At 72.0% G+C, this 55647-nt stretch carries 52 protein-coding genes and 2 pseudogenes (1 of these 54 only partly in view); 27 read left to right on the forward strand and 27 right to left on the reverse strand.

The features are described from left to right. Nucleotides 1–88: 88 nt before the first annotated feature. Nucleotides 89–481, reverse strand: a complete 393-nt coding sequence (locus ACWCRJ_RS36695) for a VOC family protein (RefSeq protein WP_450943345.1) — start codon at nt 479–481, stop codon at nt 89–91. A 73-nt stretch (nt 482–554) separates the two neighbouring features. Next, entirely contained in the window at nt 555–1034 is a 480-nt protein-coding gene (locus ACWCRJ_RS36700; protein ID WP_450943346.1) for an N-acetyltransferase family protein, read from the reverse strand. A gap of 160 nt (nt 1035–1194) precedes the next feature. Here ACWCRJ_RS36700 and ACWCRJ_RS36705 point away from each other — a divergent pair, with 160 nt between their 5' ends. Further along, nucleotides 1195–1557 carry a DUF1304 domain-containing protein gene (locus tag ACWCRJ_RS36705; RefSeq protein ID WP_450943347.1) on the forward strand — a complete coding sequence of 121 codons (363 nt, stop codon included), beginning with the start codon at nt 1195–1197 and terminating at the stop codon, nt 1555–1557. After that, entirely contained in the window at nt 1554–2126 is a 573-nt protein-coding gene (locus tag ACWCRJ_RS36710; RefSeq protein WP_450943348.1) for a TetR/AcrR family transcriptional regulator, read from the forward strand. Before ACWCRJ_RS36705 ends, ACWCRJ_RS36710 begins: the two co-directional genes overlap by 4 nt. 132 nt (nt 2127–2258) lie before the next feature. On the opposite strand, the gene ACWCRJ_RS36715 is transcribed toward ACWCRJ_RS36710, so the two are convergent. Both ACWCRJ_RS36715 and ACWCRJ_RS36720 read right to left on the reverse strand, forming a co-directional pair. Beyond that, the gene (locus ACWCRJ_RS36715; protein ID WP_450943349.1) at nt 2259–3368 is read right to left on the reverse strand and encodes an NAD(P)-dependent alcohol dehydrogenase; all 1110 of its coding nucleotides are present in this window, start codon (nt 3366–3368) and stop codon (nt 2259–2261) included. 32 nt (nt 3369–3400) lie between these two features. Continuing rightward, a complete protein-coding gene (locus ACWCRJ_RS36720) occupies nt 3401–4858 on the reverse strand; it encodes an aldehyde dehydrogenase family protein (RefSeq protein ID WP_450943350.1) in 1458 nt (485 codons plus the stop codon). A gap of 126 nt (nt 4859–4984) precedes the next feature. Between ACWCRJ_RS36720 and ACWCRJ_RS36725 the strand changes: the two genes are divergently transcribed. Further along, entirely contained in the window at nt 4985–5413 is a 429-nt protein-coding gene (locus ACWCRJ_RS36725) for a MarR family winged helix-turn-helix transcriptional regulator (protein ID WP_450943351.1), read from the forward strand. Between the two features lie 171 nt (nt 5414–5584). After that, nucleotides 5585–5968 carry an anti-sigma factor antagonist gene (locus ACWCRJ_RS36730; RefSeq protein ID WP_046917679.1) on the forward strand — a complete coding sequence of 128 codons (384 nt, stop codon included), beginning with the start codon at nt 5585–5587 and terminating at the stop codon, nt 5966–5968. Between the two features lie 81 nt (nt 5969–6049). Here ACWCRJ_RS36730 and ACWCRJ_RS36735 read toward each other — a convergent pair whose 3' ends face one another. Next, nucleotides 6050–7003 carry a ribose-phosphate diphosphokinase gene (locus tag ACWCRJ_RS36735; RefSeq protein WP_046915232.1) on the reverse strand — a complete coding sequence of 318 codons (954 nt, stop codon included), beginning with the start codon at nt 7001–7003 and terminating at the stop codon, nt 6050–6052. A 197-nt stretch (nt 7004–7200) separates the two neighbouring features. Here ACWCRJ_RS36735 and ACWCRJ_RS36740 point away from each other — a divergent pair, with 197 nt between their 5' ends. Further along, nucleotides 7201–7857 (forward strand): DUF4230 domain-containing protein, encoded by a 657-nt coding sequence (locus ACWCRJ_RS36740; RefSeq protein ID WP_450943352.1) that lies wholly within the window; start codon nt 7201–7203, stop codon nt 7855–7857. Nucleotides 7858–8159: 302 nt separating this feature from the next. Next, entirely contained in the window at nt 8160–8822 is a 663-nt protein-coding gene (locus tag ACWCRJ_RS36745; RefSeq protein WP_450943353.1) for a VanZ family protein, read from the forward strand. On the opposite strand, the gene ACWCRJ_RS36750 is transcribed toward ACWCRJ_RS36745, so the two are convergent. Next, a complete protein-coding gene (locus ACWCRJ_RS36750; protein ID WP_383882317.1) occupies nt 8803–9039 on the reverse strand; it encodes a hypothetical protein in 237 nt (78 codons plus the stop codon). The two genes, ACWCRJ_RS36745 and ACWCRJ_RS36750, sit on opposite strands and share 20 nt — an antisense overlap. Before the next feature lie 112 nt (nt 9040–9151). On the opposite strand from ACWCRJ_RS36750, the gene ACWCRJ_RS36755 reads away from it, so the two are divergent. Both ACWCRJ_RS36755 and ACWCRJ_RS36760 read left to right on the forward strand, forming a co-directional pair. Next, nucleotides 9152–10201, forward strand: a complete 1050-nt coding sequence (locus ACWCRJ_RS36755) for a PHP domain-containing protein (protein ID WP_450943354.1) — start codon at nt 9152–9154, stop codon at nt 10199–10201. Nucleotides 10202–10309: 108 nt separating this feature from the next. Next, on the forward strand, nt 10310–10975 hold the full coding sequence (locus ACWCRJ_RS36760; RefSeq protein WP_450943355.1) for an HAD family hydrolase: 666 nt from the start codon (nt 10310–10312) through the stop codon (nt 10973–10975). A gap of 281 nt (nt 10976–11256) precedes the next feature. Here ACWCRJ_RS36760 and ACWCRJ_RS36765 read toward each other — a convergent pair whose 3' ends face one another. Next, complete coding sequence (locus ACWCRJ_RS36765; protein WP_450943356.1) at nt 11257–11913, reverse strand: M15 family metallopeptidase; 657 nt, start codon at nt 11911–11913, stop codon at nt 11257–11259. A gap of 162 nt (nt 11914–12075) precedes the next feature. On the opposite strand from ACWCRJ_RS36765, the gene ACWCRJ_RS36770 reads away from it, so the two are divergent. Further along, nucleotides 12076–13104 carry an SDR family oxidoreductase gene (locus ACWCRJ_RS36770; protein WP_450943357.1) on the forward strand — a complete coding sequence of 343 codons (1029 nt, stop codon included), beginning with the start codon at nt 12076–12078 and terminating at the stop codon, nt 13102–13104. Nucleotides 13105–13208: 104 nt separating this feature from the next. Here ACWCRJ_RS36770 and ACWCRJ_RS36775 read toward each other — a convergent pair whose 3' ends face one another. Then, nucleotides 13209–13469, reverse strand: a complete 261-nt coding sequence (locus ACWCRJ_RS36775; protein ID WP_450943358.1) for a hypothetical protein — start codon at nt 13467–13469, stop codon at nt 13209–13211. A 108-nt stretch (nt 13470–13577) separates the two neighbouring features. After that, nucleotides 13578–14552 (reverse strand): phosphotransferase family protein, encoded by a 975-nt coding sequence (locus ACWCRJ_RS36780; RefSeq protein ID WP_450943359.1) that lies wholly within the window; start codon nt 14550–14552, stop codon nt 13578–13580. 225 nt (nt 14553–14777) lie between these two features. On the opposite strand from ACWCRJ_RS36780, the gene ACWCRJ_RS36785 reads away from it, so the two are divergent. The 4 genes from ACWCRJ_RS36785 to ACWCRJ_RS36800 all read left to right on the forward strand — a co-directional run bounded on the left by ACWCRJ_RS36785 (nt 14778) and on the right by ACWCRJ_RS36800 (nt 19314). Then, nucleotides 14778–15272 carry an FBP domain-containing protein gene (locus ACWCRJ_RS36785; RefSeq protein WP_450943360.1) on the forward strand — a complete coding sequence of 165 codons (495 nt, stop codon included), beginning with the start codon at nt 14778–14780 and terminating at the stop codon, nt 15270–15272. A gap of 181 nt (nt 15273–15453) precedes the next feature. Continuing rightward, a complete protein-coding gene (locus ACWCRJ_RS36790; protein WP_450943361.1) occupies nt 15454–16722 on the forward strand; it encodes an FUSC family protein in 1269 nt (422 codons plus the stop codon). Between the two features lie 50 nt (nt 16723–16772). Continuing rightward, on the forward strand, nt 16773–17930 hold the full coding sequence (locus tag ACWCRJ_RS36795; protein ID WP_450943362.1) for a hypothetical protein: 1158 nt from the start codon (nt 16773–16775) through the stop codon (nt 17928–17930). A gap of 133 nt (nt 17931–18063) precedes the next feature. Continuing rightward, nucleotides 18064–19314, forward strand: a complete 1251-nt coding sequence (locus tag ACWCRJ_RS36800) for a lactonase family protein (RefSeq protein ID WP_450943363.1) — start codon at nt 18064–18066, stop codon at nt 19312–19314. Here the strand turns inward: ACWCRJ_RS36800 and ACWCRJ_RS36805 are convergent. Together ACWCRJ_RS36805 and ACWCRJ_RS36810 are read right to left on the reverse strand one after the other, a co-directional pair. Further along, nucleotides 19282–20007, reverse strand: a complete 726-nt coding sequence (locus ACWCRJ_RS36805; protein ID WP_450943364.1) for a DUF2470 domain-containing protein — start codon at nt 20005–20007, stop codon at nt 19282–19284. The two genes, ACWCRJ_RS36800 and ACWCRJ_RS36805, sit on opposite strands and share 33 nt — an antisense overlap. Before the next feature lie 129 nt (nt 20008–20136). Further along, nucleotides 20137–20745 (reverse strand): TetR/AcrR family transcriptional regulator, encoded by a 609-nt coding sequence (locus ACWCRJ_RS36810; protein ID WP_381288749.1) that lies wholly within the window; start codon nt 20743–20745, stop codon nt 20137–20139. Between the two features lie 118 nt (nt 20746–20863). On the opposite strand from ACWCRJ_RS36810, the gene ACWCRJ_RS36815 reads away from it, so the two are divergent. Next, complete coding sequence (locus tag ACWCRJ_RS36815; protein ID WP_450943365.1) at nt 20864–22402, forward strand: cytochrome P450; 1539 nt, start codon at nt 20864–20866, stop codon at nt 22400–22402. Here the strand turns inward: ACWCRJ_RS36815 and ACWCRJ_RS36820 are convergent. The 10 genes from ACWCRJ_RS36820 to ACWCRJ_RS36865 form a co-directional block, all read right to left on the reverse strand. Continuing rightward, nucleotides 22370–23230, reverse strand: coding sequence for a pentapeptide repeat-containing protein (locus ACWCRJ_RS36820; protein WP_450943366.1), 861 nt, complete (start codon nt 23228–23230; stop codon nt 22370–22372). The two genes, ACWCRJ_RS36815 and ACWCRJ_RS36820, sit on opposite strands and share 33 nt — an antisense overlap. A gap of 47 nt (nt 23231–23277) precedes the next feature. Then, a complete protein-coding gene (locus ACWCRJ_RS36825) occupies nt 23278–24030 on the reverse strand; it encodes a PIG-L deacetylase family protein (RefSeq protein WP_450943367.1) in 753 nt (250 codons plus the stop codon). A 22-nt stretch (nt 24031–24052) separates the two neighbouring features. Further along, complete coding sequence (locus tag ACWCRJ_RS36830) at nt 24053–25354, reverse strand: alpha/beta fold hydrolase (protein ID WP_450943368.1); 1302 nt, start codon at nt 25352–25354, stop codon at nt 24053–24055. Nucleotides 25355–25499: 145 nt separating this feature from the next. Next, a complete protein-coding gene (locus ACWCRJ_RS36835) occupies nt 25500–26525 on the reverse strand; it encodes a LacI family DNA-binding transcriptional regulator (protein WP_046915213.1) in 1026 nt (341 codons plus the stop codon). A gap of 112 nt (nt 26526–26637) precedes the next feature. After that, a complete protein-coding gene (locus ACWCRJ_RS36840) occupies nt 26638–28062 on the reverse strand; it encodes a BNR repeat-containing protein (RefSeq protein WP_450943369.1) in 1425 nt (474 codons plus the stop codon). Nucleotides 28063–28120: 58 nt separating this feature from the next. Continuing rightward, nucleotides 28121–28441, reverse strand: a complete 321-nt coding sequence (locus ACWCRJ_RS36845; RefSeq protein WP_046915211.1) for an L-rhamnose mutarotase — start codon at nt 28439–28441, stop codon at nt 28121–28123. A 46-nt stretch (nt 28442–28487) separates the two neighbouring features. Beyond that, complete coding sequence (gene rhaS, locus ACWCRJ_RS36850) at nt 28488–29570, reverse strand: rhamnose ABC transporter substrate-binding protein (RefSeq protein ID WP_450943370.1); 1083 nt, start codon at nt 29568–29570, stop codon at nt 28488–28490. A 117-nt stretch (nt 29571–29687) separates the two neighbouring features. After that, nucleotides 29688–30722 carry an ABC transporter permease gene (locus tag ACWCRJ_RS36855; protein ID WP_450943371.1) on the reverse strand — a complete coding sequence of 345 codons (1035 nt, stop codon included), beginning with the start codon at nt 30720–30722 and terminating at the stop codon, nt 29688–29690. Next, entirely contained in the window at nt 30715–31755 is a 1041-nt protein-coding gene (locus ACWCRJ_RS36860) for an ABC transporter permease (RefSeq protein ID WP_450943372.1), read from the reverse strand. The genes ACWCRJ_RS36855 and ACWCRJ_RS36860 overlap by 8 nt, the downstream gene beginning before the upstream one ends. Next, nucleotides 31752–33269 carry a sugar ABC transporter ATP-binding protein gene (locus ACWCRJ_RS36865; RefSeq protein WP_450943373.1) on the reverse strand — a complete coding sequence of 506 codons (1518 nt, stop codon included), beginning with the start codon at nt 33267–33269 and terminating at the stop codon, nt 31752–31754. The genes ACWCRJ_RS36860 and ACWCRJ_RS36865 overlap by 4 nt, the downstream gene beginning before the upstream one ends. A 257-nt stretch (nt 33270–33526) precedes the next feature. Between ACWCRJ_RS36865 and rhaI the strand changes: the two genes are divergently transcribed. The 10 genes and pseudogenes from rhaI (at nt 33527) to ACWCRJ_RS36915 (ending at nt 46048) form a co-directional block, all read left to right on the forward strand. Continuing rightward, entirely contained in the window at nt 33527–34696 is a 1170-nt protein-coding gene (rhaI, locus tag ACWCRJ_RS36870) for an L-rhamnose isomerase (RefSeq protein ID WP_450943374.1), read from the forward strand. 290 nt (nt 34697–34986) lie between these two features. Next, the gene (locus ACWCRJ_RS36875) at nt 34987–37026 is read left to right on the forward strand and encodes a bifunctional aldolase/short-chain dehydrogenase (protein ID WP_450943375.1); all 2040 of its coding nucleotides are present in this window, start codon (nt 34987–34989) and stop codon (nt 37024–37026) included. Nucleotides 37027–37046: 20 nt separating this feature from the next. Continuing rightward, nucleotides 37047–38483: a rhamnulokinase gene (locus ACWCRJ_RS36880; protein WP_450943406.1), complete on the forward strand. Its 1437-nt coding sequence runs from the start codon at nt 37047–37049 to the stop codon at nt 38481–38483. 147 nt (nt 38484–38630) lie between these two features. Next, nucleotides 38631–39386 (forward strand): (Fe-S)-binding protein, encoded by a 756-nt coding sequence (locus ACWCRJ_RS36885; protein ID WP_450943376.1) that lies wholly within the window; start codon nt 38631–38633, stop codon nt 39384–39386. After that, nucleotides 39383–40861 carry a LutB/LldF family L-lactate oxidation iron-sulfur protein gene (locus tag ACWCRJ_RS36890; RefSeq protein WP_450943377.1) on the forward strand — a complete coding sequence of 493 codons (1479 nt, stop codon included), beginning with the start codon at nt 39383–39385 and terminating at the stop codon, nt 40859–40861. Before ACWCRJ_RS36885 ends, ACWCRJ_RS36890 begins: the two co-directional genes overlap by 4 nt. Continuing rightward, a pseudogene (locus ACWCRJ_RS36895) lies at nt 40858–41502 on the forward strand (LutC/YkgG family protein); the annotation flags it as partial. The gene ACWCRJ_RS36890 and the pseudogene ACWCRJ_RS36895, both read left to right, overlap by 4 nt. Nucleotides 41503–41657: 155 nt before the next feature. After that, a complete protein-coding gene (locus ACWCRJ_RS36900; RefSeq protein ID WP_450943378.1) occupies nt 41658–42452 on the forward strand; it encodes an SAM-dependent methyltransferase in 795 nt (264 codons plus the stop codon). A gap of 425 nt (nt 42453–42877) precedes the next feature. Further along, nucleotides 42878–43321, forward strand: a complete 444-nt coding sequence (locus tag ACWCRJ_RS36905) for a Fur family transcriptional regulator (protein WP_005484126.1) — start codon at nt 42878–42880, stop codon at nt 43319–43321. 24 nt (nt 43322–43345) lie between these two features. Then, nucleotides 43346–45562: a catalase/peroxidase HPI gene (gene katG, locus ACWCRJ_RS36910; RefSeq protein WP_450943379.1), complete on the forward strand. Its 2217-nt coding sequence runs from the start codon at nt 43346–43348 to the stop codon at nt 45560–45562. A gap of 180 nt (nt 45563–45742) precedes the next feature. Next, complete coding sequence (locus tag ACWCRJ_RS36915) at nt 45743–46048, forward strand: molybdopterin dinucleotide binding domain-containing protein (RefSeq protein ID WP_450943380.1); 306 nt, start codon at nt 45743–45745, stop codon at nt 46046–46048. On the opposite strand, the gene ACWCRJ_RS36920 is transcribed toward ACWCRJ_RS36915, so the two are convergent. Then, nucleotides 46002–46778: an SDR family oxidoreductase gene (locus ACWCRJ_RS36920; protein WP_450943381.1), complete on the reverse strand. Its 777-nt coding sequence runs from the start codon at nt 46776–46778 to the stop codon at nt 46002–46004. The genes ACWCRJ_RS36915 and ACWCRJ_RS36920 overlap by 47 nt on opposite strands. A 68-nt stretch (nt 46779–46846) precedes the next feature. After that, complete coding sequence (locus ACWCRJ_RS36925; RefSeq protein WP_450943382.1) at nt 46847–47614, reverse strand: IclR family transcriptional regulator; 768 nt, start codon at nt 47612–47614, stop codon at nt 46847–46849. Between the two features lie 122 nt (nt 47615–47736). On the opposite strand from ACWCRJ_RS36925, the gene ACWCRJ_RS36930 reads away from it, so the two are divergent. Both ACWCRJ_RS36930 and ACWCRJ_RS36935 read left to right on the forward strand, forming a co-directional pair. Beyond that, entirely contained in the window at nt 47737–48510 is a 774-nt protein-coding gene (locus tag ACWCRJ_RS36930; protein WP_450943383.1) for an SDR family oxidoreductase, read from the forward strand. A gap of 26 nt (nt 48511–48536) precedes the next feature. Further along, nucleotides 48537–49577 carry an L-idonate 5-dehydrogenase gene (locus ACWCRJ_RS36935; RefSeq protein WP_450943384.1) on the forward strand — a complete coding sequence of 347 codons (1041 nt, stop codon included), beginning with the start codon at nt 48537–48539 and terminating at the stop codon, nt 49575–49577. A 7-nt stretch (nt 49578–49584) separates the two neighbouring features. Here the strand turns inward: ACWCRJ_RS36935 and ACWCRJ_RS36940 are convergent. Both ACWCRJ_RS36940 and ACWCRJ_RS36945 read right to left on the reverse strand, forming a co-directional pair. Beyond that, nucleotides 49585–51800: pseudogene (locus tag ACWCRJ_RS36940) on the reverse strand (alpha-L-fucosidase). 156 nt (nt 51801–51956) lie between these two features. Further along, on the reverse strand, nt 51957–53039 hold the full coding sequence (locus ACWCRJ_RS36945) for a Gfo/Idh/MocA family protein (protein WP_450943385.1): 1083 nt from the start codon (nt 53037–53039) through the stop codon (nt 51957–51959). A 274-nt stretch (nt 53040–53313) separates the two neighbouring features. On the opposite strand from ACWCRJ_RS36945, the gene ACWCRJ_RS36950 reads away from it, so the two are divergent. Further along, entirely contained in the window at nt 53314–53979 is a 666-nt protein-coding gene (locus tag ACWCRJ_RS36950; protein WP_450943386.1) for a DUF6215 domain-containing protein, read from the forward strand. Nucleotides 53980–54038: 59 nt separating this feature from the next. Here ACWCRJ_RS36950 and ACWCRJ_RS36955 read toward each other — a convergent pair whose 3' ends face one another. After that, on the reverse strand, nt 54039–55214 hold the full coding sequence (locus tag ACWCRJ_RS36955; protein WP_450943387.1) for an FAD-dependent monooxygenase: 1176 nt from the start codon (nt 55212–55214) through the stop codon (nt 54039–54041). 92 nt (nt 55215–55306) lie between these two features. Further along, nucleotides 55307–55647, reverse strand: partial view of a GyrI-like domain-containing protein gene (locus ACWCRJ_RS36960; protein ID WP_450943388.1) — the final stretch only. It continues 526 nt past the right edge of the window; only the last 341 of its 867 coding nucleotides appear in the window; the start codon falls outside the window, past its right edge; it ends in the stop codon at nt 55307–55309.

The following is a 55647-nucleotide window of genomic DNA, read 5'->3' on the forward strand; positions in this document are numbered from 1 at the left end:
CCGGTGACCCGCGGCGCGGGTCACCGGACCGGCCCCGGACGCGTCGGTGCGGTCGGCGTCGGCCCTGTCGGCGTCGGCCCTGTCGGCGTCAGCCCTGTTTCGGGGCCGTGGACGTTTCGCGGCGCAGGGTGAAGGAGTGACCGGCCGGATCCGAGTAGCCGCGCTCCTCGAACGGCCCGGCCGCGTCCTTGGTGTCCACCGGGCGGCCGCCGAGCGAGACGATGCGCCGCTCCGCCTCGTCCAGGTCGTCGACGTAGAAGTCCAGATGGGCCTGGAGGGAGTTCTCGGGGCGGGGCCAGCTCGGCGGCGTGGCGTTGACGTCCCGGCGGAAGGCCAGCCGGGCGCCGCAGGCGCCCTTGATCTCGACACGGTTGGCCGTCGCGTCGGTCTCCTCCCCGTCCAGCAGCTCCTTGTAGAACACCGCGAGCTTCTCCGGCTCGGCGCAGTCCAGCACCACGAGGCCCGCCTGTACCAGTGCCATGTCTCCTCCGTACGGGATCCCGGGCGCGGGGGACGGTCCGCCGCCGCCCATACGCTCCCCGGGTACCCGCCGGCTACAGATTCAGCCGCAACGTGAGCGCCTGGGACCGGAACAACTCCCGCTCGTAGAACCGGATCCCGTCCACGTTCCCCGCCGAGGCGGTCACCTCCACGTACGCGGCGCCCCGCTCCCGCGCCCATGCGAGAAAGTCACCGACCATCCGCGCCCCGACCCGTCCACGCCGGTGCTCGGGCCGGACGTGGAGCGCCATGAGGGTGGCCGAGGTGACGGGCCGCATGGCGGAGGGGCCCGACAACGAGCCCGAGAGATGACCCACCACCTCGTCGTCGCACAGTGCGGCCAGCAGCAGCCGCTCGGGGTTCTGGAGGGCGGCCTCGAACGCTTCGGCGCCGTACAGGCGCGGCCAGTCCACGTTCAGGCCGGGGTCCCGCTCCCCGCCGTCCTCGGCGAACAGCCGTGAGCTGGAGACGACGATCCCCGGTACGTCCTCGGCGCGAGCGCGTCGCACGAGCACCTCTGGCACCTCTGGCACCTCTTGATCATTCATGCACGGGAACCTAGCGGCAGGGTCCGACAACGCCGTGGCCGTGGTCACAGCCGCTCCCGCTGGACTTCATGGACAGTCGTCCAGCTATAGTGGACACCTGTCCATGAAGTTTGTGAGCCCGAGTGAACGACGGAGACTGTTGACCATGGAGATCCTGGCGAACGTGCTGGTCGCGCTGGTGGCTGCGCTGCACGCGTACATTCTGGTGATGGAGATGTTCTTGTGGCAGAAGAAGCCGGGGATGAACTTCCACGGCCTGGACGCGGAGATGGCGCAGCGGACGGCGGCGATGGCCGCCAACCAGGGGCTCTACAACGGCTTTCTCGCCGCCGGTCTGGTATGGGGCCTGATCGCCGGTGACCCGACCGGATACCGGGTCCAGATCTTCTTCCTGGCCTGCGTGATCGTCGCCGGTGTGTACGGCGCCGCCACCGCCAACCGCCGCATCCTCGTCGCCCAGGCGCTCCCCGGCGCGCTCGCCCTGGCCGCCGTCCTCGTCGCGGGATGACCCCGGAGGAACCCCGGACCACGGAGGACCCCCGGGCCGCCCGCACCCGGGCCAGGCTGCGTCAGGCCCTCCTCGACGAGTGCGCCACCCAGCCCCTGCACGAGGTCAGCGTGGCCGCGCTGGTCCGCCGGGCGGGGGTGGGCCGGGCCACCTTCTACGTGCACTACCCGGACCTGGAGGCGCTGGCCGTCGACGCCTGCGCCGATGTCGTACGCGAGGCCGTGGAGGCACTCCACGCCTGGCGGGGCCGCCCCGACCCGGTGCGGGCCCCGGCGGCGCTGCCGGAGTTCTTCGCCGGTCTCGCCCCGCACGCGGCCCTGTACCGCGCCCTGCTGGCACCCGGCGGCGGCGGACCGCTCGGCCTGGTCCTGCACCGCGACCTGCGCGCCTACAGCCTCCGGGAACGCGAGCTGGCGGGGGCCGCGGACGCCCCGCTGGTGGCCTCCGCCGTGGCCGCCACCTTCGCCGGGGTCCTCGCCGACTGGCTGCACGGCCTCCTCGACGGCACCCCGCAGGAGATCGCCGACCAGGCGTGGCAGCTGCTGGTCGCCCTGCACCGCAGCCGGTGAGCCGCTTCCCACCCGGGTCAGGACGTGCGACGGCCCTGTGGATGACCAGGTGTACGGGTCACCCCCAGGGCCGGGGTCACGCGGGGAGTACGTGCCCCGGCGGGAGATGGCTCCTCGGGACGTCGGAACCCGTCAGAACGTCAGCACGGGCTTGATGCTCCTGCCGCCGCTCATGTCGGCGACCGCCTGGCCGATGTCCTCGAACCTGTAGCGGCTGATCAGCCGGTCGAGCGGGAGCTTGCCCTCCTTCACCAGCTGGACCAGGACCGGGATGGCGGTCTGGATCTCGTTGTCGCCGAGGGTGAGGCCGACGACGCGCTTGCCGCCGAGCATGCCGTTGACGTCGAGGGAGACCTCGGTGCCGAACGGCGGGGCGCCCACGATGACGAGCGTGCCGCGCGCGGCGAGGGCGTCGACGCCCTTGCGGAGCACGAAGACGCTGCCGGTGGTCTCCACGACGCCGTCGGCGCCCCGGCCGCCGGTGATCTCCATGACCGCCTCGGTGATGTCGGCGGCCTCGCCGGCGTTCACCGTGTGGGTGGCGCCCAGCTCCTTGGCCAGGTCCAGCCGCTCACCGACCTTGTCGACGGCGATGACCGTCGTCGCGGGGGTGAGGGCCGCCGCCATCACGGCGGACAGACCGACGGCTCCGGCGCCGAGGACGACGAGGGTGCTGCCCGCGCGGGGCTCCAGCACGTTCCAGACGGCGCCGACACCGGTCTGGACGCCGCAGCCGAGCGGGGCGATGGACTCCAGCGGTACGTCCGGGTCGACCTTGACGAGACCGCGCTCGTCGACCAGGGCGCGCTCGGCGAAGGAGGACTGGCCGAAGAAGTGCCCGCCGAGGTCCTGGCCGTCGCGGCTGATGGTGCTGGTGCCGTCGGCCCGGCGTCCGCCGAGCAGGTTCAGCGGCAGCCAGGTGGCGCAGTACGCCGGGTGCCCGTCCCGGCAGTTCGGGCAGGTGCCGCAGGAGGTGAAGGACAGCACGACGTGGTCGCCGGGCACGACGGAGGTGACGCCCGGGCCGACGGCCTCGACGACACCGGCGCCCTCGTGGCCCAGCACGCCGGGCAGCGGGAAGGGCAGCCCGCCGCTCGCGACCCCCAGGTCGGTGTGGCAGAGCCCGGCGGCGACCATGCGGACCAGGACCTCGCCCGGGGCCGGCTGGTCGAGGACGACCTCGGAGAGGGTGAAGGGGGCGCCCCCGGACTCGACCACGGCGGCGCGTGTGGTGGTGGACATGCTCATGAACTCCTTGGATTCCGGGGAGGCGCTCAGTCGAGCGAGACGACGACGGACTTGACCTTGGTGTAGGACTCCAGGGCCTCGGGACCGTACTCGCGGCCGAAGCCGGAGGCCTTCACGCCTCCGAAGGGCACGGCGGGGTCGAGCATCGGCCAGTCGTTGACCCAGACGATGCCGGCCTGGAGGCGGTCGGCGACGCGGTGGGCACGCGTGAGGTCCGTGGTCTGGATGCCGGAGGCGAGGCCGTAGGGCGTGGAGTTGGCCAGCTCGACGGCCTCGTCCTCGGAGTCGAAGGGCTGCACGGTGAGGACCGGCCCGAAGACCTCCTCCTGCACGACGCGGGAATCGTTGGCGAGGTCGGCGATGACGGTGGGCTTGTAGTAGTAGCCGCCGTCCAGGTCGAGGCGCTCGCCGCCGCAGACGATGCGGCCGCCCTCCTTGCGGGCCAGCTCGACGTACTCCTCGACCTTCTTCAGGTGCCGCTCGCCCGCCATCGGGCCGATGACCGTCTCGGGCCGGCGGGGGTCGCCGATCGGTACGCCGGGCACGGCCTCGGCGAGGATGCCGAGAACGGTGTCGTGGACCGAGCGGGCGACCAGCAGGCGGGGGCCGCCCATGCAGAACTGGCCGGTGTTGAAGACGAAGCCCTTGATGATGGCGCCGATGGCCTTCTCGATGTCGGCGTCCTCGAAGACGAGGTGTGCGGCGTTGCCGCCCAGCTCCATGGTGACCTGCTTCAGGCCCTCCCCGGCGACGCTCGCCGCGTGCCGGCCGGTCGCGGTGGAGCCGGTGAAGGCGATCTTGTCGACGCCGGGGTTGCGCAGCAGCGCCTCGCCGGCGACCGGGCCCGTGCCGGTGACCACGTTGTAGACGCCGTCCGGGACGCCTGCCTTCTGCAGGAGGCCCGCCATGTAGAGGGCGCTGAGCGGGGTCTCCTCGGCGGGCTTGTGCACCACCGTGTTGCCGGCCGCCAGGGCGGGGGCGATCTTGCTGCCGGCCAGGATCAGCGGGAAGTTGAACGGGGTGATCGCGCCGACCACACCGATCGGCCCGCGCCTGGTGTACGCGAGGCGGTTGTTCGGGACGTCGCGGGCGGAGCCGTCCAGGGACCAGGCCAGGGCAGCGTAGTACTCGTAGTCGTTGGCCGCGTTCGTCACGTCGACGGCGTGGGCCAGGGTGATGGGCTTGCCGACGTCCCGGCTCTCCAGGGCCGCGATCTCGTCGGCGTTCTCCCTGATCAACTCGGCCACGCGGTGCAGGATCCGGCCGCGCTCACGACCGCTCAGTCCGGACCACGTACCGCTGTCGAACGCCTCGCGCGCGGCACGCACGGCGGCGTCCACATCGGCGGCGCCCGCCTCCGCGACCGTCGTGACCACCTGGCCCGTGGACGGGTCGATCACGTCGGCACGTGCTCCGTCGGTCGCGTCGAGCCACTGTCCACCGATGAACAGCCGCCCGGGCCCGCTCTCGAAGGTGGTCGTCATTGCCCACTCCTCAGCCTTGATCAAGCTTGTTTCGGCATTGATCGCCAAATCTTCAACCAACAGGAATCCTGTTGGTTCGCAGTCTCATTACACACAGGTTTCCTGTCAATGCCCTACGCTGACCCCATGGTCGGCACCAAGGCACCCCCCTCCCTCCTCTACATGGTCAAGCAAGTCGAGCTGGTTGTCCGCTCGCACCTGGACGAGCTGGTCAGGCCGGCCGGGATCACGGCCCTGCAGTACACGTCCCTGACCGTGCTGGAGCGGCACGACGGGCTCTCGGCCGCTCAGCTCGCCCGCGACTCCTTCGTCACGGCCCAGTCCATCGCCGACCTCGTGCGCAGCCTGGAGAACCGAGGACTCGTGCGCCGGGAGCGCAATCCGCGCAACCGGCGCGAGCTGCTGATCCTGCTGACCGACGAGGGACGCGAGCTGCTCGCGCGCTACGCCGAACCCATGCGCGACCTGGAGGAACGCATGCTCAGCGGCCTCACCCCACACCAGACGGACCAGTTCCGGCAGGCACTGTCCAGGGCCTGGCACGCCCTGTCGTAGAGCGCTCCGCGCAAAACTCCGGACGGATTGCCGGAGAAATCAAAGACATATGTCAATCGAACATGCTGAAATTCACCCTGACGGGGGTAACTTGCAGGGCAGGGACGGGTGTTGCTCCCCTGCCTGCCCTCATCCCCGTCCTCACTCAGTCCGGTTGGAGGCGATGCCGTCGTGTCGAGCGACCCCACACCGCCCACGACCGGGTACCTGCGCGTCCGCACGGACCGCGGCCGTACCGTGCTCGAACTCCACGGCGAGATCGACATCGCGGCGGCCGTGGAGATCATCCCGCACCTCGACGCGGTGACGAGCGGCCCCGGCGCCCGGATCGTGATCGACCTGCGGCATGTCGAGTTCTTCGACTGCTCGGGTCTGCGGCTGCTCTACCGGGCCCGGCAGCGGGTGCTCGACCGCGACGGCGAACTGCGGCTGGTCTGCACCCACCCGCTCACCCTGCGCGTCCTCAAGGTCACCGGACTGGCCCGGCTGCTGCCGCCCGCCCCCTCGCTGGAGGCGGCCCTGGAGCAGTCCGAGGCCGCGACCGGCACGTTATGACCCTGCCGCCCAGCCCTCGTCGTCCCCTCCCCCGACCCCCTCACCCTCCAGCCCCCTCCCCCGCCCGCTCCACTGCCGCCGCTACTCCCTCGACGGCGCGTCGAACAGCGCACTGACCGACTCGCCGTTGTGGATGCGGCGCACGGCCTCCGCGAGCGCCGGCGCGATGGAGAGGATCCTGAGCTTCTCGGTACGCTCCTCGACCGGCACGGGCACGGTGTTGGTGCAGACGATCTCCAGGATGTCGGGCTGCGCGCTCAGCCGCTTGAGGGCACCCGCCGCGAACAGCCCGTGCGTGCACGCCACCCGGATCGATCGCGGCCCCAACTCCCGCAATCGCTCCAGTAGTTCGAGAACCGTACTGCCCTTGGCGATCTCGTCGTCGAGAACGATCACATCCCGGCCGGCGACCTCGCCGATCACCGAGTTGATGCTCACCCGGTCGTCCGCGAACCGCTGCTTGGCGCCCGCCGCGACCTGCGCCCCGATCATCCGCGCGAACGCCGCCGCCTCCTTGGCGTTGCCCAGGTCCGGCGAGACGACCGTCGTACGCGACAGGTCGTACTGCCGGAAGTGCGCCGCCAGTTCGCGCAACGCGTGCAGATGGTCGACCGGCACCGAGAAGAAGCCGTGCACCTGCGGCGAGTGCAGGGTCATGGCGAGGACGCGCCCGGCGCCCGCCGACACCATCAGGTCGGCCACCAGTCGGCCGCCGAGCGAGATCCGCGGCGCGTCCTTCTTGTCGGAGCGGGCGTACGAGTAGTGCGGCATGACCACGGTGATCCGTCCGGCCGAGGCACCGCGCGCCGCGTCGCACATCAGCAGCAGCTCGACCAGGTGCTCCTGGACGGGCGCGACCAGCGGCTGCACCAGGAACACGTCCTTCTCCCGGCAGTTGGCCTGGAGCTGCACCTCCAGGCAGTCGTTGGCGAAACGGCTCACCCGGGACGGGCTCAGCGGCACCCCCAGGTGCGCGCACACCTCGTCCGCGAGCTCGGGGTGGGCGCTGCCGGTGAAGACGGCGATGTCACGCACGGTCGGCTCCTCGCATGAACATGATCATTACGGGTTGCGCGGCTCATGCTACTGGCCGCCCCGCGTACGCCGATCGATCGCGGCCGCCCGGACGCGACCCACCCCATGCTCTACGGCCGATTGCGGACAATCACCGACTCGGCGTTCCCCCGGGGTGTTTGCGGGCAATCGTTGAAGCAGGAAGGAGGACCGTCGACATGACGACGTCCATCAAGCGCACACGGCTGCCCGGCTGGGCCAAACTGCTCATCGCCGTGGTCATCCTCATCGTGGTGCTGCTGGTCGCGCTGCGGATGCTGGTCTTCGGGGGGCTCAAGGACGTGTTCGGCACCGAGGAGCACGACCGCTCGGGGCCCACGCTCCTGAAGTCCATCCAGGACATGAGCCGTTACGACGCCGCCTCGGGCAACTTCCAGGTGGTCGTCGACCTGGAGAAGGACGCCAAGTACCTGCCGGACGCGATCCGCGGCACCCGTACGCTGTACGTCGGCGCGGGCACCGTCGACGCCTACGTCGACCTCGGCAAGGTCGACGACGACGACGTGAAGGTCGACGAGGACCGCACGTCGGCCACCATCAACCTCCCGCACGCGCGACTGGGCAAGCCCGCCCTCGACACCGAGCACTCCTACGCGGTCTCCAAGCAGCGCGGGCTGCTCGACCGGCTCGGCGACATCTTCTCCGACAACCCCAACGGCGAACAGGCCGTACAGCGCCTGGCCGTGAAGCACATCGGCGACGCCGCGAAGGACAGCAAGCTCACGGACCGCGCCGAGGCCAACACCACCGACATGCTCGAAGGGCTCCTGAAGTCCCTCGGCTTCAAGGAGGTGAAGGTGACCTACGGGTCCTGACGTCTTCCGCCGCGGGTCCGCGCCCTTCCCTGGTTCGGGGAGGGCGCGCCGTACGCCGGCCGGATCGCCGCCCGCGCACGAACGCGCCCTCCCACGCCCTCCCACTCCCGGGTGCCTCCCCAGCACCCCTCGAACGGGAGCGGGCCCCTGTCACTCCCGTCCCGGAGTGCCCTGGGCGGGCGAGGGGAAACCTGCGAGGTTCCGCGGACGACTTTCCCGCCCGGGTCGTCCGGGTGGGAATCGTGGGCAGCTTCAGGGGTAACAGCTTGGGGACAGAGGGCAGTTGACATCGGGAGGGTCGCATGGCCGGCACCACGTCACGTTCCGGTTCCACGACGTCCGGCCGCCGCCCCCCGGCGTCCGCGCACGATCGTCGCCCACTCCCGCTGCCCCTGCGGCTGCTGGCGATGGCACTGGCCTTCCTGGCCATGGTGGCGTTCGGCGCGGTCCTGGCGGGGCTCACCCTCCAGCCGTCCCCGGCGTCGGAGGCACTCACCCACAGCAACCTCACTCCGGGCAGCTCGCTGCAGCTCTACTGGCATCACCCCGACCCGCGCGACGCGCTGAAGCAGGTCGGCGGGAACATCCTGCTGGGTGTGCCGTTCGGCTTCCTGCTGCCGGTGCTGGCGCCCGGGGCACGCGGCCTGCTGCGCGTGCCCGCGCTGACGGCGGTGGTGATGCTGCTGGTCGAGCTGGTGCAGGGCGCGCTCGTCACCGGACGCGCGTTCGACATCGACGACGTCATCCTCAACACGGCGGGTGCGCTGCTGGGCTATCTGCTGCTGGGCCGGCGGCTCGGCCGGGCCGTGCACGCCCGCGCCCCGCGCGAGCCGAAGACCGCACCGGCCCCGCGCAGGGCTCCCGCACGCAAGGCACCCGCACGCAGGACACCGCGCGGCGGCGCCTGGGCACAGCGCCTGCGGGTGAGCCGCCGCCGCGGGAGCGCTAGCGCGGCCTCCAAGTGAGTTTGTCGCCGCCGACCCAGCGGACCTGGTCGGGGTCGTCGAGATCGTGGACGACGACCCCGTAGGCCGCCGCGGCCTGGAGGACGTCCGTCAACGTCTTCGCCTCGCCGACCACCTGGCCGTCGATCTCCACGATCCGGAACGGCGGTGTACCGGGCTGTACCCCGAGCACCATGACCCGGGGGTGGGAAATGTAGGGGCTCGCGCTTTCGGTCATGTCTAGAGCGTAGAGCGGTTCCGGCCGCCGTGCGGGTGCCCGGGGACGGGGTCGGCCGCCGTGCGGGTACCCGCGGACAGGGTGACGCTGGAAGCGGAAGGCTGGAGGTGGCATGGATCCCGTCGAGGCCCTGGACCGGATCGCTTTCCTGCTGGAGCGGGACCGGGCCCCCACGTATCGCGTACGCGCGTTCCGTACGGCCTCGGCCGTGCTCGGGGCGCTGTCGGCCGACGAGCTGGCCGAGCGGGCGGCGGCGGGCTCGCTGGAGTCGCTGAAGGGGGTCGGGCCCAGGACCGCGCAGGTGGCGCGCGAGGCGCTGGCCGGGGAGGTGCCCGCCTACCTGCGGAAACTGGAACAGGGGGCCGAGGCCCCGCTCACGGAGGGGGGCGCGGGCGCGGAGCTGAGAGAGCTGATCCGGGGGGACTGTCATGTGCACTCGGACTGGTCCGACGGCGGCAGCCCGATCGAGGAGATGGGCCGGACCGCCGCGCGCCTCGGCCACGAGTGGACGGTGCTCACGGACCACTCCCCCCGGCTGACGGTCGCCCGGGGCCTGCCCCCGGAGCGGCTGCGGGAGCAGCTCGACGTGGTGGCCGCGCTGAACGAGACCTGGGCGCCGTTCCGGCTGCTCACCGGTATCGAGTGCGACATCCTCGACGACGGCTCGCTGGACCAGGAGCCCGAGCTGTTGGAGCGGCTCGACGTGGTGGTGGTGTCCGTGCACTCCAAGCTGCGGATGGACGCGCGCGCGATGACCCGGCGGATGGTCGCGGCCGTCCGCGACCCGCACTCCGACGTGCTGGGGCACTGCACGGGGCGGCTGGTCACCGGGCGGGGGCGGCCCGAGTCGGAGTTCGACGCGGAGGCGGTGTTCGCGGCGTGCGCGGAGACGGGGACGGCGGTGGAGATCAACTCCCGGCCCGAACGGCTGGATCCGCCCCGGCGCCTGCTGCGGACCGCCGTGGAGGCGGGGGCGCTGTTCTCCATCGACACGGACGCGCACGCGCCGGGGCAGTTGACGTGGCAGGTGCACGGATGTGCTCGGGCGGAGGAGTGCGGGGTACCCGCGGAGCGGGTGGTGACCACCTGGGGGGTGGAGGAGGTTCTGGGATGGGCCCGGGACCGGGAGATTCCCGGTCGGGTGGGGGTGGTGGGTGCCTGAGGACCGGAGGTCCGGCGGCCGGGCGGGTACGGGTCCCTCACGACCGGTCGCGCGGTTTCCCGCGCCTGTCCGGGCGCGGACACGGGAGTTGTCGAGGAAGGTGAGCCGATGAGCAGGGCTGCTGTTTTCGATGTCGACGGGACTCTTGTCGACACCAATCATCTGCATGTCGTCGCCTGGTGGGAGGCGTTTCGGCAGGCTGGGCACCAGGTGTCCATGCACGACGTACACCGGGCGGTGGGGCTGCCGTCCGGGGATCTGATCACGCATCTGCTGGGTGAGGAGCGTGATCCGCAGGAGAAGGACGCGCTGAGCGCGGCGCACAAGGCGTTGTACGGGACGTACTTCGAGCGCCTGCCCGCGCTGCCGGACGCGGGGCGGCTGCTGCGGCGGCTCGACGGGCAGGGCTGGAGCGTGGTGCTGGCGACCTCGGCGGGCGGGACGGAGCTGGCGGCGCTGCGGCGGGCGATCGGGGCCGACGATGCCATCACGGCGACCACGAGCGCCGATGACGTGGCCCAGGGGAAGCCCGCGCCGGATCCGGTCGAGCAGGCCCTGGAGATGGCGGGCGCGCAGGCCGAGCGGTCGGTGTTCGTCGGGGACACCGTCTGGGACATGCGGGCGGGCGCCCGGGCGGGAGTGCGCTGTGTGGCGGTGCTCAGCGGCGGCATCCCAAGGATCGAGCTGGAGGCGGCCGGCGCGGAGGCGGTGTTCCGCAATCCCGCCCATCTGCTGGCCGCGCTGGAGGAGAGTCCGCTCGGGTGGGAGGAATGACCTGGTGACGGCCCCTGCGGGCGGCCGGGCGGGACGTGACGCAGATCACCGGCAATGTCCGGATACGTAAGGAACACCCCCTGGTACTTTCCCGTTGAACCAACCGTGGGTGTGGATGGGACAGTGTCCCCGGGCCTCACCTTTTGCCCACAGGGACGATCGTTCGGCTGAAGCCCTGTGGAGCCTTTCGCCGAGAGGCGACCGCCATCCGCACCCACACACAGACCGCCCCGACCGTGATTCCCCCGTCCCGGTCGGGGCTTCCCTCTTGTCCGGCCCGTTCAGGCGCCGGGTTCCGTCGGCCCGTACAGCGCCGAGGGCGCGCCCGTCATCAGGGCCCAGTAACGGTCCCCGTACGACCAGTGCCACCACTCGGTGGGGTAGTTGACCAGGCCGGCCGCGCAGAGGGCGGCGCCGAGCGTCTCCCGGTGGGCGCGGGCCTCGGCGGAGATGTCGTCCGCCCCGGTGTAGCAGGCGCCGGCGCTCTCCTCGGGGCCCGCGTTGACCCGTGTGCCGAGGTCGAGTTCACGGCCGTCGGCGCCGGCGAGGGTCAGGTCCACGGCCGCGCCCGCGGAGTGCGGGGCGATCTCGGGCGGGGAGACATAGCGGCTGGCCGCCGTGCGGATGCGGTCGGCGGGCCAGTCGGGGTGCAGGGCACGCTGCTCGGCCTCGTACTCCTCGTAGTACTTGCGCTGCAGGGCCGGTGGCCGGTATCCCTCGACGAACAGCAGGCGCAGCCCGTCCGGCAGCAGTGACCGTGCCTCGGCCAGCCGGTCCAGCACGCCCGCGCGCAGCAGGGCGTAGGCGCCCGTGGCGTCGGCCTTGCGCTCGTCGACCAGCAGGGTGCCGGTCCCGCGCACGTCGACGAGCGGCTCGTCGCGGTCATGGACGGGTACGGCCGCCACCCTCGGGTCGGACATCAGGATGATCTCGGTCATGGACCCGATCATCCCGTGGGGCGGGGCGCCTGCCGCCGGATTCGGCCAGGAACGCGGACGGACCCGCGGCGGGCGGTGTGTCCGGTTATGACCGCGTGCATGGCTGGGGCCCGGGTACTCGTGGGCGGCTCGGAGTGACGAAGCGCGCGAGAGGAGTCAGCGGTGAACGCAGAATCCGGCGGCAGGATCGTGGTCACTGGCGCCACCGGCAATGTGGGGACGAGTCTGGTGCGTCTGCTCGCGGAGGACGAGCGGGTCGACGAGGTACGGGGGCTGGCCCGCCGGGTGCCCGCATGGACACCGGCGAAGACGCACTGGTCGGCCGTGGACGTGGGGTCCGAGCAGGACGACCTGGTCAAGGAGTTCGAGGGGGCGGACGCGGTCGTCCATCTCGCCTGGGCGTTCCAGCCGACCCACGACCCGGCCTCGACCTGGCGGACCAATGTGCTGGGCGGTATGCGGGTCTTCGAGGCGGTGGCGGCGGCGGAGGTTCCCACCCTGGTGCACGCCTCGTCGGTGGGCGCCTACTCGCCGGGGCCGAAGGACCGCGCGGTCGACGAGTCGTGGCCCACGCACGGCTGGCCGGACGCGGCGTACTGCCGGGAGAAGGCATATCTGGAGCGCGCCCTGGACTCCTTCGAGCACGAGCATCCCGGGGTCCGGGTGGTGCGGATGCGGCCCGCGTTCCTCTTCAAGCGGGAGTCGGCGAGCGAGCAGCGCCGTATCTTCGGCGGGCGTCTCCTGCCGGGGTCGCTGGCCCGGCCGGAACTGCTGCCGTTCCTGCCCGACATTCCCGGGCTGAAGGTGCAGACGCTGCACACCGACGACGCCGCCCGGGCCTACCGGCTGGCGCTGCACAGCGACGCCCGCGGTGCCTTCAACCTCGCGGCGGAGTCCCCCGTGGACGCCGAGCTGCTCAGCGAGGTGCTGGGGTCCCGTCCGGTGAAGCTGCCCCGGGCGGCGGTCCGCTCGGCGGTCGCGGCCGCGTGGAACCTGCGGCTGCTGCCCGCCTCACCGCATCTCTTCGACGCCGTGCTGCGGCTGCCGCTGATGGACTGCTCCAAGGCCCGCGACGAGCTGCGCTGGCATCCGGAGCGTACGGCGGTGGATGTGCTGGAGGAGTTCCTGGAGGGGCTGCGGCAGGGCGCCGGAGCGGACACCGAACCGCTCCGGGGGCGGAAGGTCGGCTGAGCACGCCGGCCACGTCCCGGACTCCCGCACATGACGGCGCCTCCCCGGGTCCCACCGGGGAGGCGCCGAGTCCTGCCGGGTCGCCTGCGACGACGGTCGGCCGGTCAGCCGGACGGCTCGTCGGGCACGGGCTGCTCGGGGTCGACGGCGTCCGACCGGGCCGCGCCCTGGCGGCCGGTACCCGCCTCGTCCGTGTCGGGCACGTCGGCGCCGTCCTGCGACGCCTCCTCGTCCCGCGCGTCGCCGGTGGCGCGGGCCGGCGCCACCTCCCACGGGTCCTCGCTCTCGCTCGCCTGCTGATCGGGCATGTCCCTCGGTACGGGGTCCGGGTGCTCGCCGGGACCCTCCAGCCGGTGATCGGTCACGGCGTGCTCCTTCCTGTCCGAGTGGCGCGCCTCCCGGTCCCCGGGGTGCGCCGGACGCGGGTACCACGATGTGATCGGCACAAACCAGGAGTTCCGAGGGCCGTGCCGTCAGGAAAGGGCGCGCAGCTCCTCCAGGGCCCCCGTCAGCTGCGGCGCCACCGCCTCCCGTCGCCATGCGAGGTGCCCGTCGTCCAGGGCGCGCGGCACCGCCTCGGCCAGCATGATCAGGTAGAGGTAGCTGCGGTAGAGGGCGTAACGGCGGCGGACCGACGGGGTGAACTCGATCTCGCCGCCCGCCTCCTGATAGCCCGTCAGGAAGTCGGAGTCCTGGCGGATGTCGCCGAGCAGCGCGAGCGAGACGAAGTCCGCGACCGGGTCGCCCCAGAACATGCGCTCACCGTCGATCAGACCGCCGACGCGCGGCGTTCCCCCGCGCTCGACCAGGATGTTGCCCGGCCACAGGTCGAAGTGGACCAGTCGCGGCACGGTCACGTCGTCGAGGGCGTCGTAGGCGGCCCGCGCCGTGCGGGCCACCTCGTCCACGGGGAGGGGCAGCCAGGCCCCGTAGCGGCGGGCGTCGGCGAGGATGCCGTCGTAGAGGGCCGCGAAGGCGGTGCGCCAGTCGGCGGTGAGGGGTCCGAACGCGCCGGACGGGTAGCCGAAGCCGGGGCCGGTCACCCGGTGGAGGCGGGCGACCAGGCCGCCCAGCTCCCGTCGCACCGGCCCCTCTTCGGTGGGCTCCAGGTCCTCCCAGCCGCCACCCGTGCAGTGGGTGAGCAGGAGGTGGCGGCCGGTGGGGGCGGACGCGTCGAGGGCGGCCGCGACCACCCGTGGGGCGGGGACGCCGACGGTCTCGGCGGCCCGGCAGAACTCGGCCTCGGCGCCGAGGAGTTCGCTCTCGTAGGTCAGGCCGGGGGTGGTGGACGGCGGGGGGATCTTGAGGATCAGCCGGGTGCCGTCGGTGAGGCGCAGCTCCTCGACCGTGTTGTACGTGCCGCCGCCGAGCGGCAGCCGCTCGGCGAGAGCCCCGGGCGCCAGCCCCGCCGCCGTCAGGACGAGCCGCGCCCGCTCGTCGTCGTCCATTCCGGTCCCCCTGTCTCCGGTCGGCCGTCCGCCTCGTCGCGTCCGCGCACAGCCGTACGGGATCACTCTGTCAGGCGGGTCCGCGCGACTGAAGCCCACGATGAGCCCTCCGGCGGGAGGGGGTACGCGGAAATCCGTTGGCCTCCCGCCCATCAGCCGAGTAGCTTAGGCGGAAACCTAGTGACCCTAGGTTGGACCGGCGATCACTCCCCTGGAGGAAACCCCATGAAGCCCCTCACCGAGCAGGACATCCGCGGCTCGTTCGTGAACTGTTCCAAGGGCGAGGCGAAGCGGATCTCCCTGCCCCGTGATCTGGAGCGGCGGCCCTGGGACGATCTGGACTTCCTCGGCTGGCGGGACCCGGGCGCGCCGGATCGGAGCTATCTCGTGACCGAGCGGGCGGGGCGGCCGGCGGGTGTCACACTGCGTTTCCCGGCGGCGCAGCGCGGCTTCCTGCATCGGAGCATGTGTTCGCTGTGTCTGACGACCCACCGGGGCGGCGGGGTCTCGCTGATGACGGCGCGGAAGGCCGGCGCGGCCGGGCGTGAGGGGAACTCCGTGGGGCTGTACATGTGCGCCGACCTGGCGTGCTCGCTGTACGTGCGGGGCAGGAAGGCGCTCGACACGGGGAGCCGCTTCGAGGAGAGCCTCACCACGGAGGAGCAGATCGCGCGGACCGTGGGCAATCTGTCGGCGTTCCTGGACAAGCTGTACGACTGAGGCCGCAGCAGACGCCCGCCCCGCACCGGCGCCGTCTCCCGGCCGTCCGCCTCCGCCCTTCGGCCTCCTGGTCCTTCGGCCTCCCCGTCCTTCCGTCTCCCGGTCCTTCCGCCGATCACCCAGGTGACTACTGTCGTCGGTCAGGAGTTCGGTGGAGCGATGGAGCGGGAACAGCGCAAGGATGCGAGACGTACGTGATGTGTGGGACCTGATCGGCACGAAGGTCGCGAAATGGCGGCAGGACCCGGTGGTCGTGCAGTCGGTGCGGTCGGCGGCGGCCGCCTCGGTGGCCTATGTGGTGGCCTTGCAGCTCACCTCGGAGCCGGCGCCCCTGACGGCTCCGCTCACCGCCCTCCTCGTCGTACAGGTGACCCTCTACTCCACCCTCACCACGGGCATCCGGCGGGTGAACTCGGTGGTCGCCGGCGTCGTCATCGCCATCGGCTTCAGCATCCTGGTGGGCCTCACCTGGTGGAGCCTGGCCCTGATCATCCTGGCCTCGCTCGCGGTGGGGCATCTGGTGCGGGTCAGCGAGTTCGTCCCCGAGGTGGCGATCAGCGCGATGCTGGTGCTCGGGGTGACCAGGGTCGGCGACACGGCGTGGGCGCGGGTCATGGAGACGCTGATCGGCGCGGTCGTCGGACTCGCCTTCAACCTCCTGCTCGCTCCCCCGGTGTGGGTGGAGGCGGCCGGAGAGTCCATCGAGGACCTGGCCCGGCGGATGCGGCAGCTGATGATCCGCGTCGGCGAGGAGGCCGCGGGCCGCACCCCGGCGGAGGCCGCGGCGGCCCGGCTCCACGAGGCACGGGAACTCGACTTCGACATCGTCGAGGTCGACGCGGCCCTCCAGCAGGCCGAGGACAGCCTGAAGCTCAATCCGCGCGTACGGGAGGGCCTGCTGCACCGGGTCGTGCTGCGCACGGGTCTGGACACGCTGGAGATCTGCACGGTGGTCCTGCGGGTGCTGGCCCGCACCCTGACCGACCTCGCCAAGGAGCGGGAGCCCGAGCCGCTGTTCGTCCCGCAGGTGGGGGCGGCCGTCGAGCGGCTGCTGGCCGAGATCGGCGACGCCGTGGTCAGCTTCGCGGTGCTGGTGACGACCGATGTCAGCCGCAGCGCCGAGTCCGCGGAGGACCGGCTCACCGCCGAGTTGTCGGCGGCCGCCGCGACCCGCGACAAGCTGGCCCAGCTCCTCCTCGAAGAGGTCCAGCGGGACGCCGCCCAGTGGCAGCTGCACGGTGCCGTGCTGACGGAGGTCAACCGCATCCTGGACGAGCTGGACACCGAGCACCGCTCCAAGCGGCTCCTGGAGGAGCTCGACCGGTGCACCCGTGAACAGCGCGAGCGCTCCCCCCGGCTCACGCGCCTGCGCGACCGCGTGCGCATCCCGCGCCCCCTCCGGCGGAACCGGTCCGGCCTCGCCGGACGTACTACCGGACGTACCGGGTGACGTCGTACCGAGCGACGAGGCACCGGGCGAGATCGAGGGGAGCGTACGGAATGGCCGAAGGCACCGTACGGATCGACGGGAGCACACTGTGTCTGCCGGGGGGTGTGCGGGTGCGCTTCCAGCGCACCCTGCGGCTGCCGGAGACGGGCACGCACCAGCTCCCGCCCGGTCTGGGCGACTTCCCGGTCCGGCGGGTCGAGGACTATCCGCACACCGCCTCGCAGGAGATGCGGGCGCGTGGCGGGGTGATGCTTCCCGTGTATCTGCGTGAGGCGATGTGGATGCACTTCGGCGGTTCCACGGAACCGGCCGCGCTCCAGGTCGGCGTCGGCAAGGTGTGCGCGGTGTCGGGCAAGCCCTGGAGCGGCACGCTCGCGCGCGACCCGCAGAACTACGTGGTGCTGCCGCGGCAGCCCTGGCTCGACGGCATCAACTCCGGCAAGGGCACGGTCAGGCAGTTCGTGGCCGTCCCGCTCGGGCTCGGGGCCACGGTCGAGGGCCAGGTCACCGGCGAGGAGGTGTTCGGCGGGGTCCAGCTCCAGTCGTTCCCGCTGAACGACGAGCAGCTCGCCCTGTGGCGGAAGGAGGAGCGTCGGCGCGCCGAGCGCGAGACGGCCATCGGTCTGGTCGGCGGCGGGGGCGTCTTCGCCGGCACGGGCCCGGTCCCGATGCCGCCCCCGGGTGCGCCTCCGCTGCCGCCCCAGTCCAGCGGGTTCACGGCGCCCGCGCCGGGTGGCGCGCCGCTGCCTCCCCCCGCGCCCTACGGGGCCCCCGCTCCCGCCGCAGCGCCGATGCTCGGCGCGCCCGCCGCGGCGCCCCGGGCGCAGGCGGCGATGGGGCTCGGTGTCGGCGGCTCGATGCGCCAGGAGGTCTACCGGGACACCTGGCCGCGCGGCAGCTGGGCCGAGACGGCGGCCGGGCGGGTCTTCGTCCATCTGGTCACGCCGCCCGAGTGGCGTCGGATCACCGGGGAGGCCCCACCGCCGTCGCCCGTGGACCGGGCCGCGTACACGCGGGCCGGGCTTCCCTGGTTCGACTACTACGACGAGGACGCGCACGATCTCGACGCGGCCGACGCCCTCGGCACGGTGAAGCCCGTCGGCGACTGGCTCGGCGACGACCTCGACCCGTGGCAGGCACCCGCCCCCGGCCAGGTCAAGCCGCTCGGTGACGCGCCGGGCAAGCCGGTCCAGGACGGCGACTGGTAGCCGGCCCGACGGCCGACGCGAGGGCGACGGCGGGCGGTGCGCACCACGCGCCGCCCGCCGTCGCCTTTGCGCGCGGGCGCTCGTACCCGTCAAGGTGGTGACGGACCGGACGAGCGACACCCGAGGTGCACGTATGACGAGTGAGGCGGCAGGGGACCAGCAGGGCTGGAGCAGGCGTCATGTCCTGGGGCTGCTGGCGGGAGCGGCCGTACCGGCCGCCCTGGCCGGGTGCTCGGGCTCCGACGGGACGGCCGGACCCACGTCCTCCTCCCCCGCGCGGAACGCTCCGACGGCTCCCTCGCAGGAGGCCGGGGCGGCCACCGGTTCCGCGACCGCCTCGCCCTCCCCGACGCGCACGGGCCCCCGGCCGCTCTACATCGGCACCTACACCTCGGCCGAGGGCGGCGGCACCGGCATCGGGGTGGCGACGTACGACGTCCCGAGCGGCCGCGTCACGGGCGGGGGGACGATCACCGGTGTCGCCGACCCGTCGTATCTCGCCGTGCACCCGGACGGCCGGACGCTGTACGCCGTGAACGAGCGCACGCGGGGCGGGGTGACCGCCGTACGGCTGTCCGACCGCGAGGTGCTCGGCACCCGGAGCAGCGGCGGCGAGGCGCCCTGCCAGCTGTCGGTGCACCCGGGCGGGCGGTGGCTGCTGAGCGCCAACTACGGCTCGGGCAGTGTCGCCGTGCACCGCGTCGAGGACTCGGGAGCATTGGGCGAGCGCACGGACCTGGTGGTGCACAGCAGTCCGGCGCCGGGCCCCGGGCAGGACGGGCCGCACGCGCACCAGGTCCTCACGAGCCCGGACGGCGGTCATGTGCTCGCCGTCGACCTGGGCACCGACACGGTGTACACCTACCGTCTGGACGAGTCCCGGGGCACGCTCACCGAGGTCTCCCGGGCGCGCACCCGGCCGGGCGCCGGGCCCCGGCACCTCACCTTCCATCCCGGGGGCCGGTACGCCTATCTGGCCAACGAGGTCGACAACACGGTCGTGGTCTGCGCCTACGATCCCGGCAGCGGGCGGCTCGCACCGGGTGACCCGCAGTCAACGGGCACGGGCTCGGGCACGAACTACCCGGCGCAGCTGGTCGTGACGCCGGACGGCGCGTACGCCTATCTCGCCAATCGGGGGCACGACAGCCTCACCCGCTACGCCGTGGAGGCGGGCGGCGCACGGCTGCGGCTGCTCGACACCGTGCCGGTGGGCGGGGACTTCCCGCGCCAGATCGCGCTGTCGCCGGACGGGGGCCTGCTGTTCGCCGCGCTGCAGCGGTCGAGCGCGGTCAGCGTCTTCCGGGTCGGACGCGATGGCGAACTGCGGAGCGCGGGCGGTCCGTTCGCGTCACCCGTCGCCGTCTGTGCGCTGCCGCTGTAGGGCCCGGGGGCAGGACGCGGCGCTCGCCTGGGAGAGCAGGATGTGCATGCGCTCGGTGAGCTGCGCCATGTCGTCGGCCGGCTTGTGGAACGTCAGGCGTACGTCGCCGTCGCCGCGGGCCCGCTCGATGCGCAGGGTCAGGCCGTGCCGGTCGACGGCGAGGGGCTGGACGCGTACGGCGCCGTGCAGGCTGTCGTGCGGGACGAGCCGGGTGAGGCGCTCGACGGCGTCGGGGTGTGCGTCGGCGAGGTGGGTCAGCAGCCGGGACTCGGCGGTGACCAGCGGATCGGGCTCGGCGGCGGCGAAGTCGTCGAGGTCGACGACGACCGCGCCGGACGGCTCGCGCAGCACGATGCGAGTGGGCCGGAACTCCAGGTCGCCGTCCCCGGGCGTGAACCAGCCGGCGATCCACAGCCGGGCCCGGATGCGGCCTCGCACCGGGACGGGCGCGACGTCGGCGAACTCCAGCACGGCGGACGGCTCGCCCCGCGGCGCGCAGATCGCGGCGGCGACGAGCGTACTGTCCTCGGGCACGCGCAGGATCACCCGGCCGTCCTCCGTGACGGTGTGCGCGCCGACGAACTCCTCGCGGCCGCCGTCGGCGGTCACCGCGCAGGACCACGCCGCGGCGAGCACCGAGCGGGCGCGCTCGGCCGCGGCGGGCGCGGCAGTCCAGGTGTGACGGTCACCCATCCCAAACCTCCATTAGCTAAGCCTTGCCTAACCTATCGAAGATCGAGGCGTACGCCAACCACCGGTGGCCGGTCCACGAAATTTCCCCCACCCCCGTGTACCGGAGGCGGTCGGGCCGGAAGGCCCGACTCAGGGCGTGAGCACGCCGAACAGGGCCCGCGCGCACAGGTCACGCACCTGCTCGCGGGACAACTCCGCGCCCCGCAGCCACTCCAGACAGACGGCCGTCGTGAACGACAGCCACCCGCGCACGGCGAGCCGCATCTCCGGCCGCCCCTCCAGGGCCGCCGCGAACTCGGCGTCCGACGCCAGCGCCGCCAGGATCTGCGCCTCCTGCACGGCCAGCGCCCGCTGATAGACCTTGCGCACGGCCTGGTCGCCGGTGGCGTCGGCACGGTGGAAGGCCCGGAAGCCGTGGGCGTGCTCCTCGACATGGGCGAGGAAGGCGTCGAGTCCGTTGCCGAGCCGCTCGCGCGCCGACGCGCCCGGGGCGGGCGTCATGATCCGCAGCATCCGCTCGCTCTCACGCTCCACGACGGCCGCGAAGAAGTCCCGCTTGTTCGGGAAGTAGTGGTAGAGCAGGCCGCGGGAGACACCAGCGATCTCGGCCACCTGCTCGATCCACACGTCGTCGTACGGGCTCTCCGAGAAGAGCCGGGCGCCGACCGCGAGGAGCTGCTCCCGCCGCTCCTCGGTGCTGAGCCGACGACGCGGGCGCTCCTGCTGCCTTGCTGCCATGCCCGTCACCTTACTTGACGTGGGTTCAACAACGGGACGAGACTGGGCGCGCTGTTGAACCCGAGTACAACAGGCGCGCCGGGCCCGGCCACGGCGTGCGGGCGAGGGAGATGTGGTCATGACGGCGACGACAGGGGCCACGGCTGTCAGGGGCTTCCGCAGCGCGGAGCTGGGCTGGCCCGAACTGCACCGGATACCGCACCCGCCGTACCGCATCCCCCTCGTCGGTGACGTGCTCGGCACGAACGTGCGCACACCGGTCCAGGAATCGGTGCGGCTCGGGCAGCGGCTCGGGCCGATCTTCCGGCGGAAGGCGTTCGGCAAGGAGATCGTGTTCGTCGGGGGCGCGGGGCTCGCGGCCGAGATGGCGGACGAGTCCCGGTTCGCCAAGCACGTGGGCGTCGGGGTCGCGAATCTGCGGCCGGTGGCCGGGGACGGCCTCTTCACCGCGTACAACCACGAGCCGAACTGGCAGTTGGCGCACGACGTCCTCGCCCCGGGCTTCGGCAGGGAGGCGATGGCCGGCTACCACCCGATGATGCTCGACGTCGCGGAGCGGCTGACGGAGCACTGGGACCGGGCCGAGGCGGCGGGCTCCGCCGTGGACGTGCCCGACGACATGACCAAGCTGACCCTGGAGACGATCGCCCGCACCGGCTTCGGCCACGACTTCGGCTCCTTCGAACGCACCCGCCCGCACCCCTTCGTCGCCGCCATGGTCGGCACCCTGACCTACGCCCAGCGCCGCAACGTCGTCCCCGACCGGCTGGTCCCGCTGCTGCTGCGCGGTGCCGCCCGGCAGAACCGGGCGGACATGGCGTACCTCGACGAGACGGTCGACGCGGTGGTGCGGGCGCGGCGGTCCTCCGGCGGCGGGCGGGGTGCCGGTGACGGCGACCTGCTCGACCGGATGCTGGAGACCTCGCACCCGGAGAGCGGCGAGCGGCTGTCCGCCGAGAACGTCCGGCGGCAGGTCATCACCTTCCTGGTCGCCGGGCACGAGACCACCTCGGGCGCCCTGTCCTTCGCCCTGCACTACCTCGCCCGGTACCCGGACCTGGCCGCCCGCGCCCGCGCCGAGGCGGACCGGGTGTGGGGCGACGCCGCGCGGCCCGGCTACGAGCAGGTGGCCAAGCTGCGGTACGTGCGCCGGGTGCTGGACGAGGCGCTGCGGCTGTGGCCGACGGCGCCCGCCTTCTCGCGGGAGGCCCGCGAGGACACGGTGCTGGGCGGGGTCCACCCGATGCGCCGGGGCGCCTGGGCGCTGGTGCTGACGTCGATGCTGCACCGGGACCCGGAGGTCTGGGGCGCGGACGCCGAGCGGTTCGACCCGGACCGCTTCGACGCGGCGGCCGTACGCGGCCGGGCCCCGCACACGTTCAAGCCCTTCGGCACGGGAGCGCGGGCCTGCATCGGCCGCCAGTTCGCCCTGCACGAGGCCACCCTGGTGCTGGGGCTGCTGCTGCGCCGGTACGAGCTGGTGGCGGAGCCCGCGTACCGGCTGCGGGTGGTGGAGCGGCTGACGCTGATGCCGGACGGGCTGCGGCTGCGACTGCGGCGGCGGGTGGGCGCGGTGCGGAGCGCCCCGCAGGAGCCGGCGCCACCCCCGTCGCCCTCGTCGCCGTCACACTGTCCAGTGGCCGGGGCGGGTGACTGACGCCGGCAGCCGGGTCCCGGCACTGCCGCGTGCCGCCTGGAGCTGGGGCTGGGTCAGGAAGAAGGCGCCGGTCAGGTCCGCGTCGGTGAGGTCGGCGTCGCGGAGGTCCGCGCCGATCAGGTCCGCGCCGCGCAGGTCTGCCCCGGTGAGGTCGGCCGCTATCAGGTAGGCGCCGCGCAGGTCGGCCTTGCGCAGGTCGGCGCCCTTGAGGCGGGCGCCCATCAGGTCGGCGCCGCGCCGGTTCCGCTTGCGTCCCCCGGCGCCCGCGCGCATGAGATCGCTGACCCGCAGCAGCAGCACGTTGACGCGCTGCCGGTGCGTGGCGACGTCCAGCTCGCCCAGTTCCTCGGGCGTCCCGCCGGCCAGCCGCTCGGTCTCCGCGCGGACCCGGCGGAGGTCGGCGTGCACCGGGCGGGCGGCGGGGAGGGTCAGCGCCTCGGTCACGTACCAGAGCAGCTCATGGAGTTGGCGTACGACCGGGAAGACGTCGAACATCCGCCGGGCGTGCCCGGGGCCGCCCGTACGCCAGCTCTCGCCCCCGAAGGTGACCTGCGAGACCCGCTGTCCGGCGCCGAAGCAGTCGTAGACCGTGCAGCCGTTGAAGCCCTCGGTGCGCAGCCGGGTGTGGATCCCGCACCGGAAGTCGTCCCCGAGGTTGCCGCACGCCGTGCCCGCGGCCTTGTCGACGGCGAAGTCGGCCGAGGCGGAGAAGGGCAGGGCGACGCAGCACAGGCCGAAGCAGCTGCCGCAGTCCGCACGCAGAGCACACAGGTCGTGCTGGTCGTACCGGTCGTGCGGGGCGAGGGCCTCGCCGGATCCTTGTTCCATGCGGTTCACCCTAACGAGGGTCCGACGGGACCGGACGGCCCCGCTCCTCAGCGGGGGAACACCTCGAAGGCCACGGCCGGTCTGCCGCCGAACCTCTCCCCCGTGGTCCGGGCATGGCCCGTGAGGAAGTCGCGGACGTAGGACTCGGGGTCCTCCTTCGTGAGCACTTCCAGGTAGGTGCGGTGTTCCAGGAGGGAGGCGACGGCCCGGTCGAGGCCGGGGCCGGCGTCCACCGCGTGGGTGGGGGTCGCCGAACCTGCGACGGCGACCCAGCGGACGCCGTCCCAGGGCTGGAGCCCCTGTGCGACGAGTTCGGGGAAGATCCAGCGGTTCCCCGCGTCCCCGGCGGCGTCCAGGGTGGCCCGGCCCACCGCCACGTGGTCGGGGGTGTTCCAGGCGACCCCGCCCCAGGTGTCGCGGTGGTTGAGGGTGATGACCAGTTCGGGGCGGTGCCGCCGGATGGCGGCCGCAATGTCCCGGCGCAGGGCGGGCCCGTACTGGACGACGCCGTCCTCGTGATCGAGGAACTCGACCTCCGTGACGCCCACGACGGCCGCGCTCGCGCGCTGTTCCCTCTCCCGCAGCGGGCCGCACCGGGCGGGCTCCAGGGTGTCGATGCCGGCCTCGCCCCGCGTCGCGAGCACGTAGGCGACCTCGCGGCCCTCGTCGGTCCACGCGGCGATCGCCGCCGAGCAGCCGTACTCCAGGTCGTCCGGGTGGGCCACGACGGCGAGGGCGCGCCGCCAGTCGTCGGGCATGGGGGCGAGCTGCTCCGGCCGGTGTTTCTGCGGGTCGGTCATGGACGCACCGTAGCCCCGTCGCTCACGCCTCGTCCCTCGCCAGTGCCAGCAACCGGTCCAGCACGCGTGGTCCCCCGGCGCGTACGCCGTCGTGTTCGAACTCGTCCGTGACCCAGGTGCGCAGCCCCCGGACGGCACGGGCGGTCCGCAGGGAGTGGTCCGCATCGACGTACATGTCGTCGTGGTAGACCGCGGCGGCGACCGGGACCTCGTTGCGGGCGAGGCGCTGCGGATCGTAGAGCGGCGGCCAGCCCCGGTCCTCGGCCAGGCTCCGCGCGGTCTCGCGCAGCGGGCGCAGGGCGGGGTCGTTCTCGAACATCCAGGGGTGCACGGACTCGCCGGTGAAGAGCACCGGGTCGTCGCCCGTCAGCGCCTTGGCGGCGTCGAACTGGGGGAAACGCCGGCGCACCCGCTCGGCCGCCCAGCTCGTCGGGCCCGCGTCCTGGCCGTAGCACGCCTCGTGGAGGAGCGCGTACAGCGGGTGGCCCGCGTAGGACAGCAGGCCCTGGACCTCCTCCTGGAAGGCGTCGGAGAGGGCGGGGCCCTGGGGAGTGGGGACGAAGGCGTCCTCCAGCAGGAAGTGCAGCCGGTGGCTGCCGTCGCCGCGGCCGAGGAGGATGCCGAGGGACTGGAACGCCTCGACGGTGAACCGGTAGCCGCCGGGGAGGACGATGTCGTGCCGGAGCAGGTGCTCGGCGATCCGCCGGGCCCGCTCGACGTCCTGCGGATAGCGGGCGTAGTGCGCGGCGACCTTGCGCTCGATGCGCGGGAAGGCGGCCTCGTAGACGTCGTCGGCGGTGCCGTCGAGGGAGGGCAGTCCGCCGGTGACGAGGACGGTGCTCAGTCCCTCGGGCGCCTCGGAGAGATAGGTGACCGCGCAGAAGCCGCCGAAGCTCTGGCCGAGGACGGCCCAGGGGGCGCCGCCGGTGACCTCGGGGCGGATGGCCTCACAGTCGCGGACGATGGAGTCGGAGCGGAAGTGGGCGAGGTAGTCGGCCTGTTCGACGGGGCCACCGCGCAGCGGGAGGGTCTGGCGGTTGGCGGGGGTGGAGGAACCCGTGCCGCGCTGGTCCAGGAGCAGGACCCGGTACTCCTCCAAGGCCCGGCCGAGCCAGGCCTCACGGCCGACGAAGCGGTTCGCCCCGAAGCCGGGGCCGCCCTGCAGGTAGACCAGCCAGGGCAGTTGGGCGTCCGCCTTATCGCTCGCGACGACCTCGCGCGCGTAGAGCTCGATCCGCTCGCCCGCCGGGCGGTCGTGGTCGAGGGGGACGGTGAAACGGCGGTCGGTGAGGACGACACCGGGCTGCCGGTAGCTGACGGACAACGGGGCTCCCTGAGCGGACGAATTCCAGGCCGTGGTCCAGTCCAGCACAGATTCTCCGCCCGGCCGACCCCGTGGATCTGGAAATTCTCACTGACCCACGGGTCAGTACGGGGGCTGCCCCCGGTGGGGGCTACTGAACGGGTGCTCAGCGCGCCGAGAGGCTGGAGCGCCGCACCACCAGTTCCGGCTGGAGGACGACCCGCCGGTGCTCGTGCCGGACGGGCGCGGTCTCGGCCTCGGTCTCCTCCAGCAGGAGTTCGGCGGCGAGGGCGCCCATGGTGACGGCGGGCTGCCGTACGGAGGTGAGGGGGACGGCGGCCGCGGCGGCGAACTCGATGTCGTCGTAGCCGACGATGGCGAGGTCGTCGGGGACGCTCACTCCGGCCGCGTACATGGCCTGGAGCACGCCGAGGGCGAGCAGGTCGTTGGCGCAGAAGACGGCGGTGGGACGGTCGACGAGGCCCAGGAGACGGGCGCCCGCGTCCCTGCCGGCGGCCACGTCGAGGCGCTCGGTGGGCAGCTCGCGCAGGGCGTCGGCGCCGAGGCCCGCCTCGCGCAGGGCGTTGAGGGCGCCCGTGCGGCGGTCGCGGACCTGGTTGAAACCCGCCGGTCCGCTGACGTACGCGAGGGAACGGTGACCCGCGTCGATCAGATGCCGGACGGCGAGGGCGCCGCCCGCGACGTCGTCGACGGAGACCGAACACTCGGTGGTGCCCTCGGCGACCCGGTCGACAAGGACGAAGGGGATGCCGTGACGGCGGAACGCCGCGATGTTGCGGCCCGTCGCGTCGGCGGGGGTGAGCAGCACGCCGCGCACCCGTTGTTCGGCGAACAGCGAGAGGTACTCGGACTCCTCGCTCGCGCTCTGCGCGCTGTTGCAGACCATCACGCCGAGTCCGGCGTCGCGCGCGGCCCGCTCGGCACCGCGCGCGACGTCGACGAAGAAGGGGTTGCCCATGTCGAGCACGAGCAGCCCCATGATCCGGCTCCGCCCCGCCCGCAGCTGACGCGCCGACTCGCTGCGGACGTAGCCGAGGCGGTCGATCGCGGCCAGCACGCGGGCCCGGGTTCCGGAGGCCACCGAGTCGGGCCGGTTGATGACGTTGGAGACCGTGCCGACGGAGACTCCGGCGGCTGCGGCGACGTCCTTGATACCCACCGGCTGCGACATCGGACGGGGACCTCCAAGAAGATACGGAGCGGCGGGCGTACGTTCACATTACCGTCGGACCCGCCCCGGGAACGGCCCGGTCAGGCGCGGAAACGTCGCCCTGGCAGGGGGATCAGGCGGGCAGGGCGAAGTCGACGACACGCAGTGCCGAGGGGGTCGTCCCGCTCGACTTCACCTGGTACATCACGGACAGCACATTGTCCTGGGCGATCCGGCTCTCGTCGAACACGATCTCGCCGAAGGCGTTGAGGCCGGAGCCGTCGTACAGGATCCTCCAGTCGGTGTGACCGGAGGCCGCCGAGGCGCCGGCGATCCGGCCGAACGGGAACAGCGCGTAGGCGTTGTTGTACTTGTCCATGACCAGCTTGGTGCGCTGGCTGGAGTTCAGCGGCACCGGTATCTCGGTCTTCGTCCAGGGACCGGAGGCGCTCTTGCGGACGAGGAAGGCCCGGCCGTTGGCCGTGCGGTCGGCGACGTAGTTCGTCGTGCACTGGCCGAAGCGGCCGGGGACGTAGCTGATGATGGCGTGCGGCCGGCCCGCCGAGTCGGTCCACTGGCTCTCCTGGTTCATCAGGGAGTGGTCCGGGTTGAGCGCGTCCACCACCAGGCCCGCGTCGGTGACGGAGACCTTGTCGGAACCGCCGGTGGTGCCGACGACGGTGCCCGCGTTGTTGCGCCAGGTGCGGCCGCGGTCGTCGGAGTAGACGTAGCCGGTGTCGTGGTTGGTGATGCCGCCGCCGTTGCACATCACGGCGCCGTTCTGCTCGCGCCAGGTGAACAGCGCGTGCAGGCGCCCGTTGCGGTCGTAGTCGATGCCGTGCAGGTACATGTTGCGGGCCGTCGAGGAGCCGTGCTCGCTGGTGTACGTGCCGGTGGAGGACGTCCACTCGCCGAGGTTGGTCCAGGAGGTGCCGTCGTACTCGGCGAGGGCGTTGCGGCCGTTGCCGGAGATGCCGGCGCGGTAGCTCAGCTGGAGCTTCCCGTCGGGCAGGGAGACGAACTGCGGGTAGGTGAACTGCGAGGTGAGCGCGAGTCCGTCGAGGGTGGACCGGGGTGCGCCGAAGCGGCTCGTGGTCCAGCTCAGGCCGGCCGGGTTGTCCATGAGTCCGGCGACCGACTTGACGTAGGTGAAGCCGTCGCTGTGCGAGTCCATGTTGAGGTGGAGGCGGCCGTCCACCTTGGAGACGCCCATGGAGATGACGTTGTGGGAGTCGTTGTAGCGCAGGGTGTGGCCGACCTTGACGGTGGACCAGGTGCCGGAGCCGAGGACGCGGCGGCCGACGACGGCGTTGCGGTCGGCGGTGTACCAGACGGCGTACTGGTAGCCCTTGTAGGTGAGCAGGGCGTTCTTCTGGAAGGCGTTGTTGTTGACCAGGCCGTCGTAGGACACGAAGAAGATGGCCTGGCTGTCCAGCAGGGTGTTGCCGGTCTGGCTGACGGACGGGCCGGGGTCGGCGGCGCGGGCGGTGGCGGCGCCGAGGGCGGGGGTCACCACGGCACCGGCGAGTGCGGCGCCGAGCAGCGTACGTCTCTTCATCTCGGGGACTCCGTTGTCGAGCGAAATGGGGAGGGGGAGGGTGCTGCGACGTGGGGGGTCAGGCGAGGTGGAAGACCTCGGTGAGGGGCTTCATGGCCTCGTCGGGCCGGGCGCCGTCGAGGGACTCGAAGAACGGCGCCATCTCCTTCTGCCAGCGGGCGTTGACCTCGGCGGCCTCCATGCCGGCGAGTGCCGCCGGGAAGTCCTCGGTCTCCAGGTAGCCGACGAGCAGGCCGTCGTCGCGCAGGAAGAGGGAGTAGTTGTGCCAGCCGGTGGCCGAGAGAGCCTGAAGCATCTCCGGCCACACGGCGGCGTGCCGCTCGCGGTACTCGTCGATCCGGTCCGCACGGACCTTGAGGAGGAAGCAGACGCGCTGCATGAGAACCGCTCCTGGGGTGAGGGGGGTGGTGACGCCGGTTCGTGGATCAGAAGTCGAACTTGTCGATGTTGTCCTTGGTGAAGACGGTCGGCTTGCCGAGGCTGATCACGCCGTCCTTGCCGATGGTGTACTCGCCCATGTCACCGGCGGTGAAGGTCTCGCCCTCCTTGCCGGTGATCTGGCCGGAGACCAGCGCCACCGCGGTACGGGCGGCCAGCTCGCCGAGCTTCGCCGGGTCCCACAGCTCGAAGCCCTCGACCGTGCCGTCCTTGACGTACTTGCGCATGTCGTTGGGGGTGCCGAGGCCGGTCAGCTTGACCTTGCCCTTGTACTTGGAGCCCGACAGGTACTGGGCGGCGGCCTTGATGCCGACCGTGGTCGGGGAGATGATCCCCTTGAGATTCGGGTACTCCTGGAGCAGGCCCTGGGTCTGCTGGAAGGACTTCTGGGCGTCGTCGTCACCGTAGGCGACCTTGACCAGCTTGATGTCCTTGTACTTGGGGTCCTCCAGCTCCTTCTTCATGAAGTCGATCCAGACGTTCTGGTTCGTCGCGGTCTGCGCGGCCGACAGGACGGCGATCTCGCCCTTGTAGCCGATCTGCTCGGCGAGCAGCTGGACCTCGGTGCGGCCCAGGTCCTCGGCGCTGGCCTGCGAGACGAAGGCGTTGCGGCACTCCGGCTTGGTGTCGGAGTCGTAGGTGACGACCTTGATGTCGTTGCTCATGGCCTGCTTGAGCGCGGTGCACAGGGCGCCCGGGTCCTGGGCGGAGACGGCCATGGCGTCGACCTGCTGCTGGGTGAGCGTGTTGACGTAGTTGACCTGGCCGGAGGTGTCCGTCGCGCTGGACGGGCCGACCTCCTTGTAGCTGGAGCCCAGCTCCTTCAGGGCCGCCTCGCCGCCCTTGTCGGCCGAGGTGAAGTAGGGGTTGTTGACCTGCTTGGGCAGGAAGCCGACGGTCAGGCCCTTCTTCAGCGCGGCGTTCGGGTCGGCCTTGCCGGTGGCCGCCGCGGAGGCGGCGTTGTCCTTGACGTCGCTCTTGGTGGTACCGCCGCAGGCGGTGACGGCGAGCGCGAAGGAGGTGACGGCGGCGAGGGCCGCACAGGAACGACGGAGGGTGGCTCTGCGCATGACGGAGGAGTCCTTTACGACGAGGGATGGTGTCGCGCCCCGAAGAGGGCACGGTGAGGTCTTCGCTGTGCGGCTGCCGCCGCGTGCGCGCGACCGGCCACGAACGGCCGGCAGCTGTCAGACGGCCGTCTTGCGAACGGCCTCGCCGGCGGTTCCGCCGGCGGATCGTCGGCCGGCCCGGGCGAGAGCGACCTGCCTCGCCACCCGGGGGCCGAGCACGGACAGCACGAGCAGGACGCCGGTGACGACGATCTGCGACTGTGCCGAGACGTCCTGCAGGCTCATCACGTTCTGCAGGGTGCCGAGCAGGAACACACCGGCGATCGCGCCGCCGAGTGTGCCCTTGCCGCCGTCGAAGTCGATGCCGCCGAGCAACACGGCGGCGATGACGGACAGTTCGAGCCCGGTGGCGTTGTCGTAGCGGGCGCTGGCGTAGTGCAGCGCCCAGAAGACGCCGGTGAGGGAGGCCATGAGGCCGGTCACCGTGAAGAGGATCAGCTTCTGGCGCTTGACGCGGATGCCGGTGAAGCGCGCGGCCTCCTCACTGGCGCCGATCGCGAACAGGGAGCGCCCGAACGGGGTGGCGTGCAGGGCGACCACGGCGATGACGAGCAGCACCAGGAAGGGGATGAAGGCCTGGGGGACGAAGCTGTCGCCGATCCGGCCCGCCGCGAAGTCCAGGTACTGCGTGGGGAAGTCGGTCACCGCGTCGGAGCCGAGCACGATCTGTGCGATGCCCCGGTAGGCGGCGAGCGTACCGATGGTGACGGCGAGGGAGGACAGGCCGAGCCGGGTGACGAGCAGGCCGTTGATCAGTCCGCAGACGACACCGAGGAGCAGGCAGATCGGGATGATCGCCTCGATGGTCAGGCCCTGGTTCCACAGGGCGCCCATCACCGCGCCGGACAGTCCGGCGGTGGAGGCGACCGACAGGTCGATCTCGCCGGAGACCACCAGGAGGGTCATCGGGAGGGCGACCAGCGCGATCGGCAGGGTGTTGCCGATGAGGAAGGACAGGTTGAGCGCGTTGCCGAAGCCGTCGACGGTGGAGAAGGACAGCAGGAGCACGACGACGAACGTGGCACCGACCGCCGAGTCCCACCTCTTCAAGGAGGACCAGCCGCTCGCACGCGACAGGGACAGGTCAGCCATGGCGGGCGTTCCTCTTCTTCAGGGCGGCCGCCACCCGCAGCGCGACCACACGGTCGACCGCGATGGCGAGGATGAGCAGGATGCCGTTGATGGCCAGCACCCACACCGAGCTGACGCCGAGGGCGGGCAGCACGCTGTTGATGGAGGTCAGCAGCAGGGCACCGAGCGCCGCGCCGTAGACGCTGCCGGAGCCGCCGGTGAAGACCACGCCGCCGACCACGACCGCGCTCACGACGGTGAGTTCGTAGCCGTTGCCGGTGCTGGAGTCGACGTTGCCGAAGCGGGCCAGGTACAGGGCCCCGGCGAGGCCGGCGAGGGCGCCGCAGAAGGTGTAGGCGATCAGGATCCGCTTGCGGACCGGGATACCGGCGAGGCGGGCGGCCTCCGGGTTGGAGCCGAGGGCGTACAGCTCGCGGCCGCTGCCGAAGTGCTTCATGTAGTACGCCGTCGCGACCAGGACCGCGACCGCGATCAGGGCCAGGTACGGCACCGCGGAGATGCCGCCGGAGCCGAAGTCGACGAATCCGTCGGGCAGCGCGGACGCGGTGATCTGGCGGGAGCCGACCCAGATCGAGTCGATGCCCCGGATGATGTAGAGCGTGCCGAGGGTGACGACGAGGGCGGGCACCTGGCCGAGGCTGACGAGCAGACCGTTCAGCAGACCGAAGCCGATGCCCAGCAGGACCGCCAGGGCCACGGCCACGACCACGTTGCCGCCGCCCTGGAGATACGTACCGGCGGCGAAGGCGCTGATGCCGAGGGTGGAGCCGACCGACAGGTCGACGTTGCGGGTGATGACGACCAGCGACTGGCCGACGGCGACCAGCACGAGGATGGTCGCGTTGAGCAGGAGGTCCTTGATGCCTTGCTCGGTGAGGAACTCGCTGTTGCCCAGCTGGGTGACGACGATCATCACCAGGAAGACGACCAGGATGGCGAGTTCGCGCATCTTGAAGACGCGGTCCACGAGCCGGGTGCCGCTGGACTTCGGCACCTCGGCGACGGGGGTGTTCTCGGGGGCGGTCACCGTCATGCGGCGGCCCTCCCGGTGGCTGCGGCCATCACGGTTTCCTCGGTGGCTTCGGAGCGAGGGATCTCGGCGGTGAGCCGGCCCTCGTGCATCACGAGCACGCGGTCGGCCATGCCGAGGATCTCGGGCAGGTCGGAGGAGATCATCAGTACGGCCACGCCGTCGGCGGCGAGCTGACTGAGGAGGCGGTGCACCTCGGCCTTCGTACCGACGTCGATGCCGCGGGTGGGCTCGTCGACGATCAGTACCTTCGGCCCGGTGGCGAGCCACTTGGCGAGGACGACCTTCTGCTGGTTGCCGCCGGACAGCGTGTTCACGGTGTCGGCGATCCGGGCGTACTTGACCTGGAGCTTGACGGCCCAGTCGAGGGCGCGGTCGCGTTCGGCGCCGCGGTCGACGAGGCCGGCCTTCACGGTCCTGCGGAGTCCGGTGAGGCCGATGTTCCGTTCGATGGACATGTCCATCACCAGGCCCTGGGCGCGTCGGTCCTCAGGGACCAGAGCGAGTCCGGCGGCCATCGCGGTGGACGGGGCGCCGTTGGTGAGCGCGCGGCCGTCGAGGTCGACCTCGCCCGCGTCCCAGCGGTCGATGCCGAAGACGGCCCGCGCCACCTCCGTGCGGCCGGCGCCGACGAGGCCGGCCAGGCCGACGATCTCGCCGCGGCGCACGTCGAAGGAGACGTCGGTGAAGACGCCCTCGCGGGTCAGCCGGCGCACGCTCAGCGCGACCTCGCCCGGCTCGACCTCCTGCTTGGGGTACAGCTCCTCCAGGTCGCGGCCGACCATGCGGCGGACCAGGTCGTCCTCGGTCATGCCCTCGACCGGCTCGCTGGAGATCCAGGCGCCGTCGCGCAGGGTGGTGACCCGCTGGCAGATCTGGAAGATCTCCTCCAGGCGGTGGGAGATGAACAGGACGGCGGAGCCCTGCTCGCGCAGGGTGCGGACGACGCCGAAGAGGCGGGCCACCTCGCTGCCGGTGAGGGCCGCCGTCGGCTCGTCCATGATCAGGACGCGGGCGTCGAAGGACAGCGCCTTGGCGATCTCCACGATCTGCTGGTCGGCGATGGACAGGCCGCGCGCCGGGCGGTCGGGGTCGAGTTCGACTCCGAGCCGCCGCATCAGGGCGAGGGTGGCCGCGTGGGTGGCCCTGTGATCGATACGGCCGAGGGCGCGCCGCGGCTGGCGGCCCATGAAGATGTTCTCGGCGATCGAAAGATCGGGAAAGAGAGTGGGCTCCTGGTAGATCACGGCGATGCCCGCGTCCCGGGCGTCGGCCGGGCCGTGGAAGACCGTGGGCTCGCCGTCGAGGAGCACCTGACCGGAGTCCGGTCGGTGCACCCCGGCGAGGCTCTTGATCAGGGTCGACTTGCCCGCGCCGTTCTCCCCGGCGAGTGCGTGCACCTCGCCCGGGAACAGGTCGAGGGACACGTCCCGCAGGGCGCGTACGGCGCCGAAGGACTTGGAAACGCCCTGCAACGCGAGAACGGGGGCCGGACCCGTGTCGGACGGGTGGGTCATGAGGGCTCCTCGACGACGGGCGGTGGCCAGCGAACGGCTGCCTCACTCCGTCGTGAAAGGTTTCAACTAGGTTGCCGGGACGTTAGGCACCAGTCGCATGTCGCGTCAATGGGTCCCGGTCGAAATTCTTTCGATAGAAGTGGTCACAACCGAGTCACGGAGAACGGCATGGAGCAGAGGGGTTGACAGCCCGGCGAGCCGCTCATAGTTTCCGGTGCTGAATCGTTTCAGACATCAAAGCCTGTAGGAGCCCTGACGTGACCGAGCTCGCCGCGGTGAAGGCCGCCCTCAAGACCCAGGCCGTCGAGACGCCGTCGTGGGCGTACGGAAACTCCGGAACGCGCTTCAAGGTGTTCGCCCAACAGGGTGTCCCCCGCGATCCCTGGGAGAAGCTGGACGACGCCGGCAAGGTCCACGAGTTCACCGGCGTGGCGCCGACGGTCGCCCTGCACATCCCCTGGGACAAGGTCGAGGGCTCCGATGGATACGCAGAGCTGGCGAAGCACGCCGAGGAGCGTGGCGTGAAGCTGGGCGCCATCAACTCCAACACCTTCCAGGACGACGACTACAAGCTGGGCAGCGTCTGCCACCCGGACGCGGCGGTGCGGCGCAAGGCCGTCGATCACCTGCTGGAGTGCGTCGACATCATGGACGCGACGGGGTCGCGGGACCTGAAGCTGTGGTTCGCCGACGGTACGAACTATCCCGGCCAGGACGACATCCGCGAGCGTCAGGACCGGCTGGCCGAGGCCCTCGCCGAGGTCTACGGGCGACTCGGCGACGGCCAGCGGATGCTGCTGGAGTACAAGTTCTTCGAGCCGGCCTTCTACGCGACCGACGTGCCGGACTGGGGCACCGCCTACGCCCACTGTCTGAAGCTCGGCCCGAAGGCGCAGGTCGTGGTCGACACCGGGCACCACGCGCCGGGTACCAACATCGAGTTCATCGTGGCGACGCTGCTGCGTGAGGGGAAGCTCGGCGCGTTCGACTTCAACTCCCGGTTCTACGCGGACGACGACCTGATGGTGGGCTCCGCGGACCCCTTCCAGCTGTTCCGGATCATGTACGAGGTCGTGCGCGGCGGCGGGTTCACCCCCGAGGTCGCGTTCATGCTCGACCAGTGCCACAACATCGAGGCGAAGATCCCGGCGATCATCCGGTCGGTGATGAACGTGCAGGAGGCCACGGCGAAGGCGCTGCTGGTCGACGGGGACGCGCTGCGCGCCGCCCAGCGGGCCGGGGACGTGCTGGAGGCCAACGCGGTGGTGATGGACGCGTACAACACGGATGTGCGGCCGTTGCTGCGTGAGGTGCGCGAGGAGATGGGGCTGGACCCCGAGCCCCTGCAGGCGTACCGCCGGTCCGGGTGGGCCTCGAAGATCGTCGAGGAGCGGGTCGGTGGGGAACAGGCGGGCTGGGGGGCGTGAGCGCTGCGCCGGCCTGACGCCGATGGCCGCGTCTCGTCCGCCGAGTTCCGTCGGATGCGGGCCGCGGGCCGGTTCCTGGCTGGTCGCGCAGTTCCCCGCGCCTCTGAAAGACCAGGCCCTGCGGGCCTGGAAGACCACGGCCCCGCGGGCCTGAGAAGCATGGGGCGCAGCCCCTGCCTCTCAGGGGCGCGGGGAACTGCGCGAGAAGCCCCACCGGGCCGCACTCGGCGACGCACCCCCGACGCCCGCGCTGACCCCGTACCCATCTCACCGTTAAGGATTGATCGCACATGGCAACCCATCCCGAAGCCGCAGCCCTGCTCGCCCGGTCCCGTCGGCTCGGTGCCGATCCCCGGAACACCAACTACGCCGGCGGCAACACCTCCGCCAAGGGGAACGACACCGATCCCGTCACCGGGGGCGAGGTGGAGCTGATGTGGGTGAAGGGGTCCGGCGGTGACCTCGGGACGCTCACCGAGGCGGGGCTGGCCGTGCTGCGGCTGGACCGGATGCGGGCGCTCGCCGACGTGTACCCGGGGGTGGAGCGCGAGGACGAGATGGTCGCCGCGTTCGACTACTGCCTGCACGGCAAGGGCGGGGCGGCGCCGTCCATCGACACCGCCATGCACGGGCTGGTGGACGCCGCCCACGTCGACCATCTGCACCCCGACTCCGGGATCGCGCTCGCCTGCGCGGCCGACGGGGAGAAGCTGACCGCCGAGTGTTTCGGGGACAGTGTGGTGTGGGTGCCGTGGCGCCGGCCGGGCTTCCAGCTCGGGCTGGACATCGCGGCGGTCAAGCGGGAGAACCCGGGGGCCGTCGGCTGCGTGCTGGGCGGGCACGGGATCACGGCCTGGGGCGACACCGCCGAGGAGTGCGAGAAGAACTCGCTGCACATCATCCGTACCGCCGAGCGGTTCCTCGCCGAGCGGGGCGAGGCCGAGCCGTTCGGGCCCGTCCTGGAGGGCTACACGGCGCTCGCCGCCGCGGAGCGCCGGGAGCGCGCCGCCGTCCTGGCACCGCACATCCGGGCCCTCGCCTCGCAGGACAGGCCGCAGGTCGGGCACTTCACCGACACGGACGTCGTCCTCGACTTCCTGGGACGCGCCGAACACCCGCGGCTCACCGCCCTGGGCACCTCCTGCCCGGACCACTTCCTGCGCACGAAGGTCCGGCCGCTGGTGCTGGACCTCCCGCCGACCGCCGATCTCGACACGGCGATCGCCCGGCTGAAGGAACTGCACGCCGGGTACCGGGACGAGTACGCCGCCTACTACCAGCGGCACGCCGAGCCCGACTCCCCCGCGATGCGCGGCGCGGACCCGGCGATCGTGCTGATCCCGGGCGTGGGCATGTTCAGCTTCGGCAAGGACAAGCAGACCGCGCGCGTGGCCGGCGAGTTCTACGTCAACGCGATCAACGTGATGCGGGGCGCCGAGGCCGTGTCGACGTACGCGCCGATCGAGGAGTCGGAGAAGTTCCGCATCGAGTACTGGGCGCTGGAGGAGGCGAAGCTCCAGCGGATGCCGAAGCCGAAGCCCCTCGCGACCCGCGTGGCACTCGTGACGGGTGCGGGCAGCGGAATCGGGAAGGCGATCGCGCACCGGCTGGTCGCCGAGGGTGCCTGTGTCGTCGTCGCCGATCTGAACGGCGAGAACGCCGCCGCCGTGGCCGAGGAGCTGGGCGGGGCCGACAAGGCCGTCGCCGTGACCGTCGACGTGACGGACGAGGAGCAGATCGGTGCGGCCTTCAGGGCCGCCGCGCTGGCCTTCGGCGGGGTCGACCTCGTCGTCAACAACGCGGGCATCTCGATCTCCAAGCCGCTCCTGGAGACCTCCGCGAAGGACTGGGACCTCCAGCACGACATCATGGCGCGCGGGTCCTTCCTGGTGTCGCGGGAGGCGGCCCGCGTGATGATCGCGCAGGGGCTGGGCGGCGACATCGTCTACATCGCCTCGAAGAACGCCGTCTTCGCCGGGCCCAACAACATCGCCTACTCCGCCACCAAGGCCGACCAGGCCCACCAGGTACGGCTGCTGGCCGCCGAGCTGGGCGAGCACGGCATCCGCGTCAACGGGGTCAACCCCGACGGGGTGGTGCGCGGCTCCGGGATCTTCGCGGCCGGCTGGGGCGCCCAGCGCGCGGCGACCTACGGGATCGAGGAGGAGAAGCTGGGCGAGTTCTACGCGCAGCGGACCATCCTCAAGCGCGAGGTGCTCCCCGAGCACGTGGCGAACGCGGTGTTCGCGCTGACGGGCGGGGAGCTGACGCACACCACCGGTCTGCACGTCCCGGTCGACGCCGGCGTGGCCGCCGCCTTCCTGCGATGAGTACGCACGGGAGCGGGTCCGTGAAGTCGTACGCGGCGGTCGACCTCGGCGCGTCCAGCGGGCGGGTCATGGTCGGCCGCGCGGGGCGGGACTCGCTGGAGCTGGTCGAGGCGCACCGCTTCCCCAACCGTCCGGTGCGCACGCCGGAGGGCCTGCGCTGGGACGTTCTCTCGCTCTACGCGGGGGTCCTGGACGGGCTGAGGGCGGCCGGGCAGGTCGACTCCGTCGGCATCGACAGCTGGGCCGTCGACTACGGGCTGCTGGACGCCGACGGCGCGCTGCTGGGCAACCCGGTGCACTACCGGGACGCCCGTACGGAGGGGGTCGCGGAGAAGGTGTGGGCCACCGTGCCCGCCGCCGAGCTGTACGCGGCGACCGGCCTGCAGTACGCCCCCTTCAACACCCTCTACCAGCTGGTCGCCGCCCGGTCCTCCGCCCAACTTGCCTACGCCGAGCGGTTGTTGCTCATCCCGGATCTGCTGACGTACTGGCTGACGGGTGAGCTGGGCACCGAGCTGACCAATGCCTCGACGACCCAGCTGATCGACCCCCGGACGCGCGACTGGTCCCACGACGTGGCCGAGCGGCTCGGGGTCGACCTGAGGCTGTTCGCGCCGCTGCGGCGGCCCGGGGACCCGGCGGGGCTGCTGCGGACGCGGGTGCTGGAGGAGACCGGGCTGACCGGGCCGGTCCCGGTGACGACGGTCGGGTCGCACGACACCGCCTCGGCGGTGGCCGCCGTCCCCGCGACCGGGGAGCGGTTCGCGTACATCTGTACCGGCACCTGGTCGCTGGCCGGCCTGGAGCTTCAGGCCCCGGTGCTGACCGAGGCGAGCCGGGCGGCCAACTTCACCAATGAGCTGGGGCTCGACGGCACGGTCCGCTACCTGCGGAACATCATGGGGCTGTGGCTGCTCCAGGAGTGCGTACGGGAGTGGGGGGACCCCGATCTCGGCGGACTGCTGCGGGCCGCCGCGACCGTGCCCGCGCTGCGGTCGGTCGTGGACGCCGGGGACGCGGCGTTCCTCGCGCCCGGCCGGATGCCCGAGCGGATCGCGGATGCGTGCCGGGAGTCGGGGCAGCCCGTCCCGGGGACGCCCGCCGAGATCACCCGCTGCATCCTCGACTCGCTGGCCCTCGCCCACCGGCGGGCCGTGACCGAGGCCCAGGCGCTGGCCGACCACCCCGTGGACGTCGTCCACATCGTCGGCGGCGGCACCCGCAACGCCCTGCTCTGCCAGCTCACCGCCGACGCCTGCGGGCTGCCGGTGGTGGCGGGACCGGCGGAGGCGGCGGCCCTGGGCAACGTCCTCGTGCAGGCCCGCACCCACGGCCTGGTGGGCGACCGGGCCTCGATGCGGCAACTCCTCGCCCGCACCCAGCCGCTGGTGCGGTACGAGCCGCAGGGCGACCCGGCGGCCTGGCGCGCGGCGGAGGCCCGGCTCACCGGACGGTGAGCCGGACGGCCCCCAAGGGCCCGCTCCCGGCACCGGTCGGCACGCGGTTCCGCCCGTGTCCGCCGATCGGTGCGGGGGGACTCTCGCCCTGCGCGTATCGACGCCGTACTCTGCACTCATCCGATGACCGACCCCCAAGGAGCCGCGATGCGTGTCGCCCTGTTCCTGACCTGTGTCAACGACACGCTCTATCCGGACACCGGCCGCGCCGTGGTGAAACTGCTGACCAGGCTGGGCGTCGACGTCGACTTCCCGAGCGGGCAGACCTGCTGTGGACAGGCCCACTACAACACCGGGTACCGCCACGAGGCTGAGCCGCTGGCCCGGAAGTTCTCCGATGTATTCCGGGACTACGAGGCGATCGTGACACCGTCCGGCTCCTGCGGGGCGATGGTGCGCGAGTTGTATCCGCGGATGGGCGAGCGGGCGCGGGCGGAGGGGCGCGGGGACACCCTGGCGCGGACGCTGGCGCCGGTGGTGCCGAAGACGTACGAGCTGACCGAGTTCCTGGTGGACGTGCTGGGGGTGACCGACGTCGGCGCGTACTACCCGCACAAGGTGACGTACCACCCCACCTGCCACGGGCTGCGGAGCCTCGGACTGGGGGAGCGGCCCCGGCGGCTGCTCCAGGGCGTGAAGGGGCTGGAGCTGGTGGAGCTGCCCGGCGCGGACGAGTGCTGCGGCTTCGGCGGCACCTTCGCCATGAAGAACTCCGATGTCTCGGCGGCCATGGGCCTGGACAAGGTGCGCAACGCCGAATCGACGGGCGCCGAGGTGCTGTGCGCGGCCGACAACTCCTGCCTCATGCACATCGGCGGCACGATGACCCGGCTGCGCACGGCCGTCCGGCCCGTGCACATCGCGGAGATCCTGGCGAGCACGGAAGAGGAGCCTCTCGCATGAGTGGGACGTATCTCGGTATGCCGGCCTTCCCGAAGGCCGCGCACGAAGCCGTCCACGACACGACACTGCGCGGCAATCTGCGCCACGCCACGCACACCATCCGCGCCAAACGCGCCGCCGCGGTCGCGGAGGTGTCCGACTGGGCCGCGCTGCGCGAGGCCGGCAAGCAGATCAAGGACCACACGCTCCGTCATCTGGACCGGTACCTGGTGCGGCTGGAGGAGTCGGTCACGGCGGCCGGCGGCACGGTCCACTGGGCCGCCGACGCGGACGAGGCCAACCGGATCGTCACGTATCTCGTCAAGGCGACCGGCCAGAGCGAGGTCGTCAAGGTCAAGTCGATGGCCACGCAGGAGATCGGGCTGAACGAGGCTCTCGAAGCCGAGGGCATCCACGCCTACGAGACCGATCTCGCCGAACTCATCGTGCAGCTGGGCAAGGACCGGCCCTCGCACATCCTCGTCCCGGCGATCCACCGCAACCGGGGCGAGATCCGGGACATCTTCGCGCGCGAGATGAGTGAGTGGGGCCGCCCGGCCCCCCAGGGACTCACCGACACGCCGGCCGAGCTGGCGGAGGCCGCGCGGCTGCATCTGCGGGAGAAGTTCCTGCGCGCCAAGGTCGGGGTCTCCGGCGCCAACTTCATGGTCGCCGAGACCGGCACGCTGGTGGTCGTGGAGTCCGAGGGCAACGGCCGGATGTGCCTCACCCTGCCCGAGACGCTGATCTCCGTCGTCGGCATCGAGAAGATCGTCCCGACCTGGCAGGACCTGGAGGTGTTCCTGCAGACCCTCCCCCGCTCCTCGACGGCCGAGCGCATGAACCCGTACACCTCCACCTGGACCGGCACGACGGACGAGGACGGACCGCAGACCTTCCATCTGGTCCTCATCGACAACGGCCGCACCGACACGCTCGCCGACGAGGTCGGCCGCCAGGCCCTGCGCTGCATCCGCTGCTCGGCCTGCCTCAACGTCTGCCCCGTCTACGAGCGGGCCGGCGGCCACGCCTACGGCTCGGTCTACCCGGGCCCCATCGGCGCCATCCTCAGCCCCCAGCTCCGGGGCACGCGCAGCGAGATCGACGCCTCCCTGCCGTACGCCTCCTCGCTGTGCGGAGCCTGCTACGAGGTGTGCCCGGTCGCCATCGACATCCCGGAGGTGCTGGTGCATCTGCGGGAGCGCGTCGCGCAGGGCGGCACCGTGACGGAACGGGGGAACAAGGTCGTGCTCAAGCCCGCGAAGGGGCACGCCGCCGAGCGGGCGGCGATGCGCGCGGCCCGCTGGGCGTTCAGCCACCCCGGCGCGCTGCGGACCGGGCAGCGGCTGGCGTCCCGCACGCGCCGCTTCCACCCCCGGACCCTGCCGGGCCCCGGCAGGGCGTGGAGCGCCAGTCGCGACCTTCCCACACTGCCGCCCGAGCCGTTCCGGGACTGGTGGCAGCGTACGAACGGCGGAAAGGACACGGGCAAGTGAGCAGCAGGGATCTGATCCTGGGCCGGGTGCGGCGCGCCCTCGCCGATGTGCCCCGGGACGACACCCCGTACGAGCGCGCGGTCGAGCGGGGGTATCTCCGGGAGCACGGCGGGCTGGATGTCGCGGAGACGGTGGAGCTGCTGGCGGAGAACCTGGCGGACTACCGGGCGATCGTGCACCGGACGGACACGGACGGGCTTCCCGAAGTCCTCGCCGGGCTGTTGCGCGCGCACGGTTCGACATCGGTGCTGGCTCCGCCGGGGCTGCCCGCCGCCTGGCTGGCGGCGACCGAGGTGACGCGCGTGCCCGACCGCGGCGCGAGCACCGCGGACGAGCTGGACCGGGTCGACAGCGTGGTCACGGCCTGCGCCCTGGCCGTCGCCGAGACCGGCACGATCGTCCTCGACGGCTCCCCCGATCAGGGCCGCCGCCGGATCACCCTGGTGCCCGACCACCACATCTGCGTCGTCCGCGTACCGGGACAGGTCGTGTCGTCGGTGCCGCAGGCCCTCGAACGCCTCGACCCGGCCCGCCCGTTGACCTGGATCTCCGGCCCGTCCGCCACCAGTGACATCGAGCTGGACCGGGTGGAGGGCGTGCACGGTCCGCGCACCCTGGAGGTGGTGCTGGTGACCGGGAGCGACGACCAGGGCGACCAGGGCCCTTCGGAGGGCGCAAGGGAGCGTTCGGCCGGATCTCGACGGTGGGCGGTCGTTCCGGTGGCTGTCCACCGATCACGTACGTGGCGATCTTGCTAGGTTGTCGGCGGCCACAGACGCCAACACGGGGAGCAGCCATGCCACTTGACCGTCCGGTGATCAACAGCGGTGTTCCGCACTCGGCGCGGATCTGGAACTACTGGCTCGGCGGCAAGGACTGCTACGAGATCGACCGGCAGGTCGGTGACGAGATACGTGGGGTCAACCCGCAGATCGTCGACATCGCCCGCGCCCAGCGGGCGTTCCTGCGCAGAGCGGTCACCCACCTGACCGAGGAGGCCGGCTTACGCCAGTTCCTCGACATCGGCACCGGGCTGCCCACCGCGGACAACACCCACGAGGTCGCCCAGCGCTCGGCACCGGACGCGCGGATCGTCTACGCCGACCACGACCCCACCGTCCTCGTCCATGCCCACGCCCTGCTCACCAGCACCCCCGAGGGCGCCACCGCCTTCGTCGCCGCCGACCTGCGCGACCCGGACACCATCCTGAAGCGCGCGGCCGACACCCTGGACCTCACCCGCCCGGTGGGTCTGATGCTGCTCGGGATCACCGCGCACGTACCCGACGAGAGCGTGTACGGCGTCGTCGCCCGGCTCCTGGACGCCCTGCCCTCCGACAGCCACCTCGTGCTCGCCGACAGCACGGAGGTGTACCGGCCGGAGGCGATGCGCGCGATGGTCGCGCACTGGAACGCGGCGAGCGACAACCCGCGCGTCAACCGCTCCCCCGAGCAGCTCACCCGCTTCTTCGACGGGCTGGAACCGCTGGCACCCGGGCTGGTGTCCGTGGCCCGGTGGCGGTCCGCGCCGGGCCGCTCGGACGAGCCGTCGGAGGTGGACTGTTTCGGCGGCGTGGCCCGCAAGCCTTGAGGGCTCGCGGCACGGCGACGACGGCACCGGAACCACGGTTCAGTCTTGGCCAAAGCTTTTGCGGCCGCCTTCAGGTCCGTCCGCCACGAGCCCCGCTCACGCGGCACCGCGGTCGTCGGCGCGCAGGACGGCGGACGGCGGCGGCGGACGGCGGACGGCAGACGGCAGACGGCAGACGGCAGACGGCAGACGGCAGACGGGTGGAGCGTGTGGCCACGGCGTACGGCCTCGGCTCTCCGTCCGTGGGCAGCAGAGCGCCCCGGTCCCCGGTGACCCGAACCTACCCGCGCCGCGCCCCGCGCCCTCTGTGCGGCCCAGCGGCAGATGCTGTTCGTGGTGTCACGCACGGTGGCCGAAACGGCATCACAAACTTGGGTCGTTCGTTTTCTTGAACTCTTCGTGTTTATGAGGGTAGGTTGGCCCCCATGACCGCATCCCAGCCTCCGAACACCGCCGTGGAGCTGCGCGGTGCCGGCCTGCGGGTGACGGCCGCGCGTGTGGCGCTGCTGGAGACCGTGCGGGACGGCGACCACCTCGGCGTCGAAGCGATCGCCGCAGGGGTGCGCGACCGTGTGGGCCACATATCGCTCCAGGCCGTGTACGAAGCGCTCAACGCACTGGCCGGCGCGGGGCTCGTGCGCCGCCTCGAACCACCCGGCAGCCCCGCCCTGTACGAGGGCCGTGTCGGGGACAACCACCACCACCTCGTGTGCCGCAGTTGCGGTGCCGTGGTCGACGTCGACTGCGCGGTCGGGCACGCCCCGTGCCTGACCGCCTCCGACGACCGCGGCTTCGCGATCGACGAGGCCGAGGTCATCTACTGGGGCTTGTGTCCCCCCTGTTCCGCAGCCAGTACTTCAGCACCGTGATCCACCAGTTCCGGAAGGACTCCCATGACTGAGAACCACGACGCGATCGTCACGGACGCGAAGCCCGAGGAGACGGGCGGCTGCCCGGTCGCCCACGGGCGTGCCGCGCACCCGACCCAGGGCGGCGGGAACCGTCAGTGGTGGCCGGAGCGGCTCAACCTGAAGATCCTCGCCAAGGACCCGGTCGTGGCGAACCCCCTCGGCGGGGAGTTCGACTACGCCGAGGCGTTCAACAACCTCGACCTCGCGGCCGTGAAGCAGGACATCGCCGAGGTGCTGACCACCTCGCAGGACTGGTGGCCGGCCGACTTCGGCAACTACGGCCCGCTGATGATCCGTATGGCCTGGCACAGCGCCGGCACCTACCGCATCAGCGACGGCCGCGGCGGTGGCGGCCGCGGTCAGCAGCGCTTCGCGCCGCTGAACAGCTGGCCGGACAACGGCAACCTGGACAAGGCCCGCCGTCTGCTGTGGCCGGTCAAGAAGAAGTACGGCCAGTCGATCTCCTGGGCCGACCTCATGATCCTCACCGGTAACGTCGCCCTGGAGCAGATGGGCTTCGAGACCTTCGGCTTCGCCGGCGGCCGTGCCGACGTCTGGGAGGCCGACGAGGACGTGTACTGGGGTCCCGAGACCACCTGGCTGGACGACCAGCGCTACACCGGCGACCGCGAGCTGGAGAACCCGCTCGGCGCCGTCCAGATGGGCCTGATCTACGTCAACCCCGAGGGCCCCAACGGCAACCCGGACCCGCTCGCCGCGGCCCGCGACATCCGTGAGACCTTCCGCCGCATGGCGATGAACGACGAGGAGACCGTCGCCCTCATCGCCGGTGGTCACACCTTCGGCAAGACCCACGGCGCCGGCCCCGCGGACAACGTCGGCGACGACCCCGAGGCCGCCTCCATGGAGGAGCAGGGCCTGGGCTGGAAGTCCACCTTCGCCACCGGCAAGGGCGGCGACGCCATCACCTCCGGCCTGGAGGTCACCTGGACCGCCACGCCGACCCAGTGGAGCAACGGGTTCTTCAAGAACCTGTTCGAGTTCGAGTACGAGCTGTCGGAGTCCCCGGCCGGCGCCAAGCAGTGGGTCGCCAAGGACGCCGAGGCGATCATCCCCGACGCCCATGACGCGTCGAAGAAGCACCTCCCGACGATGCTCACCACCGACCTGTCGCTCCGCTTCGACCCGATCTACGCGGAGATCTCGCGTCGCTTCTACGAGCACCCCGACCAGTTCGCGGACGCCTTCGCCCGCGCCTGGTTCAAGCTGACCCACCGTGACATGGGCCCGAAGTCGCTGTACCTCGGCCCGGAGGTCCCGGCGGAGACCCTGCTGTGGCAGGACCCGCTGCCGCAGGCCGAGGGCCCGGCCATCGACGCCGCCGACATCGCCGCGCTCAAGACCAAGCTCCTCGCCTCGGGTCTGACCGTCTCGCAGCTGGTGTCCACCGCGTGGGCTTCGGCCTCCACCTTCCGTGCCAGCGACAAGCGCGGCGGCGCCAACGGCGCCCGTATCCGCCTGGAGCCCCAGCGCGGCTGGGAGGTCAACAACCCGGACGACCTGCGTCACGTCCTGAGCGTCCTGGAGGGCGTGCAGGCGGAGTTCAACGCCGGCTCGAAGAAGGTCTCCCTGGCCGACCTGATCGTCCTCGGCGGCGCCGCCGCGGTCGAGAAGGCCGCCAAGGACGCCGGCTTCGACGTCGTGGTGCCCTTCACCCCCGGCCGTGTGGACGCGACCGAGGAGCACACGGACGCCGAGTCGTTCGCCGCGCTGGAGCCGGCGGCCGACGGTTTCCGCAACTACCAGGGCAAGGGCAACCGCCTCCCCGCCGAGTACCTGCTGCTCGACAGGGCCAACCTGCTCTCGCTGAGCGCCCCCGAGCTGACGGTCCTCGTCGGTGGTCTGCGGGTCCTGGGCGCCAACCACGCCGGGTCCACGCACGGTGTCTTCACCGGCACCCCGGGCGTGCTCACCAACGACTTCTTCGTCAACCTGCTGGACCTGGGCACGACGTGGAAGTCCACCTCCGCCGACCAGACCCTCTTCGAGGGCCGTGACGCGGACACCGGCGAGGTCAAGTGGACCGGCACCCGTGCCGACCTCGTGTTCGGCTCGAACTCCGAGCTGCGCGCCCTCGCCGAGGTCTACGCGAGCGACGACGCCAAGGAGAAGTTCGTGAAGGACTTCGTCGCGGCGTGGGCCAAGGTCGCCGACCTGGACCGCTTCGACCTGGTCTGATCCTCCCCATCACGGCGTCCGGGCCGGCCCCTCGCGAGGGGCCGGCCCGGGCGTTTTTGGTGGGCACCGGCCTTCGTCATCCGCCGACGCGGGCGGGTACTGGGCATCCCCGCGGAGCGCACGGTTCCGGGTGGCTGTCGCCCGGAGGCAGCTTGGAGGCGAACGATCGGATCGCCGGCCGTGGGGCGACCGGATGCCGTACGGCCGGGCGAGTCCCGGGGCGCCCTGCGGGGGCGGCTGCGGCTCAAGGACGTACGGCCCGGGGTGCTGTTCGTGCCCTTCCCCCACGGCTACTGGGACACGCCCTCCGGGGTGGGGCCCGACGAGAAGACGCCGCCCCGGGCGGCGAACAAGACCACCCTCAGCGCCTGGGACCCCGCCTCCGGACAGCCCCTGTTCAAGACGGCCGCCGCGGCCGTGGCCCCCGTCGCCTCCGGGGTCACCGGCCACCCGGCCGGGGCGGGGCGCTCACGGTGGGCGCGATGACCAGTTCCTCGACGACCGTGCGCGCGGGGAGCGTGGCGCACAGCAGGACGGCTCGTGCCACGTCCTCCGGTCGCACCATCGCGGCCCGCCGCTCCGCGCTCGGCGGGACGGGGCGGCTGTCGTGGGCGGGGGTGTCGACCGCGCCGGGCAGGATGCAGGTCGCCCGGATGTGTTCGTCGCGGAACGAGTTGCGCAGATAGGCCATGAAATTGCGCACGCCCGCCTTCGCCGCGCCGTACGGGGCGCCGCCGAGCGGGGTGGGGCACAGCGCGGCGAGCGAGGAGATCGCGATGACCGAGCCGCCGCCGCGCTCCAGCATGTCCGGGAGGAGCGCCCGGGTCAGGAGGTAGACCCCGGTGAGGTTGACTCCCATGACGGCGTTCCACTCGTCCTCGCCGAGCCCGCGGACGTCGCCGACCGGACCGGCGCCGCCCGCGTTGTGGACGAGGATGTCCACGGGGCCGACGATCTCCCGGGTCCGGTCGGCCAGCCCTCGCACCTCGTCGGCGTTCTCCACGTGCGCGGGGTGGGTGAACGCCGCCCCTCCGGCGTCCGTCACGGCGGTGGCGACCTCGTCGAGGATCTGCCGCCGCCGTCCGACGAGGACCACCGTCGCACCCGCCTCGGCGAGCATCAGGGCTGTCTCCCGGCCGATTCCGGTGCCCGCCCCGGTGACCAGTGCGGTCTTCCCGTCGAGCGGTTTGCCGCGCTTCCCGTCCGGGTCGTCCATGCCGTCAGCCCTCTCCGCAGTGAACTCGCCTTCGCTGCCGGGCAGTTCACCGTGAACGGGAGCGCGGGTCAACGGGACGGCAGCCGGACCCCCAGCTCGTCCGCCGCCGACCGCAGCAGCGGGACCAGGGCGACGAGATCGTCCATGCTGCGGCGGAAGGCGGGCGCGGCGGTGGAGAGGGCGGCGAAGACGGTGCCGTCGGGGCGCAGGATCGGGACCGCCACGGCGCGCAGGCCGGGGTGGTGCTCCTCGTCGGCCGTGGCGTAGCCGAGTTCGGCGGCGCGGGCCACATGGGCGCGCAGGACGTCGCGGTCGGTGACGCTGTTCGGTCCGTGCGGGGTCAGCTCGACACGGTCCAGGAGGTCGGCGCGGACGTCGTCGGGCGCGAAGGCCATCAGGACCTTGCCCATCGAGGTGCAGTGCAACGGCCCGTGGCGGCCCGGCTCGCTGCGGACGCCGACCGGGAGGGGCCCGTCCACATAGTGCACGTACAGGTGCCGGGTGCCGTCGAGGACGGACATCAGGGTGGCTTCCTCGGTCCGCCTCGTCACGCGCTGCATCACGGGGAGGGCGGTGCCGGCGAATCCGTAGACCTGCCCGGCCCGCTGACCGAGCTGGAAGAGTCTCAGGCCCGGCTTGTAGCGCTTGCCGTCGGCCTCGAAGTCCACCAGGCCCTCGCGGCACAGCGAGTTGACCAGGCGGTGGGCGGTGCTGACGGCGACGCCGCTGGCGCGGGCCAGCGCGGACAGGGTGATGCCGTGCGGGTGCTCGCCGACCAGGACGAGCAGCCTGATCGCCCGTCCGACGACGTCCGTGGGTACCTCACTGCCACTCACGGCCGCAAGTTACCACTGAGTGGAAAGACCTCCCCTTGTTGACAGCGACCACGCGTCGACTGACGATGGTTTCCCATTGAGCAGATAAGTTTTCCACTGAGTGGGAAAATAGGAGACCATGTATGACGAGCCACCCCCTCTTCGACGTCAGCGGAAAGGTCGCCCTGGTGACCGGGTCGAGCCGAGGCATCGGCCGGGCGCTGGCCGTCGGCCTGCTGGAGGCCGGCTGCACGGTCGTCCTCAACGGCCGGGACCCCGTGGCGCTGGAGGCCACCCGCGAGGAACTGGCCGAGTCCTTCGGTGAGGCGGTCCGCGCGGAGGCGTTCGACGTCACCGACTCCGCCGCGGTCGCCGCCGGCGTCGCCCGGATCGAGGACGGGGCCGGCCCCCTCGACATCCTGGTCAACAACACCGGCGCCCAACGCCGCGCCCCCTTCCTCGAATTCACCGACGAGGACTGGCACGGCCTGCTCGACACCAACCTCACCAGCGCCTTCCTCGTGGGCCGCGAGGTCGCCCGCCGTATGGTCCCCCGGGGTCACGGCAAGATCATCAACATCTGCTCGCTGCAGAGCGAGGCGGTACGCCCCGCGATCGCGCCCTACTCGGCGACCAAGGGCGGCCTGAAGATGCTCACCAAGGGCATGTGCGCCGACCTCGGGCCGCACGGCATCCAGGTCAACGGCATCGGCCCCGGCTACTTCGACACCGAACTGACCGCCGCGCTGGTCGCGGACGAGGAGTTCAGCGCCTGGGTACGGGGGCGGACCCCCGCCGGCCGCTGGGGCAGGGTGGAGGATCTGGTCGGCGCCCTGCTCTACCTCGCCTCCCCCGCCTCCGACTTCGTCAACGGGCAACTGCTGTACGTCGACGGCGGCATGCTGTCTGTCCTGTGAACCGGCCGACGCCTCAAGGAGCACCCATGCACGCGTGTGTTGTCCACGGAGCCGGCGATCTCCGCGTCGAGGAGCGGCCGTACGACGGCCCCGCGCCCGGTGAGATCGCGGTCGCCGTCGCCCTCGGCGGGATCTGCGGTTCCGATCTGCACTACTACCACCGGGGCCGGGTCGGCGACTTCGCCGTGAGCGAGCCCATGGTGCTGGGCCACGAGGTGGTGGGCCGGGTCGCCGCGCTCGGGGCCGGCGTCGGGGGACCGGACGCTCCGGCGGTGGGCACGGCCGTCGCGATCCACCCCGCCACGCCCTGCGGGGTCTGCCCCGAGTGCGCGCGCGGCACCCGCAACGTCTGCGCCCACACCCGCTATCTGGGCAGCGCGGCCCACACCCCGCATGTGCAGGGCGGGTTCGCGCAGCGGATCACCGTGCCGGCCGGCCAGGTACGGGAGCTGCCGCCGGGGCTCGGTCTGCGACGTGCCGTGCTCGCCGAGCCGCTGGCGGTGGCGCTGCACGCGGTGCGCCGGGCGGGTGAGGTCAGCGGCAGGCGGGTGCTGGTCACCGGGGCCGGTCCGATCGGCCTGCTGGTCGTGGCCGCGCTGCGGCACGCGGGCGCCGCCGAGGTCGTCGTCAGCGACCTCCACGAGGAGCCGCTGCGGATCGCCGGCGAGGTCGGTGCCACCGCCGTCGTACGGGCGGACCGGCCCGCCGATCCCGCCTGGGCCGGCGTCTTCGACCTCGCCGTGGAGGCGTCCGGGGCACCGGCCGGGCTGCGCAGCTGTGTGGAGCGGGTACGGCGCGGCGGCGTCGTGGTCATGCTCGGGCTGCTGCCGCCCGGGGAGATCGGGCTGCTCGGCAATGTCGCGGTCACCCGGGAGCTGGAACTGCGCGGGTCCTTCCGCTTCGACACCGAGTTCGACGAGGCCCTGTCCCTGCTGGCCCAGGGCCTCCCGGTCGACGCGGTCGTCACGCACACCTTCCCGTTGGAGCGGTCCGTCGCCGCGTTCGACACGGCTCAGGACCGCACGGTCGCCTCCAAGGTGCTGCTGGATCTGTCCGGGGAGCAGTGAGGGAGCGTCAGACCTGGGTCAGCGTCCACAGCAGGTTGGTGCTGGAGTCCCACGTCCACTGCTTGGCGGCCGAACCGGCGGAGACGTTGCCGCCGCCGTCGAGGACGAGCCCGGTGGTGCGGTTGGCGAGGGTGTAGCGGCCGTCGCCCCGGTGGATGATCAGCCACTGCTGGTCGGTGGAGGCTTTCCATGCCCCGCCTGCCGGACGGCGGAGCCGTCGCCGGTGGCGCCCCAGCCGTCGGCGACCATGCCGTTGGCCCGGTTCTCCAGCTTGTAGTGGCCGTTGCCGAGGGGGACGGCGAACCACTGCAGGTTGGCGGAGTCGTCCCACGCCCACTGCTTGAGGGGCGAACCGCTCGCCACCGCTCCCCCGCTGTCCAGGGAGAGGCCGTTGACGACGTTGGTGATCCGGAAGCGCGCGGCGGGATCGAGCACCACCCGCAGTGAGGTGATCTTCTCCCGGACCCGGGGGCTGTCGGCGGTGAACGTCCAGGCGGTGCCGGTGAAGTCGTCGGCGGAGTACCCGACCAGCCGGTGGGCCGGAGCGAGCTTCAGCGAGGAGAGCCTGCGCGGCTCGATGCCGGCGAGGGTGAGCTGATCCGCCGTGTGGTCGCCCAGGGAGAGGACGACACCGGCGCCGCGGAAGCGCGAGTCCTCGAAGGCCAGCGCTCCCAGGTGGGGCTGGAGCACGGGGATGGCGCCCGAGAAGCGGAACCTGAGGACGTACGCGGGAGCGTCGAACGGCTTCGTCGCCGGGAGCGTCACCTTCAGCCCGGTCGCGCTCTGGGCCGGGGTGCCGAGGTCGAGGTAGGTGCCGGCCTCGGCGCCGAGGAGTTCCAGTGAGGTGAGCGAGTCCAGGTCGATCCGGGCGGAGTCGAGCGTCTTCAGGGTCAGCGAGTCGCCGGGCCAGCCCAGGACGGTCGCGTAGATGACGGTGCCCTCCTTGTCGCGGGTGAACCGGATGTCCCGGGCGGTACCGGCGGTGGGCCGGGTGAAGGCGCCGCCGCCCATCTTCGTCGGCCCCTCGCCGTACACGGTCCAGGCCCGGGTGCCGTAGACCGACTCGCCGAACCGCTTCAGGTAGTCGCCCATCCCGAGCAGGATGTCCTTCTGGCCCTGCGGGATGGTGCCGTCGGCCTTCGGCGCGATGTTGAGCAGCACCGTGCCGTTCTTGCTGATCCGGTCGACGAACGAGTGCAGCATCTGCGCCAGGGAGTAGTAGCCGATGCCCTCGGTGTAGCACCAGCTGCTGTTGGAGATGCTGTCGTCCGTGAGCCAGTAGGGCGCGGTGATGTCGGCGGGGCCGCCGCGCTCGTAGTCGAAGACCGAGCTGTGGGCGTCGAAGCCGTCCTTGTAGGTGGCGACGACCTCCTTGCCCCACTTGTCCGCCTCGTTGAAGTAGTACGACAGGAAGTTCAGCCGCTGCTTCTCGTCGACGTGGTCGAGCCGCCAGTCCTGCCAGAGGATGTCGGGCCGGGACCGGTCGACGATTTCCTTGAGCTTGTCGTACCAGAGCTGGTTCTCGGCCTCCGGGCCGAGCTGCCCGTACAGCTTCTTCAGGCTGGGGTCGGACTGCTCGGGCGCGAACTCGAAGAAGCCGGTGTGGTTGTACGCGTGGTGCATCGCGACCAGCAGCTTCAGGTCCTTCGCCCGGACGGCGTCGGTGAAGAGTTCCAGCAGGTCCAGTTTCGGGCCCTTGTCCACGGAGTTCCACTCGTTGACCCGGCTGTCCCACATCGAGTAGCCGTCGTGGTGCTCGGCGACCGGCCCGGCGAACCGTGCGCCCGCGTCGACGAACAGCTGGACCCATTCGTCCGGGTCGAAGTTCCCGCCGGCCGACTTGAGCTTCGGCGCGAACTGCGTGTGGTGGCCCGCGAGATCGTCGGCCCCGTCGATGAAGTGGTGGTACTGCCACTCGGCCGGGTCGCCGTAGGTGTCGATGTGGTGCTTGTTCGCCTTGTGGCCCGGCAGGTACATGTTGCGCGGGTACCACTCGCTGTCGTAGGCCGGGACGCTGAACGCGCCCCAGTGGAAGTAGATGCCGAACTTCGCGTCCCGGAACCACTCGGGAGCGGCGGTGTGTCTGTTCACGGATTCCCAGGTGGGCTTGGTCGTGGAGGCGGCCAGGGCGCTCCAGGCCGCGAGCACGTCGGTGGCGGCGGTGGCGACGACGACTGCAGTGGCACCCGTCAGGAGCCTGCGCCTGCTGATCGATTGCGACATACGCACGAACGTCAGGCATGCGGACCGTCACTGTCAACGATTGTGCAGGGATGAATGTTGCGGAAGGGGAAGGTAGTTGCCCTGCTTTTTTGGGATGTAAGCCTACTTCTGGCGATGGAGACATCACATGTCTCTACGGTCAGGTCATGGCCAGGTTCAGTGCTGGAGAGCGGGGCGCTCGACGAGATCGACCTCGACGCGGAGGCCCTCCCGCTGGGCGCGGACACCCGCCTCGGAGATCGCGGCGACGGCGTATCCGTCCCAGATGCCGGGTCCGGTGACCTCGCCCCGCCGAGTGGCGTCCACCCAGGCCTGGACCTGCCGGTCGTAGGCGTCCTCGAAGCGTTCGAGGTAGCCCGGCGTGACCGTGCCGCCCCAGCGTCCGGCCGTGTTGACGAGCATGTCGTGTCCGTCGCCGATGCGTGCCGTGCCGTTCTCGCAGACCGCCTCGGCCTGGACCTGGTAGCCGTACCGGGCGGTGAGGAAGATCTCGACGTCGGCGACGACGCCGCCGTCGGTCTCGAACACCACGAACTGCGGGTCGCTCAGACCCCGCGGGGCGTACGCCGACGGCCGGGGCCGCAGCACGGTGACGGCGGTGATCTCCTGGCCGAGCAGCCAGCGGGTGACGTCCATCTCGTGGGCGACGGAGTCGTTGATCGCCATCGCGTCGGTGAACCCGGGCGGCACCTCGGCGTTGCGGTGCCGGTGGTGCAGCAGCAGCGGCCGGCCCAGCTCGCCGCCGTCCAGCAGGGACTTGAGCTTGAGGTACTCGCGGTCGTAGCGGCGCATGAACCCGACCTGCACGCGGCGGTGCCCCAGCCGCCGCTCGGCCGCCAGCAGGCGCAGTGCGGAGGCGGGGTCCGGGGTGAGGGGCTTCTCGCACAGGACGGGCAGGTCGTACTCGAACGCGGTGAGCAGGGCCGCCTCGTGGGCGGGGCCCGGGGAGGCGACGAGGACGGCGTCGACGCCCGGTGCGGCCAGCGCCTGCGCGGTGTCGGCGTAGGCGGCGCAGCCCTCGACGCGGGCGGCGATCGCCTCGGCGCGCTCGGTGTCGAGGTCGACCACGGCGGCCACATGGGCGCCGCTGATCACCTCGCTGAGCCGGCGCACGTGGTCGGCGCCCATCCGGCCGGTGCCGATGACGGCGACGCCGAGCGACGCGGACCGCGCGCCGGGTGACCCCTGCCGAGAACCGGGTGAGCCCGGCGGGGAACCAGGTGAGCCCTGCGGGGACATGACGTTCCTGCCTCTCGTGTCCGGACGGATCCCCTACGGGGAATCGTGTTTTGCCGCACTCCGCTCACAGGTTAGGCTCCCCCGGCACACGGGGGGCGTGTGCACATCAAGGTGGGGGCACGGGGGCATGACCGACGACGTCGCGGATTCCGGAACGGGTGCGGGGGCGGGTTCCGGAGCGGATCCGGGGCCGGGGCAAGGGGTTGGAGCGGTTCCGGGGCCGGGTTCGGGAACGGGGCCGGGCGCGGGTTCGAGTGCGGGCTCCGGTAAGGAGATGAGCACGGCGGCCCAGGTGATATCGGCGGTGGCGACCGTCGGAGTGCTCCTGGGGGGCCTGTGGGTACTGGCAGACCTCCTCGACCAGACGCCCCAGACCCTGGGACCGGCCGCGTGCTCGTCCTCCGACGACGCCTCGCCCCCTCCGCGGGGCAAGGTCTCCGGTGCGCGGCTGTGCACCGCCCTGAACCGCGCCGACCTGCCCACGCTCCTCGGCACCCCGACCGAGCAGGCGGTGAGCGCGTCGGGCAGCGAGAGCGAGTCGAAGTGGGCCGACGGCACCAGGACGGTCACCCCCGAGGCGAAGGTCGAGCTGGACACCTACGCCGTGGAGCTCTCGGCGTCCTACGAGGACCTCCCGGTCGCCGAGTCGGTCGGCTACCTGGGCGCCGACGCCACGAGCAGGACCGTCCTGGGACACCGGGCGGTCCTGTACTCGGGACAGACCATCGCCATCTCCTTCAGGCTCGACGGCAGCGACGCCGAGTCCGGCCCCGGCGGCGTCGCCCGCCGGCTGCTCGTCGCGACCGACCCGAAGGACAGCGGCAGCACCTACGAAATCGTCATCTGGCGCCAGGACTCCCAACGGCCCGACGACCAGGCCCTGTTCCGGATCGCCGAGAAGGTCCTGCCGACGCTCCCCGGCTGGAAACCGGCCGACTGACCCCTCGGACTCCCGGGCTGGAAACCGCCCGGCCGACCCCTCGTCGCGGCCCGTGTCTCCTACGACGCGGTCCCGTCGAAGGTGTCGAGCGCCCAGGCACCCGCGTGGGGGCCGAACCCGTTCGGCCCCGCCTGCGCGGCCAGTCGGGCGTCGCGGGCGCGGGACTCCGGTCCGTCGGGCAGGTGGTAGTCCTCGCCGGCCCGCGCGGATCCGGCCTGCACCCGGGTGGCGGCGGCGAGCCGTCGGCGCACGTACCGGTCCAGCGCGTCGGGAACGTCGGCAGGTGCCGCGCCCGCGACACAGTCGCCGAGCACCGCCGCGTCGACCAGCGCCTGGGCCGCGCCCTGCGCGTGGAACGGCACCATCGCGTGGGCACTGTCGCCGAGCAGGGCGACGCGCCCGACGTTCCAGCGGGCGAGCGGGGCGCGGGTGTGGATGCCGTACCGGAGCACCTCCCCCGCCCGTCCCAGGACGTCGCGCACCCGGGGGTCCCATCCGTCGAACGCGCGCAGGTACTCGCCCGGCTCGGCCCGGGCGGTCCACGACTCCCGCGCCGCCCCGGTCCCGACGACGCCGACGACGTTGAGCAGTTCACCGCGCCGCACCCAGTAGTGCACGAAGTGCCGTCCGGGCCCGAGCCAGAGCGCGTACTCCGGCAGGTCCAGTCCGGCCACCTCGGCGGCCGGCAGCAGCGCCCGGTAGGCGGCCATCCCCGAGTACAGGGCCTCGTCGGCGCCGAACAGCCACCGGCGGGCCCGGGAACGTACACCGTCCGCGGCGACGACCAAGTCTGCGGACAGGTGTTCGCCGTCGGCCGTCGTCAGCCACACGGACCTGTCGTCCTGCTCGACACCGACGGCCACGGTGTCCAGACGCACCGACCCCGGCGGCACGGCGGCGGCCAGGGTCCGGTGCAGATCGGCCCGGTGCGTCTGCAGGTACGGCGCCCCGAACGCGTCCTCCACCTCGCGTCCCAGCGGGTAGCCGCAGATCTCACCGCCGTCGGACCAGGTGCGAAAGCTCAGCCGGGACGGCCGGTGGGAGCGGGCGGCGACCGCGTCGAGCAGACCGAGCCGGCGCAGGACGCGGGTGGCGTTGGGCGCGAGCTGGATGCCCGCGCCGATCTCGGTGAACCGCGGCGCCTGCTCGACGAGCGTCACCTCGCACCCGGCGCGCCGCAGACTCAGCGCCGCGGCCAGCCCCCCGATGCCCGCCCCCACGACGATCGCCCGCATGCCCCCACCTCAGGTCGACGTCGTCCCACGCTACCGGCGGGCGAGGGCGGGAGGCAGGCGCGCGACGACGTGAAGTCGCCGCGCGCCGGCGCTCAGAGCGGGGTCCGCTCCACCGGGATCCACAGCTCCGCGTCCGCCCGCGCCGCGTCCTCGGACAGCCGGGTCCGCAGGATCTCGGGGCCCGGCCGGCTGCGGTACGGATTGGACGGGAACCACTGGGTGAAGACGTCCCGCCACAGATACTGCAGCGCCTGCGGGAACGGTCCGGAGTTCTCGAACACGGCCCAGGTCCCGGCCGGGACGGTCAGCTCGTCCATGTCCTCGGGCGTGGCCGCGCGGGTCACCGCCCCGTGGAAGTAGTCGAGTTCGGTGCCCTCCGCCCGGCTGTCGTCGAGGTTGTCGCTGACGGAGACGATGCCCCGCGGTTCCTGGT

The organism is Streptomyces sp. NPDC002324 (assembly GCF_053593335.1).

Coding starts and splice junctions, on each gene's coding strand:
- ACWCRJ_RS36780 (WP_450943359.1), bottom strand. CDS start 14,552: ATGGACGACGACGAGCGGGCGCGGCTCGTCCTGACGGCGGCGGGGCTG.
- ACWCRJ_RS36890 (WP_450943377.1), top strand. CDS start 39,383: ATGAGTGGGACGTATCTCGGTATGCCGGCCTTCCCGAAGGCCGCGCAC.
- ACWCRJ_RS36875 (WP_450943375.1), top strand. CDS start 34,987: ATGGCAACCCATCCCGAAGCCGCAGCCCTGCTCGCCCGGTCCCGTCGG.
- ACWCRJ_RS36855 (WP_450943371.1), bottom strand. CDS start 30,722: ATGGCTGACCTGTCCCTGTCGCGTGCGAGCGGCTGGTCCTCCTTGAAG.
- ACWCRJ_RS36785 (WP_450943360.1), top strand. CDS start 14,778: ATGAAGCCCCTCACCGAGCAGGACATCCGCGGCTCGTTCGTGAACTGT.
- ACWCRJ_RS36760 (WP_450943355.1), top strand. CDS start 10,310: ATGAGCAGGGCTGCTGTTTTCGATGTCGACGGGACTCTTGTCGACACC.
- ACWCRJ_RS36790 (WP_450943361.1), top strand. CDS start 15,454: ATGCGAGACGTACGTGATGTGTGGGACCTGATCGGCACGAAGGTCGCG.
- ACWCRJ_RS36945 (WP_450943385.1), bottom strand. CDS start 53,039: ATGTCCCCGCAGGGCTCACCTGGTTCCCCGCCGGGCTCACCCGGTTCT.
- ACWCRJ_RS36710 (WP_450943348.1), top strand. CDS start 1,554: ATGACCCCGGAGGAACCCCGGACCACGGAGGACCCCCGGGCCGCCCGC.
- ACWCRJ_RS36705 (WP_450943347.1), top strand. CDS start 1,195: ATGGAGATCCTGGCGAACGTGCTGGTCGCGCTGGTGGCTGCGCTGCAC.
- rhaS (WP_450943370.1), bottom strand. CDS start 29,570: ATGCGCAGAGCCACCCTCCGTCGTTCCTGTGCGGCCCTCGCCGCCGTC.
- ACWCRJ_RS36835 (WP_046915213.1), bottom strand. CDS start 26,525: ATGTCGCAGCCGGTGGGTATCAAGGACGTCGCCGCAGCCGCCGGAGTC.
- ACWCRJ_RS36885 (WP_450943376.1), top strand. CDS start 38,631: ATGCGTGTCGCCCTGTTCCTGACCTGTGTCAACGACACGCTCTATCCG.
- ACWCRJ_RS36725 (WP_450943351.1), top strand. CDS start 4,985: ATGGTCGGCACCAAGGCACCCCCCTCCCTCCTCTACATGGTCAAGCAA.
- ACWCRJ_RS36740 (WP_450943352.1), top strand. CDS start 7,201: ATGACGACGTCCATCAAGCGCACACGGCTGCCCGGCTGGGCCAAACTG.
- ACWCRJ_RS36815 (WP_450943365.1), top strand. CDS start 20,864: ATGACGGCGACGACAGGGGCCACGGCTGTCAGGGGCTTCCGCAGCGCG.
- ACWCRJ_RS36860 (WP_450943372.1), bottom strand. CDS start 31,755: ATGACGGTGACCGCCCCCGAGAACACCCCCGTCGCCGAGGTGCCGAAG.
- ACWCRJ_RS36930 (WP_450943383.1), top strand. CDS start 47,737: ATGACGAGCCACCCCCTCTTCGACGTCAGCGGAAAGGTCGCCCTGGTG.
- ACWCRJ_RS36840 (WP_450943369.1), bottom strand. CDS start 28,062: ATGAAGAGACGTACGCTGCTCGGCGCCGCACTCGCCGGTGCCGTGGTG.
- ACWCRJ_RS36755 (WP_450943354.1), top strand. CDS start 9,152: ATGGATCCCGTCGAGGCCCTGGACCGGATCGCTTTCCTGCTGGAGCGG.
- ACWCRJ_RS36765 (WP_450943356.1), bottom strand. CDS start 11,913: ATGACCGAGATCATCCTGATGTCCGACCCGAGGGTGGCGGCCGTACCC.
- ACWCRJ_RS36825 (WP_450943367.1), bottom strand. CDS start 24,030: ATGACCGACCCGCAGAAACACCGGCCGGAGCAGCTCGCCCCCATGCCC.
- ACWCRJ_RS36720 (WP_450943350.1), bottom strand. CDS start 4,858: ATGACGACCACCTTCGAGAGCGGGCCCGGGCGGCTGTTCATCGGTGGA.
- ACWCRJ_RS36935 (WP_450943384.1), top strand. CDS start 48,537: ATGCACGCGTGTGTTGTCCACGGAGCCGGCGATCTCCGCGTCGAGGAG.
- ACWCRJ_RS36900 (WP_450943378.1), top strand. CDS start 41,658: ATGCCACTTGACCGTCCGGTGATCAACAGCGGTGTTCCGCACTCGGCG.
- ACWCRJ_RS36865 (WP_450943373.1), bottom strand. CDS start 33,269: ATGACCCACCCGTCCGACACGGGTCCGGCCCCCGTTCTCGCGTTGCAG.
- ACWCRJ_RS36800 (WP_450943363.1), top strand. CDS start 18,064: ATGACGAGTGAGGCGGCAGGGGACCAGCAGGGCTGGAGCAGGCGTCAT.
- ACWCRJ_RS36795 (WP_450943362.1), top strand. CDS start 16,773: ATGGCCGAAGGCACCGTACGGATCGACGGGAGCACACTGTGTCTGCCG.
- ACWCRJ_RS36695 (WP_450943345.1), bottom strand. CDS start 481: ATGGCACTGGTACAGGCGGGCCTCGTGGTGCTGGACTGCGCCGAGCCG.
- ACWCRJ_RS36805 (WP_450943364.1), bottom strand. CDS start 20,007: ATGGGTGACCGTCACACCTGGACTGCCGCGCCCGCCGCGGCCGAGCGC.
- ACWCRJ_RS36955 (WP_450943387.1), bottom strand. CDS start 55,214: ATGCGGGCGATCGTCGTGGGGGCGGGCATCGGGGGGCTGGCCGCGGCG.
- katG (WP_450943379.1), top strand. CDS start 43,346: ATGACTGAGAACCACGACGCGATCGTCACGGACGCGAAGCCCGAGGAG.
- ACWCRJ_RS36950 (WP_450943386.1), top strand. CDS start 53,314: ATGAGCACGGCGGCCCAGGTGATATCGGCGGTGGCGACCGTCGGAGTG.
- ACWCRJ_RS36820 (WP_450943366.1), bottom strand. CDS start 23,230: ATGGAACAAGGATCCGGCGAGGCCCTCGCCCCGCACGACCGGTACGAC.
- ACWCRJ_RS36715 (WP_450943349.1), bottom strand. CDS start 3,368: ATGTCCACCACCACACGCGCCGCCGTGGTCGAGTCCGGGGGCGCCCCC.
- ACWCRJ_RS36810 (WP_381288749.1), bottom strand. CDS start 20,745: ATGGCAGCAAGGCAGCAGGAGCGCCCGCGTCGTCGGCTCAGCACCGAG.
- ACWCRJ_RS36920 (WP_450943381.1), bottom strand. CDS start 46,778: ATGGACGACCCGGACGGGAAGCGCGGCAAACCGCTCGACGGGAAGACC.
- ACWCRJ_RS36750 (WP_383882317.1), bottom strand. CDS start 9,039: ATGACCGAAAGCGCGAGCCCCTACATTTCCCACCCCCGGGTCATGGTG.
- ACWCRJ_RS36745 (WP_450943353.1), top strand. CDS start 8,160: ATGGCCGGCACCACGTCACGTTCCGGTTCCACGACGTCCGGCCGCCGC.
- ACWCRJ_RS36905 (WP_005484126.1), top strand. CDS start 42,878: ATGACCGCATCCCAGCCTCCGAACACCGCCGTGGAGCTGCGCGGTGCC.
- ACWCRJ_RS36845 (WP_046915211.1), bottom strand. CDS start 28,441: ATGCAGCGCGTCTGCTTCCTCCTCAAGGTCCGTGCGGACCGGATCGAC.